57 protein-coding genes and 1 pseudogene are annotated in these 55,582 nt (G+C 47.3%); 32 read left to right on the forward strand and 26 right to left on the reverse strand.

Annotated elements, in window-relative coordinates; translation table 11 throughout:
* The first annotated feature begins 238 nt into the window (after positions 1-238).
* The gene (locus tag HMPREF3022_RS04100; protein ID WP_049331124.1) at positions 239-1,030 is read left to right on the forward strand and encodes a hypothetical protein; all 792 of its coding nucleotides are present in this window, start codon (positions 239-241) and stop codon (positions 1,028-1,030) included.
* A gap of 260 nt (positions 1,031-1,290) precedes the next feature.
* Positions 1,291-2,850 carry a TerC family protein gene (locus HMPREF3022_RS04105; RefSeq protein WP_049331125.1) on the forward strand — a complete coding sequence of 520 codons (1,560 nt, stop codon included), beginning with the start codon at positions 1,291-1,293 and terminating at the stop codon, positions 2,848-2,850.
* A gap of 64 nt (positions 2,851-2,914) precedes the next feature.
* On the opposite strand, the gene HMPREF3022_RS04110 is transcribed toward HMPREF3022_RS04105, so the two are convergent.
* Entirely contained in the window at positions 2,915-4,018 is a 1,104-nt protein-coding gene (locus HMPREF3022_RS04110; protein ID WP_070765169.1) for an anhydro-N-acetylmuramic acid kinase, read from the reverse strand.
* 153 nt (positions 4,019-4,171) lie between these two features.
* Between HMPREF3022_RS04110 and HMPREF3022_RS04115 the strand changes: the two genes are divergently transcribed.
* On the forward strand, positions 4,172-5,746 hold the full coding sequence (locus tag HMPREF3022_RS04115) for an inorganic phosphate transporter (protein WP_049331128.1): 1,575 nt from the start codon (positions 4,172-4,174) through the stop codon (positions 5,744-5,746).
* A gap of 227 nt (positions 5,747-5,973) precedes the next feature.
* On the opposite strand, the gene HMPREF3022_RS04120 is transcribed toward HMPREF3022_RS04115, so the two are convergent.
* The 3 genes and pseudogenes from HMPREF3022_RS04120 to secA all read right to left on the reverse strand — a co-directional run bounded on the left by HMPREF3022_RS04120 (position 5,974) and on the right by secA (position 10,514).
* Positions 5,974-6,411: a ProQ/FINO family protein gene (locus tag HMPREF3022_RS04120; RefSeq protein ID WP_049331130.1), complete on the reverse strand. Its 438-nt coding sequence runs from the start codon at positions 6,409-6,411 to the stop codon at positions 5,974-5,976.
* Between the two features lie 117 nt (positions 6,412-6,528).
* Positions 6,529-7,628 (reverse strand): annotated as a pseudogene (gene aroC, locus HMPREF3022_RS04125) (chorismate synthase).
* A 132-nt stretch (positions 7,629-7,760) separates the two neighbouring features.
* Complete coding sequence (gene secA, locus HMPREF3022_RS04130; RefSeq protein WP_049331136.1) at positions 7,761-10,514, reverse strand: preprotein translocase subunit SecA; 2,754 nt, start codon at positions 10,512-10,514, stop codon at positions 7,761-7,763.
* 154 nt (positions 10,515-10,668) lie between these two features.
* On the opposite strand from secA, the gene HMPREF3022_RS04135 reads away from it, so the two are divergent.
* The 8 genes from HMPREF3022_RS04135 to argF all read left to right on the forward strand — a co-directional run bounded on the left by HMPREF3022_RS04135 (position 10,669) and on the right by argF (position 16,813).
* Positions 10,669-11,091 (forward strand): DciA family protein, encoded by a 423-nt coding sequence (locus HMPREF3022_RS04135; RefSeq protein ID WP_049331227.1) that lies wholly within the window; start codon positions 10,669-10,671, stop codon positions 11,089-11,091.
* Positions 11,092-11,382: 291 nt separating this feature from the next.
* On the forward strand, positions 11,383-11,961 hold the full coding sequence (azu, locus tag HMPREF3022_RS04140; protein ID WP_003748712.1) for an azurin: 579 nt from the start codon (positions 11,383-11,385) through the stop codon (positions 11,959-11,961).
* Positions 11,962-12,053: 92 nt separating this feature from the next.
* Positions 12,054-12,563, forward strand: a complete 510-nt coding sequence (locus HMPREF3022_RS04145) for a hemerythrin domain-containing protein (RefSeq protein WP_049331137.1) — start codon at positions 12,054-12,056, stop codon at positions 12,561-12,563.
* Between the two features lie 34 nt (positions 12,564-12,597).
* Positions 12,598-13,218, forward strand: coding sequence for a glucose-6-phosphate 1-dehydrogenase family protein (locus HMPREF3022_RS04150; protein WP_004519621.1), 621 nt, complete (start codon positions 12,598-12,600; stop codon positions 13,216-13,218).
* Positions 13,219-13,330: 112 nt separating this feature from the next.
* Positions 13,331-14,464 (forward strand): succinyl-diaminopimelate desuccinylase, encoded by a 1,134-nt coding sequence (gene dapE / locus HMPREF3022_RS04155; RefSeq protein WP_070765170.1) that lies wholly within the window; start codon positions 13,331-13,333, stop codon positions 14,462-14,464.
* 97 nt (positions 14,465-14,561) lie between these two features.
* Positions 14,562-14,909 carry a VOC family protein gene (locus HMPREF3022_RS04160; protein WP_049331139.1) on the forward strand — a complete coding sequence of 116 codons (348 nt, stop codon included), beginning with the start codon at positions 14,562-14,564 and terminating at the stop codon, positions 14,907-14,909.
* A 6-nt stretch (positions 14,910-14,915) separates the two neighbouring features.
* Complete coding sequence (locus HMPREF3022_RS04165; RefSeq protein WP_049331229.1) at positions 14,916-15,671, forward strand: methylated-DNA--[protein]-cysteine S-methyltransferase; 756 nt, start codon at positions 14,916-14,918, stop codon at positions 15,669-15,671.
* 146 nt (positions 15,672-15,817) lie between these two features.
* Positions 15,818-16,813, forward strand: a complete 996-nt coding sequence (gene argF / locus HMPREF3022_RS04170; RefSeq protein WP_070765171.1) for an ornithine carbamoyltransferase — start codon at positions 15,818-15,820, stop codon at positions 16,811-16,813.
* 97 nt (positions 16,814-16,910) lie between these two features.
* Here argF and HMPREF3022_RS04175 read toward each other — a convergent pair whose 3' ends face one another.
* The 4 genes from HMPREF3022_RS04175 to hemN all read right to left on the reverse strand — a co-directional run bounded on the left by HMPREF3022_RS04175 (position 16,911) and on the right by hemN (position 20,682).
* Positions 16,911-17,897: a TraB/GumN family protein gene (locus tag HMPREF3022_RS04175; protein WP_049331142.1), complete on the reverse strand. Its 987-nt coding sequence runs from the start codon at positions 17,895-17,897 to the stop codon at positions 16,911-16,913.
* A 38-nt stretch (positions 17,898-17,935) separates the two neighbouring features.
* Complete coding sequence (locus HMPREF3022_RS04180) at positions 17,936-18,181, reverse strand: DUF1289 domain-containing protein (protein ID WP_036472649.1); 246 nt, start codon at positions 18,179-18,181, stop codon at positions 17,936-17,938.
* Between the two features lie 615 nt (positions 18,182-18,796).
* The gene (locus HMPREF3022_RS04190; RefSeq protein ID WP_049331146.1) at positions 18,797-19,129 is read right to left on the reverse strand and encodes a hypothetical protein; all 333 of its coding nucleotides are present in this window, start codon (positions 19,127-19,129) and stop codon (positions 18,797-18,799) included.
* A gap of 131 nt (positions 19,130-19,260) precedes the next feature.
* The gene (gene hemN, locus HMPREF3022_RS04195; protein ID WP_049331147.1) at positions 19,261-20,682 is read right to left on the reverse strand and encodes an oxygen-independent coproporphyrinogen III oxidase; all 1,422 of its coding nucleotides are present in this window, start codon (positions 20,680-20,682) and stop codon (positions 19,261-19,263) included.
* Between the two features lie 162 nt (positions 20,683-20,844).
* On the opposite strand from hemN, the gene fnr reads away from it, so the two are divergent.
* Positions 20,845-21,579, forward strand: a complete 735-nt coding sequence (gene fnr, locus HMPREF3022_RS04200; protein WP_039862092.1) for a fumarate/nitrate reduction transcriptional regulator Fnr — start codon at positions 20,845-20,847, stop codon at positions 21,577-21,579.
* A gap of 86 nt (positions 21,580-21,665) precedes the next feature.
* Here fnr and HMPREF3022_RS04205 read toward each other — a convergent pair whose 3' ends face one another.
* Positions 21,666-22,616 (reverse strand): CysB family HTH-type transcriptional regulator, encoded by a 951-nt coding sequence (locus HMPREF3022_RS04205; protein WP_049331148.1) that lies wholly within the window; start codon positions 22,614-22,616, stop codon positions 21,666-21,668.
* Between the two features lie 442 nt (positions 22,617-23,058).
* Here HMPREF3022_RS04205 and HMPREF3022_RS04210 point away from each other — a divergent pair, with 442 nt between their 5' ends.
* The gene (locus HMPREF3022_RS04210; protein WP_049331149.1) at positions 23,059-23,820 is read left to right on the forward strand and encodes an OmpA family protein; all 762 of its coding nucleotides are present in this window, start codon (positions 23,059-23,061) and stop codon (positions 23,818-23,820) included.
* 139 nt (positions 23,821-23,959) lie between these two features.
* Here HMPREF3022_RS04210 and HMPREF3022_RS04215 read toward each other — a convergent pair whose 3' ends face one another.
* Together HMPREF3022_RS04215 and greA are read right to left on the reverse strand one after the other, a co-directional pair.
* Complete coding sequence (locus HMPREF3022_RS04215; RefSeq protein WP_049331150.1) at positions 23,960-24,388, reverse strand: DUF4149 domain-containing protein; 429 nt, start codon at positions 24,386-24,388, stop codon at positions 23,960-23,962.
* Positions 24,389-24,486: 98 nt separating this feature from the next.
* A complete protein-coding gene (gene greA, locus HMPREF3022_RS04220) occupies positions 24,487-24,963 on the reverse strand; it encodes a transcription elongation factor GreA (protein ID WP_003684304.1) in 477 nt (158 codons plus the stop codon).
* Between the two features lie 345 nt (positions 24,964-25,308).
* Between greA and HMPREF3022_RS04225 the strand changes: the two genes are divergently transcribed.
* Positions 25,309-26,718, forward strand: a complete 1,410-nt coding sequence (locus tag HMPREF3022_RS04225; protein WP_049331152.1) for a PepSY-associated TM helix domain-containing protein — start codon at positions 25,309-25,311, stop codon at positions 26,716-26,718.
* A gap of 212 nt (positions 26,719-26,930) precedes the next feature.
* Here HMPREF3022_RS04225 and rplS read toward each other — a convergent pair whose 3' ends face one another.
* The 9 genes from rplS to HMPREF3022_RS04270 all read right to left on the reverse strand — a co-directional run bounded on the left by rplS (position 26,931) and on the right by HMPREF3022_RS04270 (position 35,837).
* Positions 26,931-27,296 carry a 50S ribosomal protein L19 gene (gene rplS, locus HMPREF3022_RS04230; RefSeq protein WP_003679470.1) on the reverse strand — a complete coding sequence of 122 codons (366 nt, stop codon included), beginning with the start codon at positions 27,294-27,296 and terminating at the stop codon, positions 26,931-26,933.
* A gap of 14 nt (positions 27,297-27,310) precedes the next feature.
* The gene (gene trmD / locus HMPREF3022_RS04235) at positions 27,311-28,060 is read right to left on the reverse strand and encodes a tRNA (guanosine(37)-N1)-methyltransferase TrmD (protein WP_049331154.1); all 750 of its coding nucleotides are present in this window, start codon (positions 28,058-28,060) and stop codon (positions 27,311-27,313) included.
* Positions 28,060-28,569: a ribosome maturation factor RimM gene (gene rimM, locus HMPREF3022_RS04240; protein WP_049331155.1), complete on the reverse strand. Its 510-nt coding sequence runs from the start codon at positions 28,567-28,569 to the stop codon at positions 28,060-28,062. Before rimM ends, trmD begins: the two co-directional genes overlap by 1 nt.
* Positions 28,570-28,584: 15 nt before the next feature.
* On the reverse strand, positions 28,585-28,833 hold the full coding sequence (gene rpsP, locus HMPREF3022_RS04245) for a 30S ribosomal protein S16 (protein ID WP_049331156.1): 249 nt from the start codon (positions 28,831-28,833) through the stop codon (positions 28,585-28,587).
* Positions 28,834-28,908: 75 nt separating this feature from the next.
* Positions 28,909-31,299 (reverse strand): bifunctional acetate--CoA ligase family protein/GNAT family N-acetyltransferase, encoded by a 2,391-nt coding sequence (locus HMPREF3022_RS04250; protein WP_049331157.1) that lies wholly within the window; start codon positions 31,297-31,299, stop codon positions 28,909-28,911.
* Between the two features lie 55 nt (positions 31,300-31,354).
* Positions 31,355-32,752, reverse strand: coding sequence for a HAMP domain-containing sensor histidine kinase (locus HMPREF3022_RS04255; protein WP_049331159.1), 1,398 nt, complete (start codon positions 32,750-32,752; stop codon positions 31,355-31,357).
* A 15-nt stretch (positions 32,753-32,767) separates the two neighbouring features.
* Positions 32,768-33,445, reverse strand: a complete 678-nt coding sequence (gene misR / locus HMPREF3022_RS04260) for a two-component system response regulator MisR (RefSeq protein ID WP_003748666.1) — start codon at positions 33,443-33,445, stop codon at positions 32,768-32,770.
* Between the two features lie 206 nt (positions 33,446-33,651).
* On the reverse strand, positions 33,652-35,484 hold the full coding sequence (locus HMPREF3022_RS04265; RefSeq protein WP_070765172.1) for a PglL family O-oligosaccharyltransferase: 1,833 nt from the start codon (positions 35,482-35,484) through the stop codon (positions 33,652-33,654).
* On the reverse strand, positions 35,481-35,837 hold the full coding sequence (locus tag HMPREF3022_RS04270) for a DUF2069 domain-containing protein (RefSeq protein ID WP_039862096.1): 357 nt from the start codon (positions 35,835-35,837) through the stop codon (positions 35,481-35,483). The genes HMPREF3022_RS04265 and HMPREF3022_RS04270 overlap by 4 nt, the downstream gene beginning before the upstream one ends.
* Before the next feature lie 217 nt (positions 35,838-36,054).
* Here HMPREF3022_RS04270 and hisC point away from each other — a divergent pair, with 217 nt between their 5' ends.
* From hisC to HMPREF3022_RS04345, 15 genes are all read left to right on the forward strand, one after another.
* Positions 36,055-37,140: a histidinol-phosphate transaminase gene (gene hisC / locus HMPREF3022_RS04275; RefSeq protein ID WP_070765173.1), complete on the forward strand. Its 1,086-nt coding sequence runs from the start codon at positions 36,055-36,057 to the stop codon at positions 37,138-37,140.
* Between the two features lie 19 nt (positions 37,141-37,159).
* Positions 37,160-38,116 carry an imidazoleglycerol-phosphate dehydratase HisB gene (hisB, locus tag HMPREF3022_RS04280; protein WP_049331163.1) on the forward strand — a complete coding sequence of 319 codons (957 nt, stop codon included), beginning with the start codon at positions 37,160-37,162 and terminating at the stop codon, positions 38,114-38,116.
* Positions 38,117-38,285: 169 nt separating this feature from the next.
* Positions 38,286-38,930 (forward strand): imidazole glycerol phosphate synthase subunit HisH, encoded by a 645-nt coding sequence (gene hisH, locus HMPREF3022_RS04285; RefSeq protein WP_070765174.1) that lies wholly within the window; start codon positions 38,286-38,288, stop codon positions 38,928-38,930.
* A 73-nt stretch (positions 38,931-39,003) separates the two neighbouring features.
* Entirely contained in the window at positions 39,004-39,741 is a 738-nt protein-coding gene (hisA, locus tag HMPREF3022_RS04290; RefSeq protein WP_070765175.1) for a 1-(5-phosphoribosyl)-5-[(5-phosphoribosylamino)methylideneamino]imidazole-4-carboxamide isomerase, read from the forward strand.
* A gap of 164 nt (positions 39,742-39,905) precedes the next feature.
* Positions 39,906-40,223 (forward strand): hypothetical protein, encoded by a 318-nt coding sequence (locus HMPREF3022_RS04295; protein ID WP_004519651.1) that lies wholly within the window; start codon positions 39,906-39,908, stop codon positions 40,221-40,223.
* 40 nt (positions 40,224-40,263) lie between these two features.
* Entirely contained in the window at positions 40,264-41,031 is a 768-nt protein-coding gene (hisF, locus tag HMPREF3022_RS04300) for an imidazole glycerol phosphate synthase subunit HisF (protein ID WP_070765176.1), read from the forward strand.
* 52 nt (positions 41,032-41,083) lie between these two features.
* Entirely contained in the window at positions 41,084-41,482 is a 399-nt protein-coding gene (gene hisI, locus HMPREF3022_RS04305) for a phosphoribosyl-AMP cyclohydrolase (RefSeq protein WP_141756495.1), read from the forward strand.
* A 32-nt stretch (positions 41,483-41,514) separates the two neighbouring features.
* On the forward strand, positions 41,515-41,838 hold the full coding sequence (locus HMPREF3022_RS04310) for a phosphoribosyl-ATP diphosphatase (RefSeq protein ID WP_003679440.1): 324 nt from the start codon (positions 41,515-41,517) through the stop codon (positions 41,836-41,838).
* A gap of 117 nt (positions 41,839-41,955) precedes the next feature.
* Positions 41,956-42,279 carry a histidine triad nucleotide-binding protein gene (locus HMPREF3022_RS04315; protein WP_049329536.1) on the forward strand — a complete coding sequence of 108 codons (324 nt, stop codon included), beginning with the start codon at positions 41,956-41,958 and terminating at the stop codon, positions 42,277-42,279.
* Between the two features lie 41 nt (positions 42,280-42,320).
* Complete coding sequence (gene tatA / locus HMPREF3022_RS04320; RefSeq protein WP_003679438.1) at positions 42,321-42,524, forward strand: Sec-independent protein translocase subunit TatA; 204 nt, start codon at positions 42,321-42,323, stop codon at positions 42,522-42,524.
* Between the two features lie 3 nt (positions 42,525-42,527).
* Positions 42,528-43,190 (forward strand): Sec-independent protein translocase protein TatB, encoded by a 663-nt coding sequence (gene tatB / locus HMPREF3022_RS04325; protein ID WP_049331172.1) that lies wholly within the window; start codon positions 42,528-42,530, stop codon positions 43,188-43,190.
* 15 nt (positions 43,191-43,205) lie between these two features.
* Positions 43,206-43,982, forward strand: a complete 777-nt coding sequence (tatC, locus tag HMPREF3022_RS04330; RefSeq protein WP_070765178.1) for a twin-arginine translocase subunit TatC — start codon at positions 43,206-43,208, stop codon at positions 43,980-43,982.
* 72 nt (positions 43,983-44,054) lie between these two features.
* The gene (gene nfsB / locus HMPREF3022_RS04335; RefSeq protein WP_283119043.1) at positions 44,055-44,708 is read left to right on the forward strand and encodes an oxygen-insensitive NAD(P)H nitroreductase; all 654 of its coding nucleotides are present in this window, start codon (positions 44,055-44,057) and stop codon (positions 44,706-44,708) included.
* A gap of 292 nt (positions 44,709-45,000) precedes the next feature.
* On the forward strand, positions 45,001-46,386 hold the full coding sequence (locus HMPREF3022_RS04340; RefSeq protein WP_070765180.1) for a GntP family permease: 1,386 nt from the start codon (positions 45,001-45,003) through the stop codon (positions 46,384-46,386).
* A gap of 90 nt (positions 46,387-46,476) precedes the next feature.
* A complete protein-coding gene (locus HMPREF3022_RS04345; RefSeq protein ID WP_049331177.1) occupies positions 46,477-46,995 on the forward strand; it encodes a gluconokinase, GntK/IdnK-type in 519 nt (172 codons plus the stop codon).
* A 59-nt stretch (positions 46,996-47,054) separates the two neighbouring features.
* Here HMPREF3022_RS04345 and dtd read toward each other — a convergent pair whose 3' ends face one another.
* The 6 genes from dtd to HMPREF3022_RS04375 form a co-directional block, all read right to left on the reverse strand.
* Positions 47,055-47,516 carry a D-aminoacyl-tRNA deacylase gene (dtd, locus tag HMPREF3022_RS04350; RefSeq protein ID WP_049331178.1) on the reverse strand — a complete coding sequence of 154 codons (462 nt, stop codon included), beginning with the start codon at positions 47,514-47,516 and terminating at the stop codon, positions 47,055-47,057.
* A 97-nt stretch (positions 47,517-47,613) separates the two neighbouring features.
* Positions 47,614-48,378 (reverse strand): peptidyl-prolyl cis-trans isomerase, encoded by a 765-nt coding sequence (locus HMPREF3022_RS04355; RefSeq protein ID WP_049331179.1) that lies wholly within the window; start codon positions 48,376-48,378, stop codon positions 47,614-47,616.
* Positions 48,379-48,422: 44 nt separating this feature from the next.
* Entirely contained in the window at positions 48,423-49,292 is an 870-nt protein-coding gene (locus HMPREF3022_RS04360; RefSeq protein WP_049331180.1) for a peptidylprolyl isomerase, read from the reverse strand.
* A gap of 69 nt (positions 49,293-49,361) precedes the next feature.
* Complete coding sequence (locus HMPREF3022_RS04365) at positions 49,362-49,634, reverse strand: BolA family protein (protein ID WP_049331181.1); 273 nt, start codon at positions 49,632-49,634, stop codon at positions 49,362-49,364.
* A complete protein-coding gene (locus HMPREF3022_RS04370; RefSeq protein WP_004519663.1) occupies positions 49,631-49,921 on the reverse strand; it encodes a YciI family protein in 291 nt (96 codons plus the stop codon). The genes HMPREF3022_RS04365 and HMPREF3022_RS04370 overlap by 4 nt, the downstream gene beginning before the upstream one ends.
* Positions 49,921-50,454, reverse strand: coding sequence for a septation protein A (locus tag HMPREF3022_RS04375; RefSeq protein ID WP_049331182.1), 534 nt, complete (start codon positions 50,452-50,454; stop codon positions 49,921-49,923). Before HMPREF3022_RS04375 ends, HMPREF3022_RS04370 begins: the two co-directional genes overlap by 1 nt.
* Before the next feature lie 353 nt (positions 50,455-50,807).
* On the opposite strand from HMPREF3022_RS04375, the gene HMPREF3022_RS04380 reads away from it, so the two are divergent.
* From HMPREF3022_RS04380 to porB, 3 genes are all read left to right on the forward strand, one after another.
* Positions 50,808-52,793 carry a FimV/HubP family polar landmark protein gene (locus HMPREF3022_RS04380; RefSeq protein WP_049331183.1) on the forward strand — a complete coding sequence of 662 codons (1,986 nt, stop codon included), beginning with the start codon at positions 50,808-50,810 and terminating at the stop codon, positions 52,791-52,793.
* 234 nt (positions 52,794-53,027) lie between these two features.
* Positions 53,028-53,873, forward strand: coding sequence for a tRNA pseudouridine(38-40) synthase TruA (gene truA / locus HMPREF3022_RS04385; protein ID WP_049331185.1), 846 nt, complete (start codon positions 53,028-53,030; stop codon positions 53,871-53,873).
* A gap of 313 nt (positions 53,874-54,186) precedes the next feature.
* Positions 54,187-55,248, forward strand: coding sequence for a trimeric porin PorB (porB, locus tag HMPREF3022_RS04390; RefSeq protein WP_049331186.1), 1,062 nt, complete (start codon positions 54,187-54,189; stop codon positions 55,246-55,248).
* Positions 55,249-55,582 lie beyond the last annotated feature (334 nt).

Genomic DNA, 55,582 nt, shown 5'->3' on the forward strand with positions numbered 1-55,582 from the left:
CAGGTCCCTGGTTCGAGCCCAGGTCGGGGAGCCAGATTTGAAAGCCACCATGTTACATGGTGGTTTTTATTTTATTTATTATTTATTTGTTAGTCTTTTTCAGATATTGAAATGCTTGGTGAGATGGTTGTACTTAATGCTCCAATTTTCAGACGGCCTGCCAATATATTTAAATATCTCATTTATTTTTTAAACTGTACATAATATTTATAGAAAAAATAATATTTTATTGTTATCTATGGAAAACGCACATAAATTACATTCTTCATCACGCTTTCGGTTTGCATTAAAAAATGCGGCATGGCATTTGTTGATTAGTCTGATTTTGGCAGGATTGGCCGCTTTGTTGGTATTCAGAGTTTGGTATCCTTATCCGTATGCTGAGCTGACAGGTGGATTAGCTTTATATAAACTGGTCATTTCAGTAGATATTGTTTGCGGCCCGTTGCTGACTTTGATTCTTGCCAGTCCGAGCAAGAAACTTAAAGAGAGGATTATTGATTTTTCCTTAATCGGCATGATTCAGCTGGCTGCTTTAATTTATGGTTTGTACAGCGTATCTTTGGCGCGTCCAGTGGTTTCCGCATTCGAAACCGATAGGATAAATGTGGTAACTGCTGCAGAAATTGATGTAAATGATTTGCGCCATGCCCTGAAGGATTTGCAGGATTTATCTTGGTTTGGCGTGCACCGTGTTGGGTTACGTGAAGCAATGAGTCCGGATGAGGCTAACCAAAGTCTTGATTTGTCTTTGAAAGGCATTGAACCGAGTATGAGACCTTCTTGGTGGTTGCCAGATTCGCAGCAAGAGCGTGAGAAAATTCGTAAGGTAATGAAACCGTTGTCTGTCTTGGCAAAAGCCCGTGGCATGAGTGAGGAATCAATTTTTAAACAGACTTCATTGGAAAACAATGGGAAAGAGTTGTATTTCTTGCCGTTTACCAGTGCGCGAAGTAAAGAATGGGTTGTGATATTGAATGAGCAGGCAGATTTTTTGGGTTATGCGTCGATTGATGGTTTTATCAAGTAAGAAAAGGCCGTCTGAAAGCGGGTAAGTGATGGTATAGGCTGTTTTTAAAAGAAAATATGCTGTCAGACTTTGCCTTTCTTTCGTCAAACTGATAAACTGTTTGCCATTATTTTTGACCGAGGCATAAATTTTTCATGAAAGACGCAGAGCAGAGTAGTTGTTATACCGCTTCTTTCCCTTTATTTATGTCCGAACTTTGGCAGTCTGTCCGTTTTAAGCGGAACGGCTGCCTTTTTGTATTTTAAAGGAACGCAATCATTATGGATTTCAGTTGGTTGGCCGAGCCGCATACTTGGATAGGCTTTGCCACGCTTCTGGTTTTGGAAGTTGTTTTAGGTATTGATAACCTTGTTTTCGTAGCGATTTTGGCAAACAAGGTCAAACCGTCGCAACGGGATAGGGCACGGATAACGGGCTTGGGTTTGGCCGTAGTTATTCGGATTTTTATGCTGGGCTTTATGGCGCACATCATGACGCTGACGCGTCCTTTGTTTGAGTTGGGCGGTTTGGAGATTTCCGGTAAAGACATGATTATGTTTGCCGGCGGTATTTTCCTGCTTTATAAAGCGACTACCGAGCTGCACGAACGCCTTGAAGGCCACAATCAATTTGCTGTTGCTGAAGGGCAGAAGAAGCATTCTTCCTTTTGGGGTGTTGTGGCGCAAATCTTGATTTTGGATGCGGTTTTCTCTATCGATTCTGTTATTACGGCAGTGGCGATGGTGGATCATATTGTGGTGGCAATGGGTGCAGTGGTTGTGGCGATGACGGTGATGATTTCCGCCAGCAAACCGTTGACTGCCTTTGTGGACAAGCATCCGACCGTTGTGATGTTGTGTCTGGGTTTCTTGTTGATGATTGGTTTCAGCCTGATCGCGGAAGCCTTCCATTTCCATATTCCGAAAGGCTATTTGTATGCGGCGATCGGCTTCTCGATTTTGATCGAACTGTTTAATCAGGTTTCGCAAAAGAATGCCCGCAAAAATGACTACATCAGCACTTCTTGGCGAAAACGCACCGCTGAAAATGTGTTGGGTATGATGGGTATCCGCGAAAGCATTTTGGCAAAAGCAGGCGATAACGGCGGCGATGACGAGCATTTTGAAGAAAACGAAAAATCTATGATTCGCAGCGTGCTGACTTTGGCGGAGCGTCCGATTATGGGCGTGATGATTCCGCGTCGGGAAATCGAGAAATTGGATATTTCCCAAAGTCGGGAAGAACAAAATGCGCAGTTGAAAAATACGCCGTATAGCCGTTTGTTGGTTGTCGGTAAGGCAGGTGTAGATGAGCCTTTGGGCTATATCAGTAAAAAAGATTTGCTGAACCAGCTGCTTGAATCGGGAGAAATCAATATTCAGACGGCCTTGCGCCAGCCATTGATTTTGCCGGACAGTACGACGGCGTTAAATGCGATTGAATTGTTCCGTCAAAGCAGCGCGGATTATGCGTTGGTGGTGGATGAGTTTGGTGCGGTGTTAGGTATGGTAACCATGAAAGATTTGTTGGAAACCATTGCCGGTGAATTCCCCGAAGAGTTTGAGCGTGAGGAAGAAGAAGCTGCTCCAGCCAGTCAGGATGAAACACTGTCTGTGGATGGTGCATTGGAGTATGTGGAATTGGCTTCTCAGTTAAATCTGCCTGCTCAAGAGGAAGATGCGGACTTTCATACCGTTGCCGGCTTGATTATGGAAGAGTTGCAAAGTATTCCTGATGTAGGCGATTTCATCGATTATCACGGCTGGCGTTTTGAAGTGGTTGAAAAAGACGGACAACGGATTGCCCGTGTGAAAATCAACCGTTTGCCAGAAGAGGAATAAGTGAAGAGTTAGTATGGTAAAGGCCGTCTGAAAATGTTCAGACGGCCTTTTTATTTATCCGGCTTTAGTTGCCGTAATGTCCCGAGCCTAAAATTCGGTGTGAATGTGCGCCCGTCGCATGGTAGGGATTGCTTGGAACTTGATTGCACCAACAGGCTGCAAGCCAGGCAAAAGCGGCGGCTTCGACCCATTGCGGGTCAAGATGGAGCTTGGCTGTGCTGTGCAATTTGGTGTCGGGAGAAAACAGGGTTTCCAAGTCTTGCATCAAAACCGGATTGCGGATGCCGCCGCCGCAGATATAAAGATGATGAATCGCCGGAGCAGCTTGTTTGGTCGCGTCAAAAATGGTTTGTGCGGTATAAAAGACCAATGTGCGTATCACATCTTCCGGCTTTTCATTACCTTTCAGACGGCCTTGAAGCCAGCTTAGGGAAAACAACTCTCGGCCTGTACTTTTCGGATAAGGGCGGCTGAAGTAAGGATGGTCGAGCAGGTTAGCGAGCAGGTCGGGAAGGATTTTGCCTTGTGCGGCTTTTTCCCCGTTTTTGTCGTAAGGCTGCTGCCAGATATGTTGCATCCATGCATCCATCAGCATATTGCCGGGGCCGGTATCGAAGCCGAAAGAAGGGCTGTCGGGCGGGAGGATGCTGATATTGGAAATGCCTCCAATGTTGAGTACGGCTCGGGTTTCATTCGCATCTCGAAACAGCGCTTCGTGAAAGGCTGGGACGAGGGGCGCACCTTGGCCGTTACAGGCAAGGTCGCGGCTGCGGAAGTCGCCGACAGTGAAAATGCCGGTCAGTTCAGCTAACAGAGAGAGGTTAACCAGTTGAATGCTGTAACCGTGTTCAGGCGCATGGCGGATGGTTTGTCCGTGGCAGCCGATTGCGGCAATGTCTTTGGCCGACAGGTTTTGTTCTGCCAATAGTTGTTGGACGGTTTGGGCGTATAGTCGGCTGAGTGTTTGCGCCAGGATATTGCTTCTGTGCAATTCATTTTCGCTTATGTCTTGCAGTGCCAACAATTCTTGGCGCAGGCCGTCTGAATAGGGTAGAAAGCTGTGGGCGACAGCACGTTGCCATTGCTTGCCCTGCATTTGAATCAGTACGGCATCGGCACCGTCCATGCTGGTTCCGGACATGATGCCGATATAGTATTGGGGTTGCATTTCGGTTACAGAAAGAGAAGGTAAAACGACATTTTAACGCCTTTTGACGTTTTTACGGGAATTTCGGCATTTAATGTAAATAGTTGGTGCAAGAAAGATTACAAAAAGGTTAAAATAACGTGACTCAACATGTTTTCCAAAAGGAAACTTTCCATGGCTCAAACTCAGTCGAGTGCGAACTTGAAGCTGATTAATACGGTTTTTGCCGCTATGCTTGTGAGCATGGTCGGCTATTTTATTTATTGGGGCCTGGGTTATACCCACTACAACCACTCCGGCCTGTTTATCCTTGCTACCTTTTTCGGCGTCTTCATGGCGTTTAATGTGGGTGGTAACGATATTGCCAACTCTTTCGGTACAAGTGTTGGTTCCGGCACTTTGACCATTCCGCAAGCCTTGCTGATTGCGGCAGTATTTGAAGTCAGCGGCGCAGTGATTGCCGGTGGCGAGGTAACAGATACCATCCGTAAGGGTATTGTCGATTTGAATGGCATGCATCTGGATCCGATGCAGTTTGTCTTTATTATGATGTCTGCGCTTTTGGCTGCGGCATTGTGGCTGCTTTTCGCATCACGCAAAGGCCTGCCGGTTTCCACGACACATGCCATTATCGGCGGTATCGTCGGTAGTGCCTTGTGTATGGCGGCATTGAACGGTGTGGATTCCGTTGCGCTGATTCAATGGGACAAGTTGGGCGAAATTGCCTTGTCTTGGATTTTGTCTCCGGTATTGGGCGGTATCGTTTCCTATCTATTGTTTTCACGAATTAAGAAAAACGTTTTGGACTACAACTCTTGGGCCGATAATACGCTCAAAGGCATCAAGTTGGAGAAGAAAGCCTATAAAGAAGAGCACCGCCTGTTTTTTGAAGCCTTGAGTGAATCTGAAAAAGTCGAATACGCCACCAAAATGGCGCACGATGCCCAAATCTATGATGAGCCGGACTTTGATCCTGAAGAATTGCAGTCTGAGTATTATCGCGGTCTGCACCGCTTTGACAGCCGTAAGGGCAAAGTGGATTCTTACAAAGCCCTGCATTCTTGGGTGCCGTTTATTGCCTCTGTCGGCGGCATGATGATTGCGGCTATGTTGATTTTCAAAGGTCTGAAAAATCTGCATTTGGGCATGAGCAATGTCAACAGCTTCCTGACCATTTTCATGATCGGTGCGGCTATTTGGATGGGTACGTTTGTATTTGCCAAAAGTTTGAAACGCAAAGATTTGGATAAATCGACTTTCCAAATGTTTTCATGGATGCAGGTGTTTACCGCTTGCGGTTTCGCATTCAGCCATGGTGCGAACGATATTGCCAATGCGATTGGTCCGTTTGCCGCGATTATGGATGTGCTGCGTACCAACAGCATTACCGCTCAAAACGCCGTGCCGCCAATTGCCATGTTGACTTTCGGTATCGCTTTGATCGTCGGCTTATGGTTTGTCGGTAAAGAAGTGATTAAAACCGTAGGCACCAGCTTGGCAGAAATGCACCCAGCGTCAGGCTTCTCAGCCGAGCTTTCTGCTGCCGCCGTCGTGATGGCCGCATCATTTATGGGCTTGCCTGTTTCCAGTACCCATATTTTGGTGGGTGCAGTTTTGGGTATCGGCTTGGTTAACCGCAATGCCAACTGGAAATTGATGAAACCGATCGGCCTTGCTTGGGTTATTACCTTGCCTGCCGCTGCCGTTTTGTCTGTTGTCAGCTATTTGGTTTTGCAAGCCGTGTTTTAATTGATTATTTTATTTCAAAAGGCCGTCTGAAAGATATTTCAGACGGCCTTTTCTTATGTTCATTAAGAGGAGATTTTGGTTTGTTATGAACAAGCAAAGCTATTTTTAATCAGCCCACTATAAGGTTAAGACAGTAAAAAAGCCCCAATTCATCGACGTTAAAGATGTCGTATTGAATTGGGGGCTCTCTATTTATTTAGTGCAAGCCTTATCAGGCCGTCTGAACATTATTCAGCAGCTTCGTTGGTCTCAGCTTGTGCAGGAGCCGCTTCTGCTTCAGCGGTAGCCTTAGCGGCTTGGCGTTCGGCTTGTGCAGCCAATGCCTGTTGAACGGCTGGGTGCTGTTGGGCGATGGTTTGTTCTTCTGCGCTGACTTCGCCTTTGAAGCGGTTGTTCAAGTCAAAACGTTTACCGCCGCGAGCCAGGGCTTTCAGATAGCGCGGACGGCGGCAGTGGTTGGCCAGTACGCGTGCAATCAGTGCAGGGTCGTATTGGGGTAGGGCGGCAACCAAGTCTTGGTCGATGCCGACGGCCAACGGTTTGAATCGTTTGAATACATCATATTTGCCGTAAATGTGGTCGGCAATCATGTCTGTCTGTTTTTTCTTGCTCATAGTTTGGACGGCAGATTTCAGCGCAGCGCCCAAAGCGGTTTCTTGTGCCATTGCGGTTGTATTCCTCTAATATAAATCCGTATTTTCGTCATACGGCAATAAGGTGCTATTGTAGTATAAAGACTGTGATTTGGCTAAATTTTTCTGAGAATATTCAGAAATAAACGGTTATTTTTCCAATTTGGCGATGTCTGGTGTATTGACCTGAACATCGGCATTTTGCGCGCGATGGCGTAAGGCGTGATCGATCAAGACCAATGCCAGCATGGCTTCGGCAATCGGGGCGGCGCGTAATCCGACGCAGGGGTCGTGGCGGCCGTGTGTGGCAAGCTCGACAGGATTGCCTTCTATATCAATACTGCGGCGCGGTGTGGCGATGGAACTGGTCGGTTTGATGGCAATATTCATATGAATGTCTTGTCCGGTGCTGATGCCGCCCAAGATGCCGCCTGAGTGGTTGGATAGAAAACCTTGAGGCGTGAGCTCGTCGCCATGCACGCTGCCGCGTTGCGTTACGCTATCAAAACCTGCACCGATTTCAACGCCTTTGACGGCATTAATGCCCATCATGGCATAGGCAATTTCTGCATCGAGGCGGTCAAAAACCGGTTCTCCCAAGCCGATAGGGACGTTGGCTGCTTCGATATGAAGTTTTGCGCCGACAGAATCCAATGATTTGCGCACGCTGTCCATATAGTTTTCCAAGTCCTCAATTTGGCTTTGGTTTGCTGCAAAAAAGGATTTTGGGAAATATGTTCGTAGCCTTCAAACTGGATTTCTTGTTCGCCGACTTGGGTAACGTAGGCGGTGATTTCCGTGCCGAATTTTTCTTTCAGCCATTTTTTTGCAACTGCTCCGGCTGCAACGCGGGCAGCGGTTTCGCGGGCAGAACTTCTACCGCCGCCGCGATAGTCGCGTGTACCGTATTTGTGCCAGTAGGTGTAATCGGCATGTCCGGGGCGGAAGCTGGTGGCGATATTGCCATAGTCTTTGCTGCGTTGGTCGGTATTGCGAATTAGGAGGGCGATAGGTGTACCGGTGGTTTTGCCTTCGAATACGCCGGAGAGGATTTCGACTTGGTCGGCTTCGCGGCGTTGGGTAACGTGGCGGCTGGTGCCGGGTTTGCGGCGGTCAAGGTCAATCTGGATATCCGCTTCGCTCAATTCTAATCCTGGCGGGCAGCCGTCGATGATGCAGCCTAAGCCTGCGCCGTGGCTTTCGCCGAAAGTGGTAACGGTAAAGATTTGTCCGAAGGTATTGCCTGCCATAGGGATACTCTTTTGAAATTGGGTTTGGAAATTTTTTGCTTATTTGGATAATTCTCAGGCCGTCTGAACGGTGAAACGAGAATCTTTGATTTCGTTTTTACACTTATTCAGACGGCCTTTTGAGATGACTGCTTAGTTTAATTTACCGTGGCACTGCTTGTATTTCAGGCCGCTGCCGCAAGGGCAAGGATCGTTGCGGTGAACAATTAGGCCGTTTTGTGCAAGCGCTTCAGGGCTGAAGTCTGTGCCGTCAGGATCGAATGCTTCGGTAACCAAATCGGTTTGCGATTGACCGAGCAATTCTTCCATATCAGGCGCATCGGAGTGGACGGTTTGAACATCGCTGACGCTTTGTGCGGCAGTGTGGTCGTATTCGCTGTTGCGCTCGATTTGAACGGCAGTCAGCAAAGCGGCAATGTTTTGTTTGATACCGCGCCACAGATTTTCAAACATGTCGAAAGCTTCGCGTTTGTATTCCTGTTTCGGATTTTTCTGAGCATAGCTGCGCAGATGGATGCCTTGGCGCAGGTAGTCCATGGCGGCGAGGTGTTCGCGCCATTGGTTGTCGATAACTTGCAGCATAACATTGCGTTCGAAGTCAGACATAGCCTGTTTGCCGACCAATTCGACTTTTTCGGCATATTCGTCTTCGATACGCTTGATGAGGCGTTCTTTAATGTCTTGGTTGTCCAAAGTGCTGTCTTCTTTCAGCCAGCCTTTGATATTGACATGCAGGCGGAAATCGGCGGCAAGTTGGTGCTCAAGTGCCGGAATGTCCCATTGCTCTTCCATGCTGTCAGGCGGGATGTGGTAATCAACCAAGTCGCTGATAACGTCGGCGCGGATTTCGCGGGTCAAATCGCTGACGTCTTTGCTGGTCAGGATTTCGTTACGTTGATGGTAAATCACTTTACGTTGGTCATTGGCAACGTCATCGTATTCCAAAACTTGTTTACGCATATCGAAGTTGCGGCCTTCGACTTTACGTTGTGCGCCTTCGATTTGACGGGTCAGAAGGCCGTGTTCGATGGCAACGCCGCGCTCAGGAGCCAAGCGGTTGAGGATGGCGGCGGCACGGTCGAGTGCAAAGAGACGCAATAATGGGTCTTCAAACGACAGATAGAAACGGCTGGAGCCGGGGTCGCCCTGACGGCCCGCGCGACCGCGCAACTGGTTGTCGATACGGCGGCTTTCGTGGCGTTCGGTACCGATAATGTGCAAACCGCCTGCGGCCACAACTTGGTCGTGTTCGGTTTGCCAACCGCTTTCAAGGGCGGAAATTTGCGCTTGTTTTTGCTGTTCACTCAGGGTTTCATCGGCGTGGATGGCTTCGATTTGATGTTTGAGGTTGCCGCCCAAGACAATATCGGTACCGCGGCCGGCCATGTTGGTGGCAACGGTAATTGCGCCGACTTTACCGGCTTGGGCCACAATCAATGCCTCGCGCTCGTGTTCTTTGGCGTTCAGAACGTTATGCGGCAGACCGGCTTTGCGTAATAAGTCAGAAACCAGTTCGGAATTTTCGATGCTGGTTGTACCGACCAAAACCGGTTGGCCGTTTTTGTGGCATTCGGCGATGTCTTTGACAACGGCTTCAAATTTTTCTTCGGCTGAGCGGAAGATTTGGTCGTTGAAGTCTTTACGTTGTACAGGACGGTTGGTCGGGATGATGACGGTTTCGAGGTTGTAAATGCTTTGGAACTCGAAGGCTTCGGTGTCGGCTGTACCGGTCATGCCGGACAGTTTGTTGTACAGGCGGAAGTAGTTTTGGAAGGTAATAGATGCAAGCGTTTGGTTTTCGCGTTTGATTTCTACGCCTTCTTTGGCTTCAACGGCTTGGTGCAAGCCTTCGGACCAACGGCGGCCAGCCATCAGACGGCCTGTGAATTCGTCCACAATCACGATTTCACCGTCTTGAATGACGTAGTGTTGGTCTTTGTGGAACAGGGTGTGCGCACGTAATGCCGCCATGAGGTGGTGCATCAGGGAAATATTGGCGGCAGAGTAGAGCGAGTCGTTTTCCTGCAATAAGCCCATTTGGGTCAGGATTTGCTCGGCGTGTTCGTGACCGGCTTCGCTCAGAATAACTTGGTGTGCTTTTTCGTCCACCCAGTAATCGCCTTCGCCTTCTTCGGTTTCTTGGCGGATAAGGTGGGCCGGAACGGCATCCATTACGCGGTAGAGCTGGATGTTGTCATCTGCCTGGCCGGAAATAATCAGCGGCGTACGCGCTTCGTCGATCAGAATAGAGTCCACTTCGTCAACAACGGCAAAGTTCAATTCGCGCTGAACTTTGTCGTATTGGTCGGTAACCATATTGTCGCGCAGGTAGTCGAAGCCGAACTCGTTATTTGTACCGTAAGTAATGTCGGCACCGTAAGCGGTTTGGCGTTCGAAAGGTTGCAAATCGGCTACGATTACGCCGACGCTCAAGCCTAAGAAGTTGTACAACGGTTCCATAATGCTCGCGTCACGGGAGGCAAGGTAGTCGTTGACGGTAACGACGTGTACGCCTTTCCCTGACAATGCATTCAGGTAAACGGCAAGGGTGGCCACCAGAGTTTTACCTTCACCGGTACGCATTTCGGCAATTTTACCGTTGTGCAGAACCATACCGCCGATCAGCTGTACATCGAAGTGGCGCATGCCCAATACACGGCTCGATGCTTCGCGGCAGACGGCAAAGGCTTCGACCAAGATGTCGTCCAGGCTTTGCCCGTCAGCGAGACGTTGTTTGAATTCGGCTGTTTTAGCTTGCAGTTCTGCATCGCTCAAGGCCTGCATTTGTTTCTCAAGTGCGTTGATTTTGGCAACGGATTTACGATATTGTTTCAGCAGGCGGTCGTTGCGGCTGCCGAAGATTTTCTTAGCAATGTTTGTCAGCATGAATAATTCCTGCGCCTTGATATAATAGTGGGCGAAATTGGGATTTTAACACAAGCGCTTGTATAACGCGGTAATGCTGTTTGAAATAAAGGCGGTTTTGCTGTATTTCAATTGTAATTGTTTGGTTAATTTACTGAGAGGCCGTCTGAAATATATGGATTTAGCACAATTAGGCAAGCGCAATCATTTATTGGCGGGCTTGTTGCAACAATCGCAACAATGGCGGAAATTGGATGCAAAAATCAAAACGGTTTTGCCGGCCAACCTGCATCCGCATTTTCAGACGGCCTGCGTAGAAGACGGAAGATTGGTCTTGCTTGCCGCCAATAATATGGCTGCTTCGCGTTTGAAAATGATCCTGCCTGCCATGTTGCCCAAGTTGCAAACATTGCATACAGGCGTCAGGGAAGTGGTGGTCAGGGTAGTTCCCAAGCCTCTGGCTCAGCCGAAAACCAATAGTTTGAGATTGAGCGAGGCAGCTTTAGACAGCTTCGATGAGGCGGCAGCCAAATTGGAAGGCAAACATCCCGAATTGGCGGCGGCATTGGCAGAATTGGTGCGCAAGCACAGCCGCTAAAATCATGCCGAATGAGATTATGGTTAATAAATGTTAAAATTTATTTCATTTGACTGATAGCATCTAATACTAAAGAAATACGACCTAAACAGTAACTGTTTTCTTTTAGGTAAACTGATGTAAACTTGGCCTGAAATTTTGATTTCGTGTGAAGTTTGTAGCAAAATAACGCCTGAATTTCTTATCACTCTGCGTGAATAAGTTTAAGTTTGACATTTGCCTTTGTTAATATATTCGCGCGGGTTCTATTAATAGAACTTAACAAGACTCTCATCATTAGGAGATACATCAATGAAAGCTTATCTGGCTCTGATTTCCGCTGCCGTTATCGGCTTGGCTGCATGCTCTCAAGAAGCTGCAAAACCTGCTGAAGCACCTGCTGCTTCCGCTGCTTCTGAAGCTGCTCCTGCAGAAACTACTGCACCTGCCGATGCCGCTCCTGCCTCTGAAGCTGCTCCAGCCGATGCTGCCGCCGCTCCTGCTGCCGGCAACTGCGCAACTACTGTTGAAGCCAACGACGCTATGCAGTTCAACACTAAAGAAATCCAAGTAAGCAAAGCTTGTAAAGAATTCACCATCACTTTGAAACACACCGGTACCCAACCTAAAGAAAGCATGGGTCACAACATCGTCATCGGTAAAGCCGAAGACATGGACGGTATTTTCAAAGACGGTGCCGGTGCTGCTGCAACTGACTACGTTAAACCTGACGACGCACGCGTTGTTGCCCACACCAAACTGGTTGGCGGCGGCGAAGAAGCTTCCCTGACTCTGGATCCTGCTAAATTGGCTGGCGGCGAATACAAATTCGCTTGTACCTTCCCAGGTCACGGTGCTTTGATGAACGGTAAAGTTACTTTGGTTGACTAATCCGCATTAAGCTTAAAAACAGACAGCCTGCCTTGCGCAGGCTGTTTTGTTATAATCTGGAAACATTAATTTAAGAATAAAACCTCAAAACCATGAATCCGTTTGAAACCAAAAGCGTTACTTTTGCCGAACCCATTGAAATGCTATACGCCTGTCATGGCAAAGTGCGCCGTTTCTGCAGCCAGGTTGCCATGTTGTCGGACTATATTGCCGAAAATGGCTGTAATCAAATCGTTTTGCAAACCATCCGCCAGATTGCCCAATATTTTAATGTTGCCGCGCCGTTGCACCATGAAGACGAAGAAGAAAATTTCTTCCCGCTTCTATTGCAATATGCGCCGCAAGCTCAAGAAAGCGTTGACGAGCTTTTGCGCCAACATATCAGCCTGCACAACAACTGGGACGGCGTAGCGGCTGAATTTGCCAAGCTTGAAGCGGACAACGCCTATGTCCCCGATGCGGAAACGTTCAAACGCTTTGTCGCAGGATATGATATTCATCTGGCGATTGAAGAGCCGCTGTTTGATATGGGCAAAACCTTTATCCCCAAAGAAAAACTGACCGAAATCGGCGAAATTATGGCCGCACGCCGCCGCAAATAAGGTCGTCTGAAACAATCGTCTCAAGGAATACACTATGCTGACCCCAAAAAGTTGCGATTTGTTCAATATCCCTTTTTTCCAGTTTTCCCAGCTTAAAAAATACCAGCCTGAAAGCATTCCGCAAATCAAGGCAGACTATAAAGAAAACTGGCAGGTATGGCAGCAGCTGATCCAGCAGGTTGCCGCCGAATTGGGTGCACCGTTTGCGCCGCCGCATATCGAACGCTGGTGTAACGGCTGGCAGGTTCGCGCTCATTTCTTTGCCTATTTCAAATACGAACAATATAAAAATTCCGCAGCGATTTTATCGATTTTGCTCAACCGCCGCCGTTTGAGTGTCAGCTTGGATTGGCACTGCTATAAAGCCGATGTTTCACCTATTGCGCTGCCTGATTACAACCGCTGGCTGGATAATTTTGATACTGAAAAATACGCTTCATTCGATATGTGGCACGGTGCGGAAAGCGAATATGACGATTATCGTACCGTCGCCCAGCAAAGCGACGGCGATAGAAAGCTTCGAGACGACAAAGATTTCTTCTGTATCGGGAAGCACATCGAACGTGATGATTTAGGCAAGCAGGATGTCGCGAAATGGATAGTGGAAACAGTGGAAGACTTACTGCCACTTTATGAAGCTTGCCATGGAAAATAACTCAGAATACCGAAAGGCAGACTGCCCATTCAGTATCTTCAAATGAACTCAAGGCCGTCTGAAAATTATATTCAGAACGTTTCAGACGGCCTGTTTCTCAAAGTGAACAAATATGACCGAGACCCAATCCCTAGAGCTTGCCAAAGCGCTGATTTCCCGCCCGTCCGTTACACCGGATGACCAAAACTGCCAACAACTGCTGGCCGAACGCCTACAAGAAATCGGTTTTGCCGTAGAAGAGCTTCATTTCGGCGACACCAAAAACATTTGGTTGCGCCGCGGTACTCAGGCTCCGGTGTTCTGCTTTGCCGGACATACCGACGTTGTGCCGACAGGCCCTGTTGAAAAATGGGATTCGCCTCCGTTTGAACCGACCGAGCGTGAAGACCGTCTGTATGGCCGCGGCGCGGCGGACATGAAAACCAGCATTGCCTGCTTCGTTACCGCCTGTGAGCGTTTCGTTGCCGAACATCCCAATCATCAAGGCAGCATTGCGCTTCTGATTACTTCCGACGAAGAGGGCGATGCACTGGACGGCACAACCAAAGTTGTTGATGTATTGAAAGCGCGCGGCGAGTTGATTGATTACTGTATCGTTGGCGAACCGACTGCCGTGGATAAATTGGGCGATATGTTGAAAAACGGCCGACGCGGCTCGTTGTCGGGCAACCTGACCGTCAAAGGCAAGCAAGGCCATATTGCCTATCCGCATTTGGCAATCAATCCCGTGCATACTTTTGCCCCGGCCTTGCTGGAGCTGACACAAGAAGTCTGGGACGAGGGCAACGAATACTTTCCGCCGACCAGTTTCCAAATTTCCAATATCAACGGCGGCACAGGCGCGACCAACGTTATTCCTGGTGAGCTGAACGTCAAATTCAATTTCCGTTTCTCTACCGAGTCCACCGAAGAAGGTCTGAGACAACGCGTCCACGCCATTTTGGACAAACACGGCGTGCAATACGATTTGCAGTGGTCTTGCTCAGGCCAACCTTTCCTGACTCAGGCAGGAAAACTGACCGACGTGGCACGCGAAGCCATTGCCGAGATTTGTGGTGTTGAGGCCGAATTGTCCACCACCGGCGGCACTTCGGACGGACGCTTCATCAAAGCCATTGCTAAAGAACTCATCGAGTTAGGCCCGTCCAATGCGACCATCCACCAAATCAACGAAAACGTACGTTTGGAAGATATTCCGAAGCTGTCGGCGGTATATGAAGGTATGTTGAAACGTTTGTTGAAGTGAAAAAGGCCGTCTGAAAAAGTAGGATATTAGCCTGATAAAATGGTGTATATTTTTCTTAAGCAATACTGCGATAACAATTAGTTGATAAGGAGAAAAATTGAAGTACGATAATTTTTTCTTTCCTGCAGATGATCTGGCTACTAGTTGCCGTTTTTATCAAGATGTACTGGATTTGCCCGTTAAATTCGACTTTTCCGAAAGCGGTATGGTTGCTTTTCGGGTGGGCGAAGAAGAAGCTGCTATTATTCTTAAAGAGCGGAAAAAATTTCCCAATATGACGCCTGCCGTGTGGATTGAAGTGGATGATGTGCGGGTGAAGTATGCGGCGTTACAGGGTAGAAATATCCGTTTTCTAAGTGAACCTTTCCGTATTCGTACCGGATGGGCTGTGGAATTTTTCGATCCGTCGGGTAATCGTTTGGGGTTTGTTGATTATCGGGAGTAAATGCAGATGATTACTCTGCCTTCTTTAGACGCGCTTCCAGCAAAGTGGAATGAAATCCGAGAACTATTGGAAACAGACTTTTCCGCCGACCTTGAAGCCCCGATGTACGAGCGGTTTACGGAACACGAAGCCAAGCAGTTTGAGCAGGATTTTATTGACTGTATCGGTTGCGCTCCCGAAGAATATATCCGTATCTGCCGAGCTATCCTACTGTTGGAAACGCGTTATCCTGATAGTCCGCACGAACTGACTGCGGCTGCGGTTGCCACGCCGTTGGGCGAGATGTTGGCGGTGTTCGGCAGTAGGGGTTTGTGTCTGCTGGAATTTGTCGGTCAGAAACATATGGAACAGGAAATCATGGCTGTCCAAAAAGCTTTGCGCGGGCAGTTTATTTTCCAAGAAAATGAGCAAACGCAACTTTTGCGCCAAGAATTGGATTTATACTTTCAAGGCCGTCTGAAAGTTTTTGCGACGCCTTTAGAAACGATAGGCACGGCCTTTCAGCAGCAGGTGTGGAATGAGCTGCTGACTATTCCTTACGGTGAAACGCGCAGCTACAAGGAGCAGGCGCAACAGTTGGGTAATCCTAAAGCCATTCGTGCCGTTGCCGCTGCAAACGGGCAGAACAAGGTGTCTATCTTGATTCCCTGCCACCGCGTTATCGGCAGCGACGGCAAGCTGACCGGCTACGCAGGCGGTTTGAACCGCAAACAATCGTTGCTTGCCTTGGAGCGAGGCGAAGTTCAGACGGCCTTATTTTGAGTTTTGATAGAGGATAAGGGGTCATGCTTCGAGCAGGCTTCGCACGTTAAAAAAAATTGAGCAGCAGAAGGTCGGTGGAAGCCTGACGAAATCTGCATGGAGAAAAATGTTGGGCAATGCCCACACTAGAAAAAGAGAAATAAGACATGAGCCTGAAAAACCGCCATTTTTTAAAACTTTTGGATTTTACGCCGGAAGAAATTACTGCCTATCTCGACCTTGCCGCCGAATTGAAAGCCGCTAAAAAAGCAGGGCGCGAGGTGCAGCGGATGCAGGGAAAAAACATTGCCCTGATTTTCGAGAAAACATCAACCCGCACCCGTTGCGCGTTTGAAGTGGCCGCACGTGACCAAGGGGCAGGGGTAACTTATCTGGAGCCTTCTGCCAGCCAAATCGGGCATAAGGAAAGCATTAAGGATACGGCGCGTGTTTTGGGGCGGATGTTTGACGGCATCGAATATCGCGGTTTTGGGCAGGATGTAGTGGAAGAGCTGGCCAAGTATGCAGGCGTGCCTGTGTTCAATGGTTTGACCAACGAGTTCCACCCGACTCAAATGCTTGCTGATGCGCTGACGATGCGCGAGCATAGCGACAAGCCTTTGAACCAAATTGCGTTTGCCTACGTCGGCGATGCGCGTTACAACATGGCCAATTCGTTGCTGGTGTTGGCTGCGAAACTGGGCATGGACGTGCGTATCGGTGCGCCGAAAAGTTTGTGTCCGTCTGAAAACATTATCGAGACGGTGCAGGCTGTTGCCAAAGAGAGCGGCGGACGGATTCTGTTGACGGAGAATGTGAAAGAAGCCGTAAAAGGCGTGGATTTTATCCATACCGATGTGTGGGTCAGCATGGGTGAGCCTAAAGAGGCGTGGCAGGAACGTATCGATTTGCTGAAAGATTACCGAGTTACGCCTGAATTGATGGCGGCGGCGGAAAATCCGCAAGTCAAGTTTATGCATTGCCTGCCTGCTTTCCATAATCGTGAAACCAAAGTCGGTGAATGGATTTATGAGACATTCGGTCTGAATGGTGTGGAAGTAACGGAAGAAGTTTTCGAAAGCGAAGCCAGCATTGTGTTTGATCAGGCAGAAAACCGGATGCACACGATTAAAGCGGTGATGGTAGCTGCATTGGGCGATTGATTGTTACGCTCAACATTGCTTACAGCTTCATTTAATAGAGATTAATAAAGGCCGTCTGAAAGAAAGACTTTCAGACGGCCTTGTTGTTTGATTGGGTTTATTGCCAAATCAGGACTTTGGGTTCGGGCGTTACTTGATAGCCTTCTTTACGTAGCAGTTCGATTAAGCCTTTTTCGCTGGGTAAATGGGCAATACCGACAGCAAAGAGGGTGCTTTGTTTGGCCGATTGCTTGCGGATTTCAGGTAGCCATGCCAAGTTGCGGCGGATCAGGAGGTCGTTTTTCAGCCAATCGGACATGGCTTTGGCGTATTTGGCATCAACAAGTTTGAGGGTGCGTTGTTCGGTTTCTTCCAAAAGTGGAATGAGTTCTTCAAAGCGGCCGTCTGAATAGGCTTGATGGAGTTTTTTGATATCTTCGGTTTCTTCTTTATTGGTTTTAATACTGGCTTTCAGAAAGTTGAGCATGGTTTCTTCAGGCTGGGCTTTGAAGATCGCGGTAACATTGTCCAAGCTTTCCAATGAACCACGCGGCTTATTGATACCGGCGGCCGCGTTGGTCAGCAACATATCTGCACCGGTTTCTGAGCTATACCCTTTGGGAAATGTACTGCCGGAAAAAATGAATGCGGCCCACGGATGGAGTTTGTCGGCAATTTGGGCGATGGGTCGGCTTTCTTCATTTTGTGAATAGATTTCTTGTAAAAGACGGAAATCTGTTTTGCCAAGCTTGCGGCTGAGCGGTTCGGTACTCATGACTTCCTTGAAGTATTTTTGATACATTTTTTTCGTTTCCGGACTGCTGTCTGGCAATGCGTCAACTTCTGTCGTTAGTTGGTCGGTGGATTGCAACAGTTTGAGGGCATCGGAAGACAAGGTTTGATTGGTTCGTCCCATGTGGATGGTGCCGAGCAGATAGGAGTCTGGTTGGCCTTCTTTGCTGATTTTCCAAACATTGCTGGTCAGTTTAGGCTGCTGCCAGTTAAGTTCGGTGGGTTTGCTTTCGGGTGAAGTTGCGGCGGGTTTGCAGGCGCCCAGGGCGAGGGTAGTCAATGGTACAAGCAGGCAGGCAAGCAGTTTTTTCATGTTTTTCCTTATTGTGGTGTGCGGTAGGCAAGGGCAATTTAGAAATCGAGTAGGTTTTGAACCGGATGTTCGCCCGTTTCGGGTTTTTCTAGTTTGCGGTTGCGGATTTTGGCTTTCCTGAGGGATAGAAGGTGCATGACTTGATGCTTTTGGCTGTCGGTCATCTGGAGCCAGTACAAGCGCTCTTCCCGGCTGCGCAGGCAGCCTTTGCAATAACCTTTGGCATTGGCTTCACAAACGCCGATACAGGGGCTGGGGATGGGGAAAAAATCGGGTTGTTCCATATTTTAAAAGTGTTTGAGACAAGAGACCGGACAAACCAAAAGTGCAGACTGCATTCGTATTTGTCTAAACACGATCGGTGTATCCAGCAGGGTTCCTACCAATATCCAATTGAGTTGATCATTTCAATAAGTTTATATCTGCCACCCTAGGTATAAAAAAACTAAGAGAAACCATAAATATATCGCAGAAGAAGTCAGTATCTTCCCTATCGTCAGATTTTTCCAATAAAACCCAAGTAAGAACATTATAAAAATTAAAGGAATTCCAATATAAATATAATATTTAAGCGAACCTAATTCACTGAACACGTTTATAACAGAATAGAGACCGATAAATCCACCTGACCAAAAAACAATTATTGCCGGCCCTAAGAAAATAGCCGTTATTAAATGAGGGAGTAGTATGATTTTTATCCATTCTTTATATTTGTTGTTCATTCTAATCCCAATTACTGCAATGGTATCGTATCCATTCAAATGGGGGAGCAAAGTATACAGTAACGTCACCAAGAATAATTACGGTATGTTTGGCAGAATCATGTTTTAATACATATTTGGAGTTCCGCTATATTTTGATTTTCAGACGACCTATGTGTAGCCCCAACTATCTGCATTTTATGACTTAATCAGTTTGCGCAAAGACTGATTGTTGTATTTGATATCGGCAATCAGCCGGTCATATTGGTGCATTCTACGGAGCGAGCGGGTAATCAGATAGACCGAGAAAATAATCAAGCTGATGTTCATCAGACTGACCAGTACGAGCAAAGGCCAAACATCAACGGCCTCGTACCATTTCGATGTCGCAATCAGCGCACTGAAAATAGACAAAGGGAGTGCGAAAACGGCAATACCCGTACGCATGATAGCAAGTGCCGTGCGTTTTTCAGCAAGGAGAAGCTGTACTTGATTGATGCTGAGGATATCGTTTTGCTGTTCGGTAACCATAGGATACGCGCCTATACAAATTAACTTTGAATTCTGATAAAGCGGAAAATATGGTTTTATGTTACCCGAAAGTATTGAAAATAAAAACAAAGGTCGTCTGAAAATTTTCAGTCGACCTTTTCCATTTCTGTTTATACGGTTTGCGAGTATTTGGCTTTGGTTTCTTTATGGCGCAGATGATAATCGAACACCATAGCGATGTTGCGGATCAGGAAACGGCCCTTCGGCGTAACGGTCAGGCCGTGCGGTTTGAGACGAACCAGACCGAGGGTTTCCAGTTGCTTCATATCTTCCAGTTCCGCTACAAAATAGCGGCTAAACGGAATGCCGAACACGCTTTCGTAAATTTGATAATCAAGCGAGAAGCGGCACATTAAATCCTGAATGATGTTGCGGCGCAAAATATCGTCTTGATTGAGCTGGTAGCCGCGCATAATCGGCAGATGTCCGGCATTGAGTGCGACGTAATAGGCATCGATGTCGCGCTCGTTTTGGGAGTAGGTGCTGCCGATTTTGCCGATAGAGGACACGCCGATCGCCACCAAGTCGCAGTCGGCATAGGTCGAGTAGCCTTGGAAGTTGCGTTGCAGGAAGCCTTCTTTGAGGGCGATGGAGAGCTCGTCGTCAGGTTTGGCAAAATGGTCCATGCCGATGAAAACGTAGCCGCGCTCAGTCAGGGTTTGGACGCAATATTGCAGCATATCGAGTTTTTCTTCGCTGCTGGGAACGACATTGGTGTCGATACGGCGTTGCGGTTTGAAGATATGCGGCAGGTGGGCGTAGTGGTAAAGGGCGAGGCGGTCGGGATCGAGGGATAAGACCGTGTCAATGGTAGTTTTGATGCTTTCGGTGTTTTGGTGCGGCAGGCCGTAAATCAAATCGACGCTGACCGATTTAAATCCGGCTTCACGCGCGGCATCAATTACTTCTTTAGTTTCTTCATAACTTTGAATGCGGTTGACCGCTTCCTGCACTTTAGGGTCAAAGTCTTGAATGCCGACACTCATGCGGTTGAAACCGAGTTTGCCCAGTTTGAGGACGGTTTCGCGGCTGACTTTGCGCGGGTCGATTTCGATGGAGTATTCGCCGTTGGGGATGAGCTGGAAGTATTTTCGGATCATTTCGAAGACGCGTTCGAGTTGGTCGTCGCTTAGGAATGTCGGCGTGCCGCCGCCGAAGTGGAGTTGCGCAAGCTGGTGTCTTCCGCCCAAATGTGGTGCCAGCAATTCCATTTCTTTTTCCAGATACTGGATATAGGCATCGGCACGGCTTTTGTCTTTGGTAATGATTTTGTTGCAGCCGCAGTAATAGCAGATGGTATTGCAGAAGGGGATGTGGATGTAGAGCGAAAGGGGTTTGTTGAGCGCGCCCATGTTGCGCAGGCTTAAAGCTTGGATATATTCGGCTTCTTTAAAGCCTTCATGGAAGCGGTCGGCGGTCGGATAGGATGTATAACGTGGGCCGCTTGATGGCAAACTGGCAATCAATTCGCGGTCGAATTCCGGTAATTCATTGTTTGTGTTCGTGTTATTTGAGATAGGGATGATTTTCATGGTAGGGGCTTGTAGTATAAAGTAGGGAAATTAGGGAAAATTTTAGTCAAAATTTCGATAGTTTGGTAGAATGCCTCATAATGATATGCCGACTTTGACATGGGTCAATAGTTATTCGGCTTAATCAGGGATTGAGAGAACTAAGCAAATTAAAGGTGCGTTATGGCTACACACAATGCAACACATCAAATGAAAACCTTGTGTTCCACATGTTCTTTACGCGAGCTGTGTTTGCCTGTCGGACTGATGCCTAACGAATTTTCACAATTAGATGCGGTTATTCGTCAAAGCCGCCGTCTGAAAAAAGGCGAGTACTTATTTCGTGCCGGCGAGCCGTTTACCTCTTTATTTGCCATCCGTGCGGGCTTCTTTAAGACAACAGTCGCCAGCCAAGATGGACGAGATCAGGTAACCGGCTTTTTTATGTCGGGCGAGCTGATCGGTATGGACGGGATTTGTTCCCATATTCACAGCTGTGATGCTGTGGCTTTGGAAGACAGCGAGGTATGCGAGCTTCCGTTTACACATATTGAAGAACTTGGACAGGATATTCCCAGTCTTCGTTCTCACTTTTTCCGCTTAATGAGTCGCGAAATTGTTCGAGATCAGGGCGTTATGCTGCTTTTGGGCAATATGCGCGCTGAAGAGCGATTGGCAGCATTCTTGCTCAACCTGTCTCAGCGACTCTATTCACGAGGCTTCGCCGCCAATGATTTTATCTTGCGGATGTCGCGTGAGGAAATCGGCAGCTATTTGGGGCTGAAACTGGAAACAGTCAGCCGCACCTTGTCTAAATTTCATCATGAAGGCTTGATTTCGGTTGAACACAAGCACATCAAAATCTTAGATGCGACAACCTTGAAGAAAATGGTTTCCGGTTGTTCGCACGCTATCTGAATCTTAGGCCGTCTGAAATATTTCAGACGGCCTTTTTAACAAGAATTAAAGAATAATTGTTAAGTTACGCAAGTGATAGTCAGATATTAAATTGAAAAATCTTCCACAACCGGCGTGTACAGAATGCGGTCGACTACTTCTCTGGTCAGTTTCGGTGCAAACATCTGGATAAAGTCATACGCGTAACCGCGCAGGTAGGTATCCGAGCGTAAGGCTATCCAAGTGGGCGACGGTTCAAATAAGTGTGCCGCATCAATAAGCTGTAAATCTTGATCGACAACGGGATCGTACGCCATTTTAGCCATCAAACCAACGCCCAAGCCTAAGCGGACATACGTCTTCAACACATCTGTATCGGCAGCCGATAAGGCAACATCAGGTTGCTCAATATGCACTTTATTAAATGTACGCGCGATGCTGCTGCCGGAATTAAAAGCAAATTCGTAAGTAACCAGTGGAAAAGAAGCCAAATCTTCAAGGCTTAAAGGATTACGGCAGTCTAAAAGAGGGTGGTCATGCGGGACAATGACGGCATGGTTCCATTCATAGCAGGGTAGTTTGCCCAACTCGGGGTGATCGTCAATGCGTTCGGTAATAATTGCCAAATCCGCTTCGCCGCTGCTGACCATTTGCGCAATAGCAGAAGGGCTGCCTTGTTTGATGGTCAAATTGACTTTAGGGTAGTTTTTGACAAATTCCGCAACGATTTTGGGCAAAGCATAACGCGCCTGGGTATGCGTTGTCGCGATGGTCAGCGAGCCGCTGTCGTGATCGGTAAACTCGCTGCCGATATTTTTAATGTTTTGTACATCACGCAAAATTCGTTCCGAAATCTCTAACACGGCTTTGCCCGGTTGCGAAACGGAAACCACACGTTTGCCGCTGCGGATAAAAATTTGGATACCCAATTCTTCTTCAAGCAGGCGGATTTGTTTGGAAATGCCGGGCTGGGATGTGAAAAGTGCATCGGCGGCTTCAGAGACATTCAGATTGTGTCGGTAAACCTCAAGGGCATAACGTAATTGTTGCAGTTTCATGGTAGTAGTACCGGATACGTTGTTATTGTGGATTTTGTGCGACAAACGGCATGTAATTTAACATATTTTGCCCAGTTTTGCCTCGAGTTTTGAAAATGGTTGTTTTTAATGAAAATATCTTTTAATGATATGAAAACAGGAAATTCAGGAAAGAAGAGGGAAAGGGGTTTTGTTGTTTTTGTACAACTTTAGGTAGGTGAATTGTCTAATTTTGCCCTAAATTAATGACACAAGATTGATTTTTCGGCATGATTAACTACTAGGAAGCAGGCACTTCATGATTGTTTGAAGGCATCGAGTATTGACAGTTTGCCTTGCGCTTCTTTATAGTGCAACCTGATATATCCGATTTGCCGCTGTTTTGATACTGCGGCCTGTATATTGGTACTTTGCAGCGGTTGCTTTCCTAGTCCGCCGCATAACAATTTGATGAGGGAATAAAATGACCAAACAGCTGAAATTAAGCGCATTGTTCGTTGCCTTGGTTGCCTCTGGCACCGCAATGGCCAGCGAAGCGCATACCAAACACGGTTACACCGTAAGCAGCCAATCTCAAGAAATCGTCCGTAACAACTACGGCGAATGCTGGAAAAACAGCTACTTCGACAAAGCTACCCAAGGCCGTGTTGAATGTGGTGACCGCGAAGCAGTTGCTCCTGTACAACAAGATCCTGAGTATGTTGATGAAACTGTTTCCCTGTCTTCTAAAACTCTGTTCGGCTTCGACAAAGACAACCTCCGTCCTGAAGCTCAAGAGAACCTGAACGCTTTGGCTCAACGCCTGAGCAACGAAAGCGTACAAACCGTACGTGTTGAAGGTCATACCGACTTCATGGGTTCTGAACAATACAACCAAGCTCTGTCTGAGCGTCGTGCCAACGTGGTTGCTAACTACTTGGTAGGCCGTGGTGTTGCTTCTAGCAAAATCTCTGCAGTAGGTCTGGGCGAATCTCAAGCTCAAATGACTGCTACTTGTGAAGCTGAAGTTGCTAAACTGGGCAAAAAAGTTTCTAAAGCTAAGAAACGTGCTGCTCTTATCGCTTGTATCGAACCTGACCGTCGCGTTGATGTTAAAATCCGCAGCGTTGTTACTCGTCAAGTTGCTCCAGGTCAAACTATCGAAGGTCAAGGCGAATTGCCTGCTACTGATGAAGGTTGGATCCCAGCTCCTTACAATGGCGTTCACGGTTACGCTAAACCTTAATCGGTTTGTGAAAAATGCCCTGCGATATGCAGGGCATTTTTTTATGGCTTGTATTTGAGTAATCAAGATAATTCGTGATTTCAAAATAAGAAGGGCCGTCTGAAAGACTTATTTTCAGACGGTCTTTTATTAAGACAGATTAGTTTGACTTGGGCCATTTCCATACGCAAACAGCGGCGAGTATTGTACAAATCAAAAAGTTGATACTGGATAAGCCGTGCCAAACGCCGAATGTTCCACCTACTAGGGATAGTAACCAGTTATCTAGTCCGTACTTGTGTGCCTCGATAACCGGCGTAACCAAAAGATGATTACAGGCTAAAAGTAGCCAAAGTACCAATATCCACCAAGAAAGTGAGGCCAGCTGTTTTCTGGAAAAGGCATAGGCTGCGCCAAAAATAACTAAGCCACATATCGCTGTAATGGCAAACAAAATGCCGGCAATTTCTCCTGCCTGCATTTTAGGCAGAAGGCGGAATAGGATCGGGGCGGTAACATAGCCTGCGGTCAGTTGCATACCGAGCCACATAGCGGCAGCGGTTTGGATAATTTTGTACAGTAGATTCATTATGTTTCTCCTGGGAGGATTTCACTTTCTTTGATTATGGTGTTTTTAGGTACAACAAAAGGCCGTCTGAAAACATTTTCAGACGGCCTTTTGTTTATTTAAATATATTGCACGGCAATGATGTCATATTCACGTACGCCGCCGGGTGCTTGAACTTCTGCAACGTCGCCTTCTTCTTTGCCGATCAGGGCGCGGGCAATGGGGGAACCAACGTAGATTTTGCGTTCTTTAATGTCTGCTTCATCTTCACCGACGATTTGGTAGGTAACTTGTTCTTCAGTTTCCAAATCTTCCAGTGTCACAGTTGTGCCGAATACGATTTTGCCTTCGGCGTGGATTTCGGCAGGGTTGATGATGTGCGCCATAGAGAGTTTGTGTTCCAACTCGGCGATGCGGCCTTCGATAAAGCCTTGACGTTCTTTGGCAGCTTCGTATTCTGCGTTTTCAGACAAGTCGCCGTGCGAACGTGCTTCGGCGATGGCTTCAATGACTTCTGGACGTGCTACGCTTTTGAGGTGTTGAAGTTCTTGTTTCAATAATTCTGCACCACGGACGGTCAAAGGGATTTTTTGCATTGAGTTCTCCATGAAAGCATGATGATGCTTTTAAAATTTTATCCGGCCACGCGCGGTAGCCGGATTGGAAATAAAAATACAAGCCGCCAAAGCTTGGCGGCTTGATGAATAAATAAGTAATGCCTGTATTCTACCAAATTCTGCCGAAACCGCAATGATTAAAACGGATTTTCAGTAAAGTGTTGTTTTCTGTTCTATTTTGTTTTTTCAGACGGCCTGAAAACTAAATATTGAAGTATTTCAAAGCCGCATCGGAAAAACGGTTTCTTAAGTGAATGTTTTTGATTAAAATGTCTGATGCTAATTCGTAATAATTAGTCTGCTTTAACTATATAAAGAGAATATATGGAAACAAAACCAACTTCCCAAAATGAACAACAGGCTAACCGCCGTTATTTGACTGTTTGGCGATGGCATTTTTATGCCGGACTTTTGGTTGCGCCGTTTTTAACCCTGCTGGCTGTTACAGGGTTGGGAATGCTGCTATTTGCCAATATCACCGGTAAAGAAGGTGAGCGCATACATGTTGCGCCGCAGGCGCAAGTGCAGCCTTTGTCGGCTCAGGCTGAAGCTGCTAGACAGTTTGTGAATCCGGAAACTGCCTCTGTGGTGCAATATATTGCGCCGCGTGCAGATGATATGGTTGCCGTATTCCGCGTAAACAATGACGATAAAGTCACTATGGTTGCCGTTGATCCCTATACGGCAAAAGTCGTGAACACGATGCCGCGCGGTCAAGGCTGGTATCACACGATGGATGAAATCCACGGCGATATTATGATTGGGGCGACTGGTGACTACCTGTTGGAAACCGCTGCGTCGCTAACCATCATCATGATTGTGACCGGTATTTATTTGTGGTGTGTAAAACAGCGTAGTCTGAAGGCCGTCCTTTTGCCTAAGGCAGGAAAAGGCCGTTCTTGGTGGCGCAACCTGCACGGTGCATTTGGCTCTTGGGTTTCTTTGATTTTGTTGCTGTTCTGTCTGTCGGGCGTTGCTTGGGCAGGTATTTGGGGCGGTAAAGTGGTTCAGGCGTGGAGTCAATTCCCTGCGGGTAAATGGGGCGTGGAGCCTAATCCGGTATCTTCTGTACCAACCCATGGTGATGTGCTGAATGACGGCAAATCCAAAGAAGTGCCGTGGATTTTGGAGCTGACGCCTATGCCGGTTTCTGGTACGACAATGGGCGAAAACGGTATTAATCCGAGCGAACCGATGACTTTGGAGACGGTTGACCGCTTTGCACGCGAAATTGGCTTTAAAGGTCGCTATCAGCTTAATTTGCCTAAGGGTGAGACCGGTGTATGGACGCTATCGCAAGACTCAATGAGTTACGATATGATTAGTCCGACTGCGGATCGTACGGTACACATTGATCAATACAGTGGTAAAATCCTGGCTGATATTCATTTCGATGATTACAACTGGTTTGGTAAATTCATGGCGGCAAGCATTGCTTTGCATATGGGTACACTGGGCTGGTGGAGCGTATTGGCAAATGTCTTGTTCTGTCTGGCGATTATCTTTATCTGTGTCAGCGGTTGTGTGATGTGGTGGAAACGCCGTCCTTCGGAAGCACGTGGTTTGGTTCCTCCTGCACAGAAAATCAAATTACCGGTATGGTGGGCAATGGCTGTGCCACTTCTGATTTTGGCTGTGATTTTCCCAACAGCCATTGCCGCAATCGCTGTTATTTGGATTTTGGATACACTGTTGTTGTCGCGTATCCCGACATTGGCAAGATGGTTTAAATAACTGTCCGATGTAATTCAAGGCCGTCTGAATCTTTTGTTTCAGACGGCCTTTTTTATAAAGGTTAGAAGAGATAGAGGGAGTTATGATTCTGTTTAAGTTTATACGTGAAAAGTGGGATTGTGATTGGCTTCCGTTATTGCGTAATAAAGACGAGGAATTTTATATAAAAACAAAAAACCCACTTCATTGAAGTGGGTTTTTGAAGAAAGCTATTAACCTTTGCGAGCAGGCAATTTTTCTTTAATGCGAGCTGCTTTACCGGTCAGGCCACGCAAGTAGTACAGTTTGGCGCGACGTACGTCACCACGGCGTTTAACTTCGATTTTTTCTACGGTAGGAGAGTACAGTTGGAAAGTACGTTCTACACCTTCGCCGCTAGAGATTTTGCGAACGATGAAGTTGCTGTTCAGGCCACGGTTGCGGCGAGCGATAACAACACCTTCGTATGCTTGCAGACGGCTGCGAGAACCCTCAACCACGCGTACAGATACGACAACGGTGTCGCCTGGAGCGAATTCAGGGATTTCTTTGTTCAAGCGAGCGATTTCTTCTTGCTCTAATTGTTGAATCAAGTTCATTTGTTTTTCCTAAGTTATGATTGGATTTCCTGTTGCTCTTGCAAGATTTCTTTTAAGAGGCGGGATTCCTTTGGGATTAAACTGCGCTTTTCCAATAAATCAGGTCGGCGCTCTAAAGTGCGTCGCAGCGATTGTTTCAATCGCCACTTGGCAATCAAGCCATGATTTCCTGAGCGTAAGACCTCGGGAACCATCATGCCTTGGAATTCTACGGGTTTGGTGTAATGAGGACAGTCTAAAAGGCCGTCTGAAAACGAGTCTTGTTCGGCTGACTGTATATCGCCCAATACACCCGGGACCAATCTTAAGACGGCATCCATCAACATCATGGCGGGTAATTCGCCACCCGAGACGACAAAGTCGCCAATGCTGATTTCTTCGTCCACACTGCTTTGCAGCAGTCTTTCATCTATGCCTTCATAGCGTCCGCATAGAAGAACAAGATGGGGCAGTTCGGCAAGTTCTGCGGCTTTTTTATGTGTCAGCGGCTGACCTTGCGGACTGAGATAAATTACTTTGGCAGGTTTTTGCGAGTTTGCTTTGGCTTCTTCGATTGCCGCTTGAAGCGGCGGTGCCATCATAATCATTCCCGGACCACCTCCGAAGGGGCGATCATCGATATAGCCAAGTTTGTTATCGGCAAATTTTCGGGGATTAATGGCTTGAAACTGCCAAAGATTTTGTTTTCTTGCTCTGCCTGTAACGCCATATTCGACAATGCTGTCGAACATCTCTGGGAAAATGGTGATGGCTTGAATCAGCATCAGTAGTCCAAGCCCCAGTCGGCGATAATGGTTTTGCTGTCGGTATCGACAGATTCGATATAGTTGGAGACAAAGGGAATCAGGATTTGTCCGTGTTCGCCTTTAATCATCAAAACATCATTTGCACCGGTTTCCATCAGGTTGCTGACTTTGCCGAGGACGATGTTTTCTTTATTGATGACGGTCATGCCGACTAAATCTGCCCAGTAGTATTCGTCTTCCTCAGTAGGGGCGAATGACTCTCTGGGGATTTCGATGGTATAGCCGCGCAAGGCAAATGCTTGGTCACGATCGTCTATACCTTCAAATTTGACCTGAAGTTCGCCATTGACAATTTTACCTACCTCAAGCACAACATTCAGGGTTTTGCCATCCTTGCACAACTGCCACTCGGGGTAGTCCAGCAGGCTGTCGGTATATTCGGTATTGGCGGCAATTTTAAGCCAGCCTTTAATGCCGAATACGCCTTTGATGTAGCCCATGGCTACCCGTTTTTGAGTGTCTGTCATGGTCGTTTCGGCTGATTAAGCAGCGATTTTTTGCTCTTTAATCAGTTTGGTAACTGCATCGCTAACTTTTGCGCCTTGAGCAACCCAGTGGTTGATGCGGTCTGCGTCGAAACGTACGCGTTCTTGTTTTTCGTTGGCAACGGGGTTGTAGAAACCTACGCGCTCGATGAAGCGGCCGTCACGACGGTTGCGAGAGTCAGTTACGACTACGTTGAAGAAAGGGCGGTGTTTTGAGCCGCCGCGAGCCAAACGGATAACTACCATTTTGAGTCCTTTTGAAAAATGCGGATATATAGAAACCGCTAATTTTAGGATATTTCACACGGGTTATGCAAGTTTTTATTTGTTTTTGTTGCTGTTTTGCCATTCGTTCAAATCGAGGCTTGCTTGATACAGGCCGCGGTCGGTTTCCGATGGGGTGACGGTAAATCCTGATTTTTCAGCGAGTTTGAGCATCGGTGTGTTTTCTTTGAGGATTTCCGCATTCATGGTTTGGTAACCTTGCTGTGTGGCAGTTTGGATAATGAGGTTCATCATTTTGCCTGCCAAGCCGGTTTTGCGTGCTTCAGGTGCTAAAGTAATGCCGAACTCGCACTCATTACGATTGATGCGGCTGTAACGGCTGACTGCGACGATACGGCCGTCTGAAGCGAAGGCTGCCCATGCGCATTCGGTATGGAAATCGGGACGGGTCAGCCGTGCGAGTGTGGGCAGCGGTAACTCGTTGGTATGGGTCATGAAGCGCGTATAGCGGTCGGCCGCGGGTAATTGGTGGACAAATTTTTGTTTGGCTTCGGCATCTTCAGGTTCTAGTGCGCGGATGTGCAGTGTGTTGCCGTCGGGCAGGGTAAAGGTATCTGTTTGGCTCGGATAGGGTGCGAGTACGTTTTGTATCTCGGGCGTTTCGGTTTTAGGGTGCAGCAGTTCGGACGCGGCTTCGCCGGTGTTGCGTAGGAATTCGGCTGCGGCCGGATTTTTTTGTTGGAGGTAGGCGGCGGCACTTTGCATTTTTGCTGCAGCCTGTTCTAAGGTTTGGACAGCTTTTTTAGGAATTTTGGTTGTTGGTGCGGCTGGTTTTTCCACGACTTCGGGAATGATGGTGCTACTGTATTGGCTGCCGTTGTAGTTGAGGATAATGTCGCCGATATGCTGGTTGTTGTGGATAAGCGTATTTAGGGAATGCAGGAATTGATTGAGAACGGAAGTGTTGTCGAGTTCTGCAAATTGGCTTAAACGCTGGATATCAAGTGTGGTAAAAGGAGGTAATGCAGCTTCGGTTTGGCCGTTGTAATGGGCGGTAAGGATATTGCCGTAAATGGGATGACGGCTGAATCGGAATTGAATGGCATTGTACTTTTGGGTTTGGCACGGAGGCAGGTATAGGGCTTCCGCCATCAGTTCGGTTTGGCCGGAAGCAATGGCTTTATCGATACTTTTGCTTTTGGGTGTTTTCAGACGGCCTGTTTTGGCTGGGGCAGGGGTATTTTGCACTTGTAGCAAATAGGCGGTTTGATTGCGGAAATAAAGTGTCAGCAAGGCTTCTTCCGGTGTATTAAACCGAGTCAGGCCGTCTGAAAAACGATAACTGATGAGAATGGGCTTGCTGGTTTTTTGTGCCAAATTATCCAGAGTTTGATGAATGCTGTACGCATCCGGCGTATCTGGCGAAATAATGCCGAGCAGGGCTTGAGTATGCGGATTTTGTAATTGTTCGAGTGCCAAGCGGTGGATGCGTGCAGGCGTGGGGTTGCTGCCGATGCAGCCTTGTCGGATGGATGGTGCATCGGTTGGGAGGTCGAGGGTCAATTCGCAGGCATCGGCGGTAGTGCGCAGCCATTCTATCGGCGTGTCGGACAGAATGGTGGGATGGGTAATGACGGGAATGCCGGAAAGGTGGGCTTTTAGGGCTGCTTCCAGTTCGGCGTTATTGAATACCGGTTGGAAATTGCAATGGCGGCTGAGGCTGCGCAGGATGGCTTTGTCTGTGTTGTCGGTGTAGTGTGTGGACAACAGGATAAGCGGAGTGTGGCGTGTGAAGTGGCGGATGGCACTGAACAGCTCGCGTTGGTTTTCGGCCGGATTGTAGTGGATAACGGCAACTTTGGTATGGCGGTTGTGGCCGAAGCGGTTGAGCCAGTCGGCGGATGTAGTAGGGCTTAGGTCATAGTTGAGGCTAATGTGGCGCGATACGCCTTGGTGCAGCGTGTTCAGCAGGTGATTGATGTTGCGGCTGACGGTGCTGTGGCCGGTCAGTAATGCGATATGGCCGGCCGGATAGTCGGCTTGGGTGCCGATGTTGAGGTTGAGCGAGGGAAGTTGGACGCCTGCGCTGTTACACACGGTGATGTTCAATTCGTCGCCGTGATGTTTTTGAATGATGGAGCGGGCATTTTTACAGGATTCGGGCGGTAGGTTTTCCCAATCTTGAATCAGGATAATGTGGCGCAGGTCTTTTTTACGGCAGGCTTTGAACAGCGAGTCGTAATGGTCGGGCGGGATAACGGCAACAACCAAATCGGCTTGGCCCGGGATTTTGCTGAGGCTGGAGTAGGAGGGAATGCCTGCGACACTGCTGTGTCGAAGATTGACGGGGGTGATTTTGCCTTGATATGAGGAACCGAGCAGATGGCTGAAAATGCGTTCGCCAAGGCTGTGCGGACGTTCGCTGGCTCCGACGAGGATGATGTGTTCAGGCATGAAGAAGTAGCCGGTTTGGGCAGTTGCACTCATGATGGTTCCTTATTTGTGTTTTTGGCCGTCTGAAAAGTTTCAGACGGCCTTATTTCTAGACTTCTTTTTTGTCTCCGGCTTTCTTTTTGGGAAGGATAAAACGCATCCTCAGGCCGTTGGGTTTGACATTTTCAGCAATGATTTTACCGCAGTGCTGTTCCATAATATGCTGCGTCAAGGCAAGCCCTAAACCTGTGCCGGGCTTGTGCGCGCTGGAGTCGGCGCGATAAAAGGCAGTGAAAATATGAGGAAGCTGCATTTCATCTACGCCAGGTCCGTTGTCGGTAACATCGATAATCCAGTTTTTGCCGTCTTGTCCGATATGGGTTTGAATGGTGCTGCCTTCCGGACTGTAATTGATGGCATTGCGGATAACGTTGTCAAAGGCGCGGTATAGATAGCCTTCGTTAGCGCTGACCACAGCATTTTCAGGGATTTTTGGGTCAATGCTCAGGGTAACGCTTTGGTTGTTTTGGTGAGCAATGCTTTGGTTGTCCTCAATCAAGTTGGTTAAGAACGGAACGAGTTTGAGGTTTTCTTTTTCCAAAGGAATATTGGAAGTCTCTAGGCGGGAGAGGGTCAATAATTCACCTACCAAAGTATCCATGCGCACCAATTCGCCTTCAAGCCGCTTGAGGTATTGCTCTTGCTTTTGCGGCTGAGATTGAATCAGTCCGACAATTGCCTGCATGCGTGCCAGCGGCGAACGCATTTCATGAGAAACGTGGTGGAGTAAATGACGCTCTTTGGCAACAAGTTTTTCCAGTTTCTCGGCCATTTTGTCGAACTGCACGGCAAGGTGGGACAATTCGTCGTCACGGTCGTCAACTTGCTGGGAAATGCGGGTTTCGAGTTCGCCATTGGCTACCCTGTCCATGCCACCGCCAAGAATTTTAATGGGCTTGGTGATGTTGTTGGCAAGGATGTATGCCATCAACAGGCCGACGATGATGATGAAAGACAGAATGATAAATTCATGCCAAATAGGCGAAAGCGGCAGGCCGGGAATAAAGAGCGGGCTAGGGAGGCGTTGAGCCTGATGGTTGTCCCAGCCTTTAATGAAGAAGAGGTATTCTTCGCCGAAACGGTCGTATTCGATGTGGGCTAAATCGGATTCGGGGTTATTGATGGCAAAGATGCGGGCACGTTCGATGGACAGGCTGTCGATGTTGCGGCCTAAAATATCTTTTTTATCGTCGCCGGTAATCACATAAACGGCATTGGAAACTGGATTGTTTTTCCATTCGGAAAGAATTTCGCGCGCACCGCTGTCTCCGCGCGAGTTAAACGCGGAGATGATGCTGCTCATCAATGTGGTTTCGATGGTGCGGCGTTGGTTGAATTGGTTTTCGGCGAGGGTGTTTTGTACCAGCCAAAATGAAAAACTCGCCACAAAGATTGCGCAGACGATGACTGCGCAAAATGTGGCGAAGATGCGTTGAAACAGTTTCATTGATCTGTTTAATCTTTAGTTTTTAACAAACAGGTAGCCTAAGCCGCGTACAGTTTGAATCAGGGAGGCATCGCCCAATTTGTGGCGGATGCTGGAGATGTGTACGTCGATGCTGCGGTCAAATTTAGCCAGTTTGCGGTCGAGTGCCTCGATAGACAGGGTCTCTTTGCTGACAACTTGTCCGGCGTGGCGCATCAAAACTTCGAGCAGATTGAACTCGGTGCTGGTCAATTCAAGCGGAGTGTCTTTGATGCTGGCTTGGCGTTTGGCTGGGTACAAAACGACGTCGCTGACGGAAATGCTGTTAGGCGCGTTGTTTTGTTCGTTGCTGTGTTGCGCACGGCGCAGGATGGCGTTGATGCGGGCCAAGAGTTCGCGCGGTGTGCATGGTTTCGGTACGTAATCGTCCGCACCCATTTCCAGACCGATAATGCGGTCGATGTCGTCGCCTTTCGCGGTCAGCATGATGATGGGCACGGTGCTTTGGGTACGTACGTTTTTCAGTACGTCCAAACCGTTCATTTTAGGCATCATGGAGTCTAATACGACGACATCGTATTGTCCGGTCAGAATTTCTTGAACGCCGGCTTCGCCGTCGGGAACGCTGTGGACGTTGAGGCCTTCGGCGGTCAGGTATTCGGTCAGTAATTCGGTCAAGAGGGCATCGTCATCTACGAGTAATACGCGACTCATGGAATTTCCTTTTCGTGATTGTATGCGCCGCGGTACTAAATGGCAGTACGGCGCTTAAAATAGAGTTGTGTTCAATCTTAACATGCAATCTGCTTTTGTTGATAGCGTAATTTTCTGTGCTTTTGCGCTTTTTTGCATAGAAACTCGCTGCTCTTTACATTTTCAGACGGCCTGTAAGGACAAACTGACAATTGGGCGTGTTTTGTTCAGGGTTTGTCGCATGATTGGGCGGTTTGGTGTTTCGGTGCGTTGATGAAATCTTTGCAATCGGATAAAAGTTTGGGCAGCAGTGGGGCGAATGCCGGGTGGCTGCGTATTTTGTCGGCGTAGAAATACATCATATAAGGATAATAATATTGCATTGCCTGCATCCATTGCGCACCTTCTTCTTTTTTGCCTTGCCGGTAGAGGTAAAGGCCGACTTGGTAGGCGCTGGAGTAGGGGCGGTAGTTCAGGGCTTTGAGTGCGGCTTCTTCTGCCCACGGACGGATGTAAGCATCGGTCGGGTCTGCACGTTTGCTCAAGCTCAAATCGGCGTAATAGGCAAGCATGGGGCTTTCTTTGGAAAGTTGTTGCAAGCCGTCGATTTTGTTTTGAACCGTTTGCTGATCATCGGTTTTCTCTACACGGCTATATTGGGTCAGATTTTGATATTCCCAGCTGAGGTTTGCCATGCCGATTAAAATCGATAAAGCAGCTATACCGCCTGCCCATTGTCTGATTCGGGTAGATAAAAGGCCGTCTGAAACATCTTTCGGATAAGAGGGTGTCAACGACAGAATCAGGCTGAATACGGTGAGGAAGTAGATATACCAAAGTGGATATTCAAGCATGCTGTGGCAGAGGCTGACGGCGGCGGCAGTCAGTAAAAACAGGGAAGCTGGCATTTGGTTGCGTCCCGATAGCCGCCATACGGCTGCAAGCAGGGTTAAGGTTGCCAGCAAGGTGCCGGCAATGCCCATTTCGGACAGCAACTGCATGACGATATTGTGCGAATGGGTAAACAGTACGCCGAGGATATTGTTGGGGAAATATTGTTGCTGGGCATTGATCAGAAAGGTTTGCTGGGCAAAGCTGTTCCAGCCGTGACCGAACCAAGGTGCGGATTGAAAGGCAATCCATGCCTTGCTCCATTCGATTTGGCGCATGGAGCCTTCAAAACCGCTGGTGCCTGCGCGTTCGACGGCGGTTTCGTATTTGATGTTGCCAAACAAATCCAACAGGCTGCCCATGCCGAATTGGAAAGCGGCGGCCAGGATGGCGGTCAGAAGGAAAATGCACAGTGCGCGTTTGTGTTGGAAACGGGTACGCCAAAACCATAACGGCGTAATCAGGAATAGGGCGGCAATGTAGCCTAAGATGGTGCGCGAGTTGACAAGGCCGAGGGTCGCAGTCAATGCCAATACAAACAGAAAACCTGCTGTATTGGACATTTTGCGCGCCGTCCATAAATAGGATGCCGCCAAAATGCCCCACATTAAATAATGTCCCAAATGATTGCGCTGGCCGAGTTGGCCGTTTACGGTACCGCTGCTTCGGGCAATGATGCCGTTCAACCACTCTACGTTAGACCAGCCTTTAAATTGCAGCCAGACGATGACGGCCTGTATGGTTGCACCTATCAATAAAGACCAAGCAAAGATGCTGACGACGCGTTCCTGTCCGTAAGCTGCTACCCAGCCCCGCACCGACCATGCGCCCAGTGCCAAAATAACAAAGGTCCAGGCGGTAATATCGCTCATGCCGGGGTAGGTGGAATACATGAGGCGCGCTTGGAGCGACCAAAATGCGGCCATGGCAAACAAGCCGATACTGAGTGCAGGAAGGCGGATATTCAGCAGACTTTTGTGTGCGCTAATCAAAGTCAGTACCAATGAGCCGCTTAGTGAGATGGCTTCCAAATAAAAGCTGGGCAGTGGACCGACTCGGTAGAGCGAGAGAAAAGGGACGGCGCAAATCCAAAGAAAACTGAGCCATAAAGGCCAAAAGGTTTTTACTGAAGATTCAGTCAGGCCGTCTGAAAGAGTGTGGTAGGTCATTTTGATGTGTGTTTTTGTTGTTTGATAAATGCAAGGCAGCCGAGGAAAAAGGCAATGCACAATAATACGGAAACGGCGGCGCAAATCCGGCTGGCGAGAGCCGTGTCTGCCAGGCGCATACAGGCTTCGGCAAAGTAAATCAGAATCAGCATGGAGCTGTATTGATAAGTGTAGATGCGTTTTTTCAAAATGCCGGTCAACGGCAAGCACAAAGGCAGGGCTTTCAGTGCCAACCATGAGCCGCCTTCGCGCAATGGAGCGATCCACAATTCCCACGACAAGGAAAGCAGAATCAGCAGGATAAGGCTTATGGAAGTTGCAAGATAAGGTAATGGGGAGCGTGTATTGTTCACAATATTGAGGGCGTAAGCTGTACTGGAAAACTTAAAATTATACCGCTAAAAAGGCGTGGTAAGCCAAGAATATTACTTAAAGATGCTGAAGAAAGGATTTATTGTTTTTTCTTCAAACGAATGAAACTTTATCTCGTTTTATAGTCTTATTAATATATATATCTAATAAAGATTGTGCTACTATTATAAATACTTTATCTCAGGAGGATAGAAAACCATGAATCGCGTTGCTGATGTTATCCGTGATGATATTAAAGTAATGACAGCCTATCAGGTTGCCGATTTGCCGGAAGGTTTTATTAAGTTGGACGCTATGGAGTGTCCGCATCACCCTTTCGCTGGGTATGAATCTTTATTGTCAGAATGGGCGGACTTGGCAAAGCAGGCGCCGATTCATTTGTATCCCCATACTGCTAAGAGCGGTATTTATGAAGAATTGAGGGAGGTTTTCGGTATTCCCGATAAGGCGGAAATCGTATTGGGCAACGGCTCAGACGAGCTTATCCAGTTTTTGACTATGCTGGTTGCCAAACCAAATGCGCGTGTATTGGGTATTGAGCCAAGTTTCGTTATGTATCGTCATAATGCCGCGCTTTATGGCATGGAATATGTCGGTGTTCCCTTAAATCCGGATTTCTCTTTAAATCTTCCTGCCGTTTTGTCTGCGATTGAGCAACATCAGCCGTCATTAATTTTTATTGCCTATCCCAATAATCCTACCGGCGTGTGCTTTAAGCGAGAAGAAGTGGAGGCGGTTATTCGTGCCGCTACCGGCATTGTGGTTGTCGATGAGGCATATGGCGCGTTTCATCATGACAGCTTCCTTCCGTGGGCGGGAGAGGTCGAAAATCTGGTCGTAATGCGCACCATCAGTAAAATCGGCTTTGCCGGCTTGCGGGTGGGGGATGCAGCGGCAAGTCCAAGTATTATGGGTGAACTGGCCAAAATCCTTCCGCCTTACAATATGAACCAATTAAGTTTGGCGGCAGCAAAATTTTCATTGAAACATCATCAAATCATTCAGCAAAACATTGATACATTAAAAAACGAGCGTTCGAGCGTGATGAATGAATTGTTGAAATTAAACCGTTTAGAAGTTTTTCCGAGCGAAGCCAACTTTATTACCGTTCGCGTTCCTGATGCGAACGAGTTGTTTGAAACATTGAAGCAAAACCGCATACTGATTAAAAAACTGCATGGCAGCCATCCGCTTTTGGATCAGTGTGTCCGCATAACCATAGGCTCGGCAGCGCAAAATGATGCCATCTTAGCCGTTATTAAAAACCTTTACCCTAATCTTTGATTCCAAGGAAACTACCATCATGAACAAAGCTCAACTGCATTTGACCAATTTTCTGTTACTGGTTGAAGAAGCCGGCTCATTAACCAAGCTTGCACGCGCATGCGGTTATGAAAACTCTGCCTCTTTGTCTCAACTCAAACGCCGTTTGGAACAACAAGCAGGCGATGAGTCTGCGCGCGGCATTCGTCCGAGCTTGGCTGCGAAGTTGGAATCCGGCATGCACAAACGCAAAGGCTGGTTGAACCGTGACCACAGCAAAGACCAAGAAAAAGCAGCAGCGGTTGAAGCGGCGCGTTTGGAAAAACAAACTGTCGAAGCAGTCGAAGCTGGTGTTTCAAACGAAGACCGTTTTGTTACCGTTACCCGCAATACCTGCGAAACCCAAATCACCGTCAGCCTCAATCTTGACGGTACCGGTAAATACCGCTTGGATACCGGCGTTCCTTTCCTTGAACACATGCTTGCCCAAGTGGCGCGCCATGGTTTGATTGACTTGGATATTACCTGTAAAGGCGATTTGCACATTGACGACCATCACACGGTTGAAGACATCGGTATCGTGGTGGGTCAGGCCTTGAAACAGGCGCTTGGCAATAAAGCCGGCATTACCCGTTACGGTCATGCCTATGTTCCGCTGGATGAAGCGTTGAGCCGCGTGGTCATCGATCTTTCCGGCCGTCCTGGTTTGGTGTATAACATCGACTTTACCCGCGCCCTGATTGGCCGTTTTGATGTTGATTTGTTTGAAGAATTTTTCCACGGCCTTGTGAATCACAGTATGATGACCTTGCACATCGATAATTTGAGCGGCCGTAATGCACATCATCAAGCCGAGACCGTTTTTAAAGCCTTCGGCCGCGCCTTGCGCATGGCGGTCGAATACGATCCGCGCATGATGGGTCAAACACCTTCTACCAAAGGCACGCTGAGTGAAGAATCTGTTCAAGAAGAAGCGGAAGCCGCGTCTGAAGAATAAGGCATCGTGTGAATGAATAAAGGCCGTCTGAAACCGATCGGGATTTCAGACGGCCTTTTATTATTTGTCTTGTATGGTGGCAATATTTTGTTTTAAACCATCTTTTGCTACAATCATTCTTATTATTATATTAATCATTAAATGTTTTCAGACGGCCTGAGGAGAAGCAATGAAAGTAGCGATTGTCGATTATGGAATGGGAAACCTGCACTCAGTATTGAAATCTGTTCAGGCGGCGCAGGCCTTGTCCAATCAAAATGCCGAGGTTTATCTGACTTCGCGGCCCGAAGAGGTGATGGCGGCAGATAAGGTTATCTTTCCGGGGCAGGGCGCCATGCCGGATTGTATGTCGGCGCTGAAGGCAAGCGGTTTGGGCGAGGCGGTTTCAGACGGCCTGAAAAACAAGCCATTTTTTGGAATTTGCGTAGGTGCGCAATTATTGTTTGAACACAGCGCAGAGGGCGATACAGATGGTTTGGGCTGGTTTGAAGGGCAAGTAAAACGGTTTTTGCCCAATCAAACCGATGCGCAAGGAGGCCGTTTGAAAGTGCCGCATATGGGTTGGAATACAGTGCGCCAAACCCGTCCTCATCCTTTATTTCAAGACATTGGGCAGAACGAGTATTTTTATTTTGTTCACAGCTATTATTTTGCACCGAAAAATGAAGAGATTGTTTTAAGCGTCAGCGAATATCCGAATGAATTTGCCTGCATTGTCGGTAAGGATAATGTGTTTGCCACACAGTTTCACACAGAAAAAAGCCATCAGGCAGGATTGCTGCTGCTGCGTAATTTTTTAAATTGGCAGATTTGAGGCTTTTAACATAAATCTGCTAAAAATCGCTAATTTGTGTAAAATATACTGAAATTGAATAGAGGAGAAAAAAATGCTGTTGATACCTGCCATTGATTTGAAAGAAGGACGCTGTGTTCGCTTAAAACAAGGTTTGATGGAGCAGGCGACGGTGTTTTCCGATTCGCCGGCAGAGATGGCTTTGCATTGGCGCAATCAAGGCGCACGCCGCTTGCATTTGGTTGATTTGAACGGCGCATTCGCAGGCGTTCCTCAAAATTTTCCGGCGATTAAAGAAATTTTGGCCGCCGTAGCCAAAGATATTCCGGTACAGCTTGGCGGCGGTATCCGTGATTTGGGCACCATTGAAAAATATTTGGATTTGGGGCTGACCGATGTGATTATCGGCACGGCCGCGGTAAAAAATCCTGAATTTGTGCGCGAAGCATGTAAGGCCTTTTCGGGGCAGATTATCGTCGGCTTGGATGCCAAAGATGGTATGGTGGCGATAGACGGTTGGGCAACGGTAACGGAGCATCATGTAGTCGATTTGGCCAAGCGTTTTGAAGACGATGGGGTCAACAGCATTATTTATACCGATATCGGCCGCGACGGCATGATGAGTGGCGTGAATATCGAGGCTACCGTCAAATTGGCTCAATCAGTAAATATCCCGATTATTGCTTCCGGCGGCTTGACGAATTTGGACGATATCCACGCATTGTGTGCCGTTGAAAAAGAGGGTGTGAGCGGTGCGATTACCGGCCGCGCAATTTATGAGGGAAGTATTGATTTCGCACAGGCACAAAAACTGGCCGATTCTTTGGCTTAAGTGTGTCGGATTATGCGGATAAGACCTTTCAGGCCATTAAAACGCAGCGGCTGACGCAGCACACAAAAATGCACTCAAAGGGAGTGCCTGTATAGGTCATGGGTTTATATCTTTTTGAAATAATTATAAAAACAACCCAATCGATATTTTATTAAGGGATTAGTATGCTTGAAGCGTTTGTTTTGGGTTTTTGGATTATCTGGTCATCCGACCGCGAAGTGTATCCACTAAGTGAAAGTTTGTGGTTTACACTGATTGCAGTGATATTGCGGCAGCTGACGGCGTTTGATTTGCCGATTATCGATACCTATTGGATGATTTTCAACGGGATAATATGGGCATTTGCCGGTTTGATTTTTTCCATCGTCGGCCGCATCGACAGCAATTTCATTATTTCCTGCGTCTTGGCGATGATAGCCGGTATTGGTTATTTTCAGCTGTTGCAACATTTGCCGGATTGGTTGAGCAAATTTTTGGCCTGACGGTTTCAGACGGCCTGATAACGGATAAGAGGTATTGAGTATGGCATTGGCAAAACGAATTATTCCTTGTCTGGATGTAAAAGACGGTCGCGTGGTAAAAGGTGTCAACTTTTTGGGTTTACGCGATGCAGGCAATCCGGTTGATGTTGCCAAACGCTACAACGATGAAGGCGCGGATGAGTTGACCTTTTTGGACATCACTGCCTCCAGCGACAATCGCGACACTATTTTGCACGTTATTGAGGCAGTTGCATCACAAGTTTTTATTCCATTGACCGTTGGCGGCGGTGTGCGTACGGTTGCCGATATCCGTCGTCTGCTTAATGCCGGTGCCGATAAGGCCAGCATCAATACGGCTGCCGTAACCAATCCTGATTTGGTCAACGAAGCGGCCGGTTTTTTTGGTTCTCAGGCGATTGTCGTTGCTGTCGATGCCAAAGCGGTCAACCCTGAAAACACCCGTTGGGAAATCTTTACCCACGGAGGACGTAATCCGACCGGTTTGGATGCGGTGGAATGGGCTGTCGAAATGCAGCAGCGCGGTGCGGGCGAGATTTTGCTGACCAGCATGGACCGGGACGGTACCAAACAAGGTTTCAACCTGCCTTTGACACGCGCGGTCAGCGAAGCGGTCGATATTCCGGTCATTGCTTCCGGCGGCGTCGGTTCTGTTCAACACTTGGTGGACGGCATTAAGGACGGGAAGGCAGATGCGGTATTGGCCGCCAGTATTTTCCACTTTGGCGAAGCGAGTATCCGTGAAGCGAAACTGGCCATGCGCGAAGCAGGAATCGAAGTGCGTTTATGATTGCTATCCAAAGGCCGTCTGAAAATATGGGAGAAAGACGCGAATGTCGAACATAAACGAAACGCTGCTGAATGCCGTAAAATTTGATGAAAAAGGTTTGGTTTGCGCGATTGCCCAAGATTGGCAGACACGCCGTGTGCTGATGGTTGCCTGGATGAACGCTGAGGCCCTGCAAAAAACCGTGGAAACCGGGTTTGCCCACTATTACAGCCGTTCCCGCCAGAAACAATGGATGAAGGGCGAAGAGTCCGGACATACGCAAAAAGTACACGAATTACGCCTAGATTGCGATGGCGACGCTGTGGTCATGCTGATTGAACAAAACGGCGGCATTGCCTGTCATACTGGGCGCGAAAGCTGTTTTTACAAAGTTTGGCAAGACGGCGCATGGCAGACAGTCGATGCCGTGTTGAAAGACGAAGAGGCGATTTACGGACATAAAAATCCTTAAGGCCGTCTGAAAGAAAATAAGAGAAACCGACCATGACCGATACTATCCTTACCCAAATTCAAAACGTCATCGATTCGCGCAAAGGCGGCGATCCCGATGCTTCTTATGTCGCCCAACTGCTACACAAAGGCGAAGACAAGATTCTGAAAAAAGTCATTGAGGAAGCGGGTGAAACCTTGATGGCCTCTAAAGATGGCGGTGGCGAACATTTGGTTTACGAAGTGGCGGATTTGTGGTTTCATACCATGGTTTTATTGGCGCATCACGGATTGCGTGCCGAAGATGTAGTAAACGAGCTTGCGCGCCGTCAAGGTTTGTCGGGACTAGTGGAAAAAGCTTCTCGCAAAGAATCTTGAATTTATATTACAATCCCGTATTTGACCTGTTTCAGAATCCGTCTCTTGGGGCAAAACGATTTCACTTTTTGGGTTGAAACCCGTTACGCCCGTTTTCAGACGGCCATTGGAGCCATTATGGATAATTGTATTTTCTGCAAAATTGCAACCAAAGATATTCCGGCACAAACTGTTTACGAAGATGATGAGATGCTTTGTTTCAAAGACATTCGTCCTGCCGCGCCGGTACATCTGTTGCTTATTCCGAAAGTACACTTCGATTCACTGGCACACGCCACTGCCGAACATCAAACTCTATTGGGCAAAATGATGTTGAAAGTTCCTCAAATTGCCCATGAGGCAGGTTTGACCGACGGTTTTAAAACCCTGATCAACACAGGTAAAGGCGGTGGACAGGAAGTCTTCCACCTGCATATCCATATCATGGGTACGCCCGCATAATTATTATCTCTTTTTAAATTAAACAAATTCAAGGATTTATCATGGGTAGCTTCTCTCTCTGGCATTGGATTATCGTACTGATTATCGTCGTTTTGGTATTCGGTACCAAAAAATTGCGCAACGTCGGCAAAGACCTCGGCGGTGCAGTGCATGACTTCAAACAAGGCCTGAACGAAGGTACAGACGGCAAAGATGCCAAAAAAGATGAAGTCATCGAACACAAAAAAGACGAAGACAAAGCATAATCCATGTTTGATTTCGGTTTGGGCGAATTGCTGCTGGTCGGCGTTGTCGCCCTAATAGTGCTTGGCCCCGAACGTCTGCCACAAGCCGCGCGCACGGCCGGGCGTTTAGTCGGCAAATTGCAAGGATTCGTCAACAACGTCAAGCAGGAGCTCAACACTCAGGCTGAGTTGGACGAATTGCGCAAGGTGAAGCAGGAATTTGAAACCGCCGCATCCGAGTTTCGCGACGGTATCAAAGACTTGGGCAACGATGCACAAAAAAATCTGAGCGATATTTCAGACGGCCTCAAGCCGTGGGAACGCCTGCCTGAGCAGAAAACGCCTGCCGATTTTGGTGTGGATGAGTTGGGCAATCCTTTGCCTGATCTGGCGCCAAGCAGTACTGAAAATGAAAGTGCGGCCCAAGTTCCTGAGGGAGGTGGGACAACGCAAACCCAAGAACCTGTCGGGGCTGAAAATGCCGAGTCCGAGCAAGACCGAGCTTGGCGTGAGTATTTGACCGCATCGGTTTCACCCACTCAGGCGGTCGAAGTCAGCTATGTCGACGCCCCTGTTGCTGATGTTCCTCCACTGCATACGACATCTCTGCGTAAGCAGGCGATGAGCCGCAAGCGCGATATGCGCCCGAAATTCCACGCCAAACCCAAACTGCGCGTCCGTAAGTAAAAAGTGAGTCAACCGGTGTCCGAACCTCAACACGAACAACCCGTCCAACCGCTTATCGAGCATCTTCTCGAGCTGCGCCGCCGCATGATGTGGATCGTCATCGGTATCGTCGTCTGCTTCTTGGGCATGATGCCGTTTGCCCAGCAGCTCTATACTTTTGTTGCCGAACCATTGATGGCCAATCTGCCTAAAGATACCAGTATGATTGCGACCGATGTGATCGCGCCGTTTTTTGTGCCGGTAAAGGTTACCTTGATGGCGGCGTTTCTGCTGTCGTTGCCGCACACGCTGTATCAAGTCTGGGCGTTTGTCGCCCCGGCTTTATACCAAAACGAAAAGCGTTTGATTACGCCGCTGGTGTTGTCCAGCGTGACGCTTTTCTTTGTCGGTATGGCGTTTGCCTATTTTTTGGTATTTCCCGTTATTTTCAAATTCTTGGCCGGTGTAACCCCTGTCGGCGTCAATATGGCGACCGATATCGACAAATACTTGTCCTTTATTTTGGGTATGTTTGTCGCATTCGGTACGACGTTTGAAGTGCCCGTTGTTGTGGTGTTGCTTGCAAAAATGGGCCTTGTTTCGACCGCTCAGCTTAAGAACGCCCGTCCGTATGTTATCGTGGGTGCGTTTATCGTGGCCGCAATCATTACGCCGCCTGACGTAATTTCCCAAACCCTGCTTGCCGTTCCGCTGATTCTGCTCTACGAAGCCGGCATTTGGTTCAGCCGTTTTGCCAAGGCCAAAACGCAGCAGGAAGATGAGAATACACCGCAGCCGCCGGCGGAAATTTGAGAATAAAGGCCGTCTGAAGGACTTTTCAGACGGCCTTTGTGTTTATGATAGTTTTAAATTTTAAGGAGCAACATGATGAATGTTCAGGAAATTGTACAAAAACGTTACAGCACCAAATCTTTTGATGCCTCCAAAAAAATTTCAACCGAAGATTTTGCCCAAATCGAAGCAGCACTGCGCTACAGTCCTTCCAGCGTCAATATCCAACCTTGGCATTTTGTGATTACAGATAATGAAGCAGGTAAGGCACGGGTAGCCAAATCTGCAGAAAATTTTCCGTACAACCTGCCCAAAATCATCAACGCTTCACATGTAATCGTATTTGCGGCACGGGTGCATGCCGATGATGACTATTTGGCAGGCGTGTTGGAACAGGAAGATAAAGACGGACGTTTTGCTACGGCTGAAAATAAGCAAATGGGCGATAATGCGCGCCGCACTTTCTTGGGTATCCACCGTAACCAAATGCAAGACGAAACCCAATGGTTGTCGAGACAAGTTCATATTAATTTGGGCTTTACCCTGTTTGCCGCTGCGGCCTTGGGGGTGGATGCCGTTCCGTTGGAAGGAGTGGATATGACTGTTTTGGATCAAGAATTTGGTTTGGCTGAAAAAGGTTATCGTGCTGTTGCCGTTGTCGCATTTGGCTATCGTGCTGAAGATGATTTTAATGCCAAATTGCCGAAATCACGTTTGGAAAACGAGGTAATTTTTACCCAGGTATAACCGAGGGGCTTGGTTTCAGATCATTGAAAAAGCCATCTGTTTCTATCTTATTGAGAAGCATAATGTCAGGCCGTCTGAAAAAAAACTACTTTTCAGACGGCCTTTTTATTGTTCTTGTTTTTCTTTGTCCTCCTTATTTTTCAAGCATCTTACAAAAAGGGTTTGGAAAAATAGGTGCTTATATTTTGGCCGGATTCAGCCGTACGATTTCATGGATAAATGTGTTATCGTATTCATTCATGTTAAAAAACATTAATAAATTTGTATTTTTCTTACAGAGAAAGGCTTCAAAATGGATGGTTGGACTCAAACGTTGAGTGCCGGCACTTTGCTCGGTATTGCTGCGGCAGCGATTTTGCTTATCTTGATTTTGATTGTAAAACTGCGCGTTCATGCCTTGCTGACGTTGGTATTGGTCAGCCTGCTGACTGCTATCGTAACAGGCCTACCTATGGGCAGTATCGTCAATGATGTGTTAGTCAAAAACTTTGGCGGTACGCTCGGCAGCGTGGCGTTGCTGGTCGGTTTGGGCGCAATGCTCGGCCGTTTGGTAGAAACTTCCGGTGGTGCTCAGTCTTTGGCAGATGCGCTGATTCGGATTTTTGGTGAGAATCGTGCACCATTTGCTTTAGGCGTGGCTTCTTTGATTTTCGGTTTCCCGATTTTCTTTGATGCCGGCTTGGTGGTGATGTTGCCGATTGTGTTTGCAACGGCACGCCGCATGAAGCAAACTGTTTTGCCCTATGCGTTGGCATCTATTGGCGCATTTTCGGTCATGCACGTCTTCCTGCCACCACATCCCGGCCCGATTGCAGCTTCTGAATTTTATGGCGCAAATATTGGTCAACTGCTGATTTTGGGTTTGCCTGTTACCTTGATTACTTGGTATTTCAGCGGCTATTTATTGGGTAAGATTTTGGGCTGCAGCATCCATGTGCCCGTTCCTGATCTGCTCAGCGGCGGTACGCAAGATAACGACCAACCGAAAGCGCCTGCAAAAGCATCTACTGTTGTCGGTATTATGCTGATTCCTATGCTGTTGATTTTCTTAAATACCGGTTTGTCTACTTTGATCAGTGAAAAAGTCGTCAGCGCAGACGAAGGTTGGGTGCAATTTGGACGAATGATCGGTTCGACACCGATTGCTTTGCTGATTTCTGTTTTGGTAGCCCTGTATGTATTGGGCAGTAAACGTGGTGAAAAAGCCAGTGCATTGGAGAAAACCATCGATGGCGCATTGGGCCCGGTTTGCTCGGTCATTTTGATTACCGGTGCGGGCGGTATGTTCGGCGGCGTGTTGCGTGCCTCCGGTATCGGTAAGGCTTTGGCTGACAGCATGGCTGACTTGGGTATTCCTGTTTTACTGGGCTGTTTCTTGGTGGCTTTGGCTTTGCGTATTGCACAAGGTTCTGCGACTGTTGCCCTGACTACCGCTGCCGCGTTGATGGCACCGGCCGTTGCAGCGGCAGGCTTCAGCGATTGGCAGATTACTTGCGTAGTATTAGCTACGGCGGCAGGCTCCGTTGGTTGCAGCCACTTTAACGACTCCGGTTTCTGGCTTGTCGGCCGTCTGTTGAATATGGATGTACCGACGACCTTGAAGACATGGACGGTCAACCAAACACTGATCGCACTCATCGGTTTTGCTTTGTCGTCAGTGTTGTTTGTTTTGGTTTAATCGGAAGAACGGGTGGATAGTGTTTTTGAGATAACACAATCCGCCCTTTTTTAAATACCGTTAAAATCTAGATAAACAAGGAGTAGAAAAATGACGACACATTTTGTCATGATGGGCGTGTGCGGTTGCGGTAAAACCACTGCCGCGCTGTCTTTGCAAAAACACCTCAACCAATGCCCGTATGCCGAAGGCGACGATTTTCATACCCAAGCCAACCGCGGCAAAATGGGTGCCGGTATTCCGTTGACGGACGAAGACCGCTATCCTTGGCTGGGCAATTTGCGTGACTGGATGACGGAGCAGGCAAAAAACGGGGAAAAGTATTCCATCGTTACGTGTTCCGCACTCAAGCATCACTATCGCGATATTCTGCGTGGTGCGGAAGGGAAGGTGGCTTTTATCCATCTGACTCCACCTCAAGCAATCAATCTTGAACGTATGCTGTCGCGTCAGGGGCACTATATGAAAGCCGGAATGCTGGATTCGCAGCTGGAGATTTTGGAAGAGCTGGGTGCGGATGAGTACGGTGTCAAAATCGATAATCCGGGTTCGCCTGAAGCCGTTGAGGCAGATATTGTGAACTGGGTGAAAGCGCAATGCTTGATTTAGTAATGATCAGAAATGGAAAGGCCGTCTGAAATATTTCAGACGGCCTTTTTTGATGGGATTTAGAATGTTTTTTGCGAGTCAAGCAATAAGGTAACCGGCCCGTCATTGCAAAGGGAAACCTGCATATGGGTTTGGAATCTGCCGGTTTCGACAGTCAAGCCATGTTCACGTAGAAGTTGTGCGGTGTATTGATAAAGCTTATCGGCTTGTTCTGCGGGCGCGGCATTGGAGAAAGATGGGCGGCGGCCGCTGCGCGCATCGGCGTAAAGGGTAAACTGGGAAACCAGCAATATCGAGCCGCCGACATCTTTGAGCGATAAATTTAATTTGCCGTTTTCATCTTCAAAGATACGCAGGTTGGCGGTTTTATCCGCAATGTATTTGGCGTCCGCTTCTGTATCGGTATGTGTAACGCCGAGCAATATCATAAATCCGTTGTTGATTTCGCCGCAGGTTTCTCGGGAATCTTCGGACAAAACATCAACTTTGGCTTGGGTAACCTTTTGAATGACAGCACGCATAATGTTTTGTTAATACAAGGAGTTGTAGAAAAAGGGCGCAAGATACGCCCTCTGGGTTCAAATATGGTTTCAGACGGCCTGAAACTATTGAATCAATTTACGGATTAATGCCGTTGTCTTTCAAGATACGTTCGATCTGATTCTCGACTTTTTGTCGTTTGACAGCTTGGGCAAGCTGATTACGCACCAGTTCGAAAGGTTTGGCTTTAGGATCGCGTTCTACTGCACTGAGTTTAAACAGGTAAAAACGGTTTCCTATTACAACCGGCTCATGCGTTACATCGCCTCGGTTCATGTCGGCAAAAGCAACGGCCAGTTGGGGAGGAAGCTGTTGCGGAGAAATGAAGCCGTCAAATTCTTGTTCTGGGTTAGGATAGCGCTTCATCAGCTCTTCGAATGACAAGCCTTTGAGCAGCAGTTCTTGCGCGGCGCGTACTTCGTCGGCTGAGGCAAAGCTGACTTGTTGCAGCTTGATAATGCGTGTTTGCTGGTCGTAGAAACGGCGCAACTCGGCATCGTCAACTGCGGTTTGACGTTCTAGATAAGCAGCGTATTGGTTAGCATAGAACTCAGCTTCAACGTTTTTGAATTGATTCTGTACTTCCGCATCTTTGTCCAAACCAGCTTTGAAGGCTTCATTTTTCAAGATTTCCAAAGTCTGCAAGCGTGTAACCACATCTTTGCGGATTGCCTGACCATCGGGTTTGGCAGTTTGGTTGGGATGCTGGTCGGCCTGTCTCAATACTTCGGCAACCATGCTGTCGATGCGGGCGGGATCGATATCAGGTGCTTTGGCGGTTGCCAAACCGATCGTCGATAGGGCGAGGATAGCCAAAACGGCAGTTTTGGGCTTGATGTTCATGTGAGTTCCTTATTGCCCGCCGCTATCACGGCGGGCACGTTATATTATTTGTTGACTTTGATGCTGGCTTTTTTCAGCAATGATTGAATGGCCGCATCAACACGGGCTGCCTGTAAGTCGCTGCCAATCTCGTTTTTAGCGGCTTCGTAAGAAGGTACGGTAACGTTGCGACGGTCATTGACGTAGAAAACGGCGTACAGATTACCGTTTTGTAGCGGCGTTTTAGTGTACGCGCCTTTTTTCAGGTCTTTGACGGCTGCATAAAGCGGAGGTGCTGATTCTTGCAAATCTTTGAGCGGAACATAAGCTTTAGGGATACCGCCGGCTTTTTTGGCTGCTTCATCAATTGAGTATTGGTTCAATACCGAAACAAAGCTTTTTTTCGCGTCCAAATCGGCAATGGCTTTTTGGGCATTGCTGCTGTCGGTTAAGATTTCGCCCAGTTGGACTTCCTGAGTACCTTTATAGAAGTTGCTGAAGTCGTTGTAAGCGGCTTTGACGTCTTTTTCTTGGACAGGATATTGACGGACGATATGTGCCGCGAACGCTTGGCCTAACAAATCATTTTCGAAAACTGCCCATTCGGTTTTGAATGTGGCTTTTTTATCTGCACCTTGCTTGGCGGCATCGGCACGCGCTTGCTCCAATGCAGCTTTGAATTCAGCGCTTTGATCCAGTTTTAATTTTTTAGCTTCTTGGGTAACCACAGTGCTGATAACTTGGCGTTCAGTCAGCATTTGACGCAATTCGGGAGTGTCTTGAACGTTCGGGTTGCTGGCGCGTATGGAAGCAACTTGGTCATCGATAACACTGCTGTCGATGGCTTGACCGTTGACGGTAACCAAAGCTTGGGCAAACAGGGTACCGGAAGTCAGGGCAAGCATCAAGGTTGAAGCAAAGTAGGTTTTTTTCATCGTATTTCTCTTTTAAATTAATGATTGGAAGTGAATTAATGATTAGAAATCAAAGTTTGAGTAGTAATCTTAATGGAAGTATTCGTCCGGCGTGGCCGCTTTGATACTGAGTGCATGAATCAGGCCGTCTGAAAACAAGTCCTGCAAAAGCTGCTTAATCATACGTTGCCGCTGGAGGCGGCCAATGTTCTCAAATGCGTTGCTGACCACCACTATAGCGTAATGCCCGCCGCCTTTATTGCCGGCATGGCCGGCGTGCAGGTGGCTTTCATCTTCAAGATCGAAGAACTCAGGCTCAAGCGCCTGCAGGCGTTCCTCGATAATTTGACGCATATTGCTCATTTGAATACGGCTTTAAAGGGTTTAATCAATACTTCTGCGTATACGCCGGCATCGACGTAAGGGTCTTGTTCAGCCCATTCTTGTGCAGCGTCCAAAGATTCAAATTGAGCCACGATCAGGCTGCCGGAAACGCGTTCCGGATTGTCTGGTAGAGGATTGGGGCCGGCAGTCAGCAGACGGCCTTGCGCTTTCAATTCTTCCAAGCGTGCTAAATGAGCAGGGCGTGCTGCCATGCGTGCTTCGTGGACATCTTCGGCATCAGTAGCCAAAAGCATAAAATATTCCATTATTGATCCTCCTTAGACTGGAAACGCATCAGATACATGCCCTGTGCGATGGAAAAAATGATTGTGAAACCCAATGTGCCGAACAGTTTGTAATTGACCCATTGGTCTGGAAAATACGTAAAGACAAAGAGGTTGGCCGCACCCATAAAAATCAGGAAGCCAATCCATGCATAAGTCAGGCGTGTCCATGCAAAATCAGGGAGCTGCATTTCTTTGCCCATGACGGCTTTAAGCCCGTTTTTACCGGCAAGGTGGCTAAACAGCATGACGATTGCGCCGATCCAAAACAGAACGGTCGGTTTCCACATGATAAAGCGGTTGTCTTTCAGCAGAATCGTTGCACCGCCAAAAAAGACAATTAAAATCAGGCTGATCCATTGCATGGTGTCCAGCTTGCGGTGTTTCCAAAAGGTCAGCGCAGCTTGGGCAATACCGACTATAACCGCAACAGTCGTTGCGGCAATCATGTCTTTGGTGATGATGTATGTGATGAAAAATAAGAATACGGCGAATAAGTCGCTCAAAACCTTCATATATTAATGATGAAACTAATTGAGTAAATGCTAATCATACAGGGAGATGTGTTTTTTTGCACCTTTCCCTATGACTTTAATACCACATATATCCATATGAAATATTTGTTTTGGGTTGGCGGAATTTGTAAAAAAGAAACACAAGCATGCAAAAGTAATAGATTTGCTAAGGATTTTTAGGCTGAATAGCCTCTATTGCTTGGCAGGAATGGGTTAAAAATATATCATGACGTAATATCTAGTAAATATATGGTTAAATGCGCGCACATTGGTCAGTACCATAATTTCCGAACAGGGGATCAGTTTTGAAAAAACATCACAATATTAAATTAATTACAGCTTCTATCGCTTTAATGACATCGCTCAGTGCCTCTGCAGGTTTGGGCGGCTTGAATGTTCAATCTCATTTGGGTGAGCCTTTTACAGGCAGTATCACTGTAACTGGAGAGGAAGCTCAGGCTCTGCTTAATGGCGGTAAGGCTACTATTTCAAATGGCAATTTGCGTGCAGCGGTACGCAAATCAGGCGATAAGGCAGTCGTTACCATCCGCTCTTCTAAAGCCATCAAAGATCCTGTTTTGGTTTTCCAAGTAGGTGTTGGTGCGCAATCGCGTGAATACACCGCTATTATCGATCCGGCCGGATATGATTCTAAAGATGCTGCATCTGTTCGTACCCGTCCGGCTACTGAATCTCAATCCTCCGAGCCGACACGCAATGCCCAACAGCCTGCAACTAAAAACAATAAAGCAGCAGGTAATCAGGCAGCTCAAGCGCGTAAGGATGTACAGCGTAAGGCTGAGAAAAAACAAGTTCAGACGGCCTCTGCTAAAAACGACACGGCCTCACGTTCAGGCAGACAGCATTTGGTGCGTACGGGTGAAACCCTGATTGCCATTGCGTCGAGCATCCGTCCGCAAGGTATGACCCTGGATCAAACCATTCAGGCTTTGGTAAATGCCAACCCGGATGTGTTTATCGATAATAATGCCAACCGTATGTTGGCAGGTAAAGTGCTGAATATTCCAAACCGTAGCGAATTGCAACGCTTGGCTGCTTCTGCTCCTGTTAAAACCAATACAGCGACAGAGAAAGGCAAAGAAGCCGCCAATGCAACAGAAGCTAAAACTGAAAAACCTGTTGTTCAGCCTGAGGCTCAAACTGAAGCCCAGGTTAAAGATGCTGGCGTAAATACACAGCAGCAGGAAGAAGTGAAACAAGCTTCAGCTGAACAAACAGAACAAGCAGCATCTGCAGCTGTTAATGAAAATGCCGCATCGATTGTTCCTGCGTCCGATATTCAAGAAGCTATGGCTTCTGATGCTCAAGAGAACGTAATGGCTTCTGAGCCTGTTGCAACCACGGATTCTGTCGCGGAGCAAACAGAAGGCGAATCAGACGGCAATTTATGGAAATGGTTATTGGCAGGCGGTGCAGCCCTTATTGCTGCTTGGTTGTTGTTAAAAACTGCGGGTAAACGTAAAGATGAGCCGGAAGCGGCACCTGTAAGCCGTAAAGATGAAGAGAAGGCTGTACAGAAAAATGTTGCTGCTTCAGCTGCTGTGGTTGCTGCAACTAAAGTAACGCCGTCTGAAAAAACTCAAGACGGTCTGTTTATCGAAGACGATTTCGAAGATGATGTGGTTATCAATGAGGTAGAAGAATCTTCCAATATTGATGATGTCAAACTTGATTTGGGTAAGATTGACAATAGTCAGGCAGGTATTCTTTCAGGTGCAGTAACGCATGATGTTGAGACGGAGCAACGTCGCCATGCTGATTGGGACAATATCGAATCAACGGAAAGCGTGTACGAGCCTGAACCAGAAAATCCATATCAGCCGGTATCCGTTGTTATGCCTGAACGTAAAGAAGAGCAGGCAAATACATTTGCTGGGTTTGATTTGGCAGCAGAGAAAAAAGTCTCTGAGTCAAGAAATGAAGAGCCACTTGAGTTTACGGTAGAAACCCCTGAAGATTCAGACGGCCATGTGCTGCCATTTGATGTCAAGCAAGATCAAGACTTGCAAATTCAAGAAACCAAAGAAGAAGTAGAGAAAGAAGAAGCTGCTTCTGAGTTTGTGATTGAAGAAGGTGCATTGGAATGGGGAGCTGAAGATGTTTCAGTGGCTGCCGATAAAAGCAATAGAGAAAGAGGCTTTGTTTCAGAATCAGTCGGCATGACTGCACCGCTTGAAGCCAAATATGATTTGGCTAAGATGTATATCGAAATCGGTGATCCTGAAGCGGCTCGAGAAACATTGCAAGCGCTGATTGAAGAGGCTGAAGGCGATATTCTATATAAAGCCCAAAAACTGATGAAAGAACTTGGAGCATAAGTGTTCAGTCAAATGAAGATGCCGTTTCAGACGGCATCTTTTTTATGGTAAATTAAAAAATGAGATTTGGGCCGAATCCATTTTTAGATATGACAGTATTGCATGGCAGTTCTATGGTGGACGAAGATAAAGGCTGTCTGAAATACATGATGAGAGGCGTGTGCTGATCACGCCTTTTTAATATTTTGTTACTTAAGCGTAGGCAACAATATCAATTTACAAGAAGTATAAGAAATGACTGAACAAGCAAATACAACAGGGCATCTCGTGCAGCGTTGGGCTTTGACCCTCTCTTATGATGGTAGCCGTTTTTATGGTTGGCAAAAACAGGCTGGAGATTTGCCGACTGTTCAGACGGCCTTAGAGCAGGCGTTGTCTTCAATAGCAGGGGAGCAAATTAATACTATTGTTGCGGGAAGGACGGATACGGGTGTGCATGCAACTGCTCAGGTCGTACACTTTGATACATCTGTAGGCCGTCCGGAGCAGGCGTGGGTGCGTGGTGTCAATGCGCATTTGCCTGATGGTGTGGCTGTATTGCTTGCACAAAAAGTTGCACCGCATTTCAATGCCCGATTTGATGCTTATGGTCGGCATTACCGTTATTTGCTGGAATCATCTCCGGTTCGCTCTCCGTTGTTGGTCGGTAGGGTGGGGTGGACGCATTTGAAATTAGATTTAAATCTAATGAGGCAGGCTGCTGCTTTATTGGAGGGTGAACATGACTTCTCCAGCTTTCGTGCGGCTGAATGTCAGGCGAAATCCCCTGTAAAGACACTATATAGTACAAGTATTAGTGGAACTTCTCGCTATCTGTGCCTTGATTTGCATGGGAACGCATTCTTACATCATATGGTACGCAATATTATGGGGGCATTAGTGTATGTGGGTAGCGGCAGAATCAGTGTAGATGAGTTTGAGTCGGTCTTTCACGCAAAAAGTAGATTGATGGCTCCGCCAACTTTTATGTCTGATGGCCTGTATTTAACAGGTGTTGACTATCCTGGTGAATTTGGCGTGACGCAACTATCTCTACCCGAGTGGATGAGCGTTCTAGGTAATGATTTTCAGACGGCCTAATTGCGGATTGTTGGTATAAAAGCAACAAAATAGCGTGATTGATGTGTAAATTAATAAAGTGTTGTAAAAATGCAAATTTTGGTTTTAAAGAAATTTATCATTGATTTTAAATAATAAATTTCCATTATTCGGGTTATCTCTACCTTTATTTGGTTCCTGCGGTAGTGGAGGTTGGTCGAATAAAGTTTGTTTTTTTAGAGAGGAACAATTATAGTGACAGTCATGGAATCGCTGATTCCAGCGATAAAGTAAGCCTAAGCGGATTGTCCGGTCTGCTTAAGTTATTTCTTCACAATAGAAAAGGAATACAGCAATGAAAAAATCTCTGATTGCTCTGACTTTGGCAGCTCTGCCTGTTGCAGCTATGGCTGATGTGACTCTGTACGGTCAAGTTAAAGCCGGCGTTGAAATTTCTAAAGTAAAAGAAGGTAAGACTACTTCTAAAACTGCTACTGAGATTGCTGACTATGGTTCTCGTATCGGCTTCAAAGGCCACGAACACTTGGGTAGTAACCTGAATGCTATTTGGCAAGTTGAACAAAACACTTCTATCGCCGGTGGTGACTCTGGTTTCGCGACCCGTGAATCTTTCTTGGGCTTGGAAGGCGGTTTCGGTAAAGTTCGTGCTGGTAAATTGGATACTTCTCTGAAAAACAGTAGCGATAGCTTTGACCCTTGGGAATCTGGTGCAGCTAATGCAGACGCTCTGCAATTGGGTAAAATCAAACGTGTAGATACTCGTAAAGTATCTGTACGTTACGACACTCCTGTGTTTGGTGGTTTCAGCGCAAGCGTACAATACCAACCTCGCGACAATGCTAACCCTAGCGATAAATACGATCACGCTGTGAAAAGCCGTGAATCTTACGACTTGGGCTTGAACTACGAGAACTCTGGTTTCTTCGGTCGCTACGCTGGTTCTTATGCTAAACGTGCTGACTTGACTTCTGGTTACCTGGATGCATTCAACCACAACACTACTTTGGCTGCTGGTGCTTACAAAGATCACCAAGCTCACCGTCTGACTGCTGGTTATGATGCGAATAACCTGATGGTTGCTGTTGTAGGTCAATACGAAGGCTTCAAAGCTGACGTAGCTGGTGCTAAGAAAAACGAACGTACTGAAGTTGGTGCAACTGCTGCTTACCGCTTCGGCAACGTAACTCCTCGTGTTTCTTACGCTCACGGCTTCAAAGTTAAAGAAGAAGGCGTGAAACAAAAGAACAGCGCTTACAACCAAGTTATCGTTGGTGCTGACTATGACTTCTCTAAACGTACTTCTGCCCTGTTGTCTGCCGGTTGGTTGAAAGAAGGCAAAGGCGACTACAAATACGAGAAAACCGCTGGTACTGTTGGCCTGCGTCACAAATTCTAATCTGATTTAAGATTAGTCTGAAAAAGAGCCTGTTTTATGCAGGCTCTTTTTGTTTTTGTAAGAAATATATTTTGTCATTGCAGGGGCAGGTTAAAGTATTTTCGATATTCGTTTTCACACGGCCTATGGAAATTTAAGTCAGGTTATATTCTATTTAATATATGTTAAATGAAATTTTGGAAATTATTTTGAGTATTATTATAAATAAGTTAATAATATAGGGATGATTCTTGGATTGAGTTGATTTTCCTATGTTTCATGCCTAATAATAAAAGGTTTATTTAATGTAGTTCTAAAGTATTATTAGTATGTAGAATCTGGTTTTAAGATTTGT

Source organism: Neisseria sp. HMSC065C04 (assembly GCF_001815375.1).
Lineage (GTDB): Bacteria > Pseudomonadota > Gammaproteobacteria > Burkholderiales > Neisseriaceae > Neisseria > Neisseria flavescens_D.

What these genes read in the sequence shown, in the direction of transcription:
- HMPREF3022_RS04100 (WP_049331124.1), top strand. Translation starts at nt 239, where the DNA reads ATGGAAAACGCACATAAATTACATTCTTCATCACGCTTTCGGTTTGCA.
- HMPREF3022_RS04105 (WP_049331125.1), top strand. Translation starts at nt 1,291, where the DNA reads ATGGATTTCAGTTGGTTGGCCGAGCCGCATACTTGGATAGGCTTTGCC.
- HMPREF3022_RS04110 (WP_070765169.1), bottom strand. Translation starts at nt 4,018, where the DNA reads ATGCAACCCCAATACTATATCGGCATCATGTCCGGAACCAGCATGGAC.
- HMPREF3022_RS04115 (WP_049331128.1), top strand. Translation starts at nt 4,172, where the DNA reads ATGGCTCAAACTCAGTCGAGTGCGAACTTGAAGCTGATTAATACGGTT.
- HMPREF3022_RS04120 (WP_049331130.1), bottom strand. Translation starts at nt 6,411, where the DNA reads ATGGCACAAGAAACCGCTTTGGGCGCTGCGCTGAAATCTGCCGTCCAA.
- secA (WP_049331136.1), bottom strand. Translation starts at nt 10,514, where the DNA reads ATGCTGACAAACATTGCTAAGAAAATCTTCGGCAGCCGCAACGACCGC.
- HMPREF3022_RS04135 (WP_049331227.1), top strand. Translation starts at nt 10,669, where the DNA reads ATGGATTTAGCACAATTAGGCAAGCGCAATCATTTATTGGCGGGCTTG.
- azu (WP_003748712.1), top strand. Translation starts at nt 11,383, where the DNA reads ATGAAAGCTTATCTGGCTCTGATTTCCGCTGCCGTTATCGGCTTGGCT.
- HMPREF3022_RS04145 (WP_049331137.1), top strand. Translation starts at nt 12,054, where the DNA reads ATGAATCCGTTTGAAACCAAAAGCGTTACTTTTGCCGAACCCATTGAA.
- HMPREF3022_RS04150 (WP_004519621.1), top strand. Translation starts at nt 12,598, where the DNA reads ATGCTGACCCCAAAAAGTTGCGATTTGTTCAATATCCCTTTTTTCCAG.
- dapE (WP_070765170.1), top strand. Translation starts at nt 13,331, where the DNA reads ATGACCGAGACCCAATCCCTAGAGCTTGCCAAAGCGCTGATTTCCCGC.
- HMPREF3022_RS04165 (WP_049331229.1), top strand. Translation starts at nt 14,916, where the DNA reads ATGATTACTCTGCCTTCTTTAGACGCGCTTCCAGCAAAGTGGAATGAA.
- argF (WP_070765171.1), top strand. Translation starts at nt 15,818, where the DNA reads ATGAGCCTGAAAAACCGCCATTTTTTAAAACTTTTGGATTTTACGCCG.
- HMPREF3022_RS04175 (WP_049331142.1), bottom strand. Translation starts at nt 17,897, where the DNA reads ATGAAAAAACTGCTTGCCTGCCTGCTTGTACCATTGACTACCCTCGCC.
- HMPREF3022_RS04180 (WP_036472649.1), bottom strand. Translation starts at nt 18,181, where the DNA reads ATGGAACAACCCGATTTTTTCCCCATCCCCAGCCCCTGTATCGGCGTT.
- HMPREF3022_RS04190 (WP_049331146.1), bottom strand. Translation starts at nt 19,129, where the DNA reads ATGGTTACCGAACAGCAAAACGATATCCTCAGCATCAATCAAGTACAG.
- hemN (WP_049331147.1), bottom strand. Translation starts at nt 20,682, where the DNA reads ATGAAAATCATCCCTATCTCAAATAACACGAACACAAACAATGAATTA.
- fnr (WP_039862092.1), top strand. Translation starts at nt 20,845, where the DNA reads ATGGCTACACACAATGCAACACATCAAATGAAAACCTTGTGTTCCACA.
- HMPREF3022_RS04205 (WP_049331148.1), bottom strand. Translation starts at nt 22,616, where the DNA reads ATGAAACTGCAACAATTACGTTATGCCCTTGAGGTTTACCGACACAAT.
- HMPREF3022_RS04210 (WP_049331149.1), top strand. Translation starts at nt 23,059, where the DNA reads ATGACCAAACAGCTGAAATTAAGCGCATTGTTCGTTGCCTTGGTTGCC.
- HMPREF3022_RS04215 (WP_049331150.1), bottom strand. Translation starts at nt 24,388, where the DNA reads ATGAATCTACTGTACAAAATTATCCAAACCGCTGCCGCTATGTGGCTC.
- greA (WP_003684304.1), bottom strand. Translation starts at nt 24,963, where the DNA reads ATGCAAAAAATCCCTTTGACCGTCCGTGGTGCAGAATTATTGAAACAA.
- HMPREF3022_RS04225 (WP_049331152.1), top strand. Translation starts at nt 25,309, where the DNA reads ATGGAAACAAAACCAACTTCCCAAAATGAACAACAGGCTAACCGCCGT.
- rplS (WP_003679470.1), bottom strand. Translation starts at nt 27,296, where the DNA reads ATGAACTTGATTCAACAATTAGAGCAAGAAGAAATCGCTCGCTTGAAC.
- trmD (WP_049331154.1), bottom strand. Translation starts at nt 28,060, where the DNA reads ATGCTGATTCAAGCCATCACCATTTTCCCAGAGATGTTCGACAGCATT.
- rimM (WP_049331155.1), bottom strand. Translation starts at nt 28,569, where the DNA reads ATGACAGACACTCAAAAACGGGTAGCCATGGGCTACATCAAAGGCGTA.
- rpsP (WP_049331156.1), bottom strand. Translation starts at nt 28,833, where the DNA reads ATGGTAGTTATCCGTTTGGCTCGCGGCGGCTCAAAACACCGCCCTTTC.
- HMPREF3022_RS04250 (WP_049331157.1), bottom strand. Translation starts at nt 31,299, where the DNA reads ATGAGTGCAACTGCCCAAACCGGCTACTTCTTCATGCCTGAACACATC.
- HMPREF3022_RS04255 (WP_049331159.1), bottom strand. Translation starts at nt 32,752, where the DNA reads ATGAAACTGTTTCAACGCATCTTCGCCACATTTTGCGCAGTCATCGTC.
- misR (WP_003748666.1), bottom strand. Translation starts at nt 33,445, where the DNA reads ATGAGTCGCGTATTACTCGTAGATGACGATGCCCTCTTGACCGAATTA.
- HMPREF3022_RS04265 (WP_070765172.1), bottom strand. Translation starts at nt 35,484, where the DNA reads ATGACCTACCACACTCTTTCAGACGGCCTGACTGAATCTTCAGTAAAA.
- hisC (WP_070765173.1), top strand. Translation starts at nt 36,055, where the DNA reads ATGAATCGCGTTGCTGATGTTATCCGTGATGATATTAAAGTAATGACA.
- hisB (WP_049331163.1), top strand. Translation starts at nt 37,160, where the DNA reads ATGAACAAAGCTCAACTGCATTTGACCAATTTTCTGTTACTGGTTGAA.
- hisH (WP_070765174.1), top strand. Translation starts at nt 38,286, where the DNA reads ATGAAAGTAGCGATTGTCGATTATGGAATGGGAAACCTGCACTCAGTA.
- hisA (WP_070765175.1), top strand. Translation starts at nt 39,004, where the DNA reads ATGCTGTTGATACCTGCCATTGATTTGAAAGAAGGACGCTGTGTTCGC.
- HMPREF3022_RS04295 (WP_004519651.1), top strand. Translation starts at nt 39,906, where the DNA reads ATGCTTGAAGCGTTTGTTTTGGGTTTTTGGATTATCTGGTCATCCGAC.
- hisF (WP_070765176.1), top strand. Translation starts at nt 40,264, where the DNA reads ATGGCATTGGCAAAACGAATTATTCCTTGTCTGGATGTAAAAGACGGT.
- HMPREF3022_RS04310 (WP_003679440.1), top strand. Translation starts at nt 41,515, where the DNA reads ATGACCGATACTATCCTTACCCAAATTCAAAACGTCATCGATTCGCGC.
- HMPREF3022_RS04315 (WP_049329536.1), top strand. Translation starts at nt 41,956, where the DNA reads ATGGATAATTGTATTTTCTGCAAAATTGCAACCAAAGATATTCCGGCA.
- tatA (WP_003679438.1), top strand. Translation starts at nt 42,321, where the DNA reads ATGGGTAGCTTCTCTCTCTGGCATTGGATTATCGTACTGATTATCGTC.
- tatB (WP_049331172.1), top strand. Translation starts at nt 42,528, where the DNA reads ATGTTTGATTTCGGTTTGGGCGAATTGCTGCTGGTCGGCGTTGTCGCC.
- nfsB (WP_283119043.1), top strand. Translation starts at nt 44,055, where the DNA reads ATGATGAATGTTCAGGAAATTGTACAAAAACGTTACAGCACCAAATCT.
- HMPREF3022_RS04340 (WP_070765180.1), top strand. Translation starts at nt 45,001, where the DNA reads ATGGATGGTTGGACTCAAACGTTGAGTGCCGGCACTTTGCTCGGTATT.
- HMPREF3022_RS04345 (WP_049331177.1), top strand. Translation starts at nt 46,477, where the DNA reads ATGACGACACATTTTGTCATGATGGGCGTGTGCGGTTGCGGTAAAACC.
- dtd (WP_049331178.1), bottom strand. Translation starts at nt 47,516, where the DNA reads ATGCGTGCTGTCATTCAAAAGGTTACCCAAGCCAAAGTTGATGTTTTG.
- HMPREF3022_RS04355 (WP_049331179.1), bottom strand. Translation starts at nt 48,378, where the DNA reads ATGAACATCAAGCCCAAAACTGCCGTTTTGGCTATCCTCGCCCTATCG.
- HMPREF3022_RS04360 (WP_049331180.1), bottom strand. Translation starts at nt 49,292, where the DNA reads ATGAAAAAAACCTACTTTGCTTCAACCTTGATGCTTGCCCTGACTTCC.
- HMPREF3022_RS04365 (WP_049331181.1), bottom strand. Translation starts at nt 49,634, where the DNA reads ATGAGCAATATGCGTCAAATTATCGAGGAACGCCTGCAGGCGCTTGAG.
- HMPREF3022_RS04370 (WP_004519663.1), bottom strand. Translation starts at nt 49,921, where the DNA reads ATGGAATATTTTATGCTTTTGGCTACTGATGCCGAAGATGTCCACGAA.
- HMPREF3022_RS04375 (WP_049331182.1), bottom strand. Translation starts at nt 50,454, where the DNA reads ATGAAGGTTTTGAGCGACTTATTCGCCGTATTCTTATTTTTCATCACA.
- HMPREF3022_RS04380 (WP_049331183.1), top strand. Translation starts at nt 50,808, where the DNA reads ATGACATCGCTCAGTGCCTCTGCAGGTTTGGGCGGCTTGAATGTTCAA.
- truA (WP_049331185.1), top strand. Translation starts at nt 53,028, where the DNA reads ATGACTGAACAAGCAAATACAACAGGGCATCTCGTGCAGCGTTGGGCT.
- porB (WP_049331186.1), top strand. Translation starts at nt 54,187, where the DNA reads ATGAAAAAATCTCTGATTGCTCTGACTTTGGCAGCTCTGCCTGTTGCA.